This is a genomic window from Pseudomonas sp. NPDC089392 (assembly GCF_044749595.1).
Taxonomy (GTDB): domain Bacteria; phylum Pseudomonadota; class Gammaproteobacteria; order Pseudomonadales; family Pseudomonadaceae; genus Aquipseudomonas.
Map to the genome: position 1 here is coordinate 1 of NZ_JBIVIF010000050.1, position 41,019 is coordinate 41,019.

General features: G+C 61.9%; 33 protein-coding genes and 6 tRNA genes. 9 read left to right on the forward strand and 30 right to left on the reverse strand.

What is annotated here, in order from left to right; translation table 11 throughout:
• Positions 1 to 180: 180 nt before the first annotated feature.
• Positions 181 to 1,059, reverse strand: coding sequence for a LysR family transcriptional regulator (locus ACIP1G_RS27620; RefSeq protein WP_400742806.1), 879 nt, complete (start codon positions 1,057 to 1,059; stop codon positions 181 to 183).
• A 121-nt stretch (positions 1,060 to 1,180) separates the two neighbouring features.
• Here ACIP1G_RS27620 and ACIP1G_RS27625 point away from each other — a divergent pair, with 121 nt between their 5' ends.
• Complete coding sequence (locus ACIP1G_RS27625; RefSeq protein WP_400742809.1) at positions 1,181 to 1,915, forward strand: AzlC family ABC transporter permease; 735 nt, start codon at positions 1,181 to 1,183, stop codon at positions 1,913 to 1,915.
• A complete protein-coding gene (locus ACIP1G_RS27630) occupies positions 1,912 to 2,238 on the forward strand; it encodes an AzlD domain-containing protein (protein ID WP_346646853.1) in 327 nt (108 codons plus the stop codon). The genes ACIP1G_RS27625 and ACIP1G_RS27630 overlap by 4 nt, the downstream gene beginning before the upstream one ends.
• Before the next feature lie 166 nt (positions 2,239 to 2,404).
• Here the strand turns inward: ACIP1G_RS27630 and ACIP1G_RS27635 are convergent, their stop codons facing one another.
• The 4 genes from ACIP1G_RS27635 to phnN all read right to left on the reverse strand — a co-directional run bounded on the left by ACIP1G_RS27635 (position 2,405) and on the right by phnN (position 5,785).
• Positions 2,405 to 3,343 carry an ornithine cyclodeaminase family protein gene (locus ACIP1G_RS27635; RefSeq protein ID WP_400742812.1) on the reverse strand — a complete coding sequence of 313 codons (939 nt, stop codon included), beginning with the start codon at positions 3,341 to 3,343 and terminating at the stop codon, positions 2,405 to 2,407.
• A 30-nt stretch (positions 3,344 to 3,373) separates the two neighbouring features.
• Positions 3,374 to 4,702, reverse strand: coding sequence for an MFS transporter (locus ACIP1G_RS27640; RefSeq protein WP_400742815.1), 1,329 nt, complete (start codon positions 4,700 to 4,702; stop codon positions 3,374 to 3,376).
• Between the two features lie 301 nt (positions 4,703 to 5,003).
• A tRNA-Arg gene (locus ACIP1G_RS27645) sits at positions 5,004 to 5,080 on the reverse strand.
• Between the two features lie 111 nt (positions 5,081 to 5,191).
• Positions 5,192 to 5,785, reverse strand: a complete 594-nt coding sequence (phnN, locus tag ACIP1G_RS27650; RefSeq protein ID WP_400742818.1) for a phosphonate metabolism protein/1,5-bisphosphokinase (PRPP-forming) PhnN — start codon at positions 5,783 to 5,785, stop codon at positions 5,192 to 5,194.
• Between the two features lie 345 nt (positions 5,786 to 6,130).
• Here phnN and ACIP1G_RS27655 point away from each other — a divergent pair, with 345 nt between their 5' ends.
• On the forward strand, positions 6,131 to 6,457 hold the full coding sequence (locus ACIP1G_RS27655) for an Arc family DNA-binding protein (RefSeq protein ID WP_033699552.1): 327 nt from the start codon (positions 6,131 to 6,133) through the stop codon (positions 6,455 to 6,457).
• Positions 6,458 to 6,647: 190 nt separating this feature from the next.
• Here the strand turns inward: ACIP1G_RS27655 and mgtE are convergent, their stop codons facing one another.
• From mgtE to acs, 22 genes are all read right to left on the reverse strand, one after another.
• Positions 6,648 to 8,090 carry a magnesium transporter gene (mgtE, locus tag ACIP1G_RS27660; RefSeq protein WP_400742821.1) on the reverse strand — a complete coding sequence of 481 codons (1,443 nt, stop codon included), beginning with the start codon at positions 8,088 to 8,090 and terminating at the stop codon, positions 6,648 to 6,650.
• A gap of 432 nt (positions 8,091 to 8,522) precedes the next feature.
• Positions 8,523 to 8,599 (reverse strand) — tRNA-Arg (locus ACIP1G_RS27665).
• A 73-nt stretch (positions 8,600 to 8,672) separates the two neighbouring features.
• A tRNA-Arg gene (locus ACIP1G_RS27670) sits at positions 8,673 to 8,749 on the reverse strand.
• A 73-nt stretch (positions 8,750 to 8,822) separates the two neighbouring features.
• A tRNA-Arg gene (locus tag ACIP1G_RS27675) sits at positions 8,823 to 8,899 on the reverse strand.
• A gap of 71 nt (positions 8,900 to 8,970) precedes the next feature.
• A tRNA-Arg gene (locus tag ACIP1G_RS27680) sits at positions 8,971 to 9,047 on the reverse strand.
• A 106-nt stretch (positions 9,048 to 9,153) separates the two neighbouring features.
• Positions 9,154 to 9,244: transfer RNA gene (locus tag ACIP1G_RS27685), tRNA-Ser, on the reverse strand.
• Positions 9,245 to 9,316: 72 nt separating this feature from the next.
• A complete protein-coding gene (gene csrA / locus ACIP1G_RS27690) occupies positions 9,317 to 9,505 on the reverse strand; it encodes a carbon storage regulator CsrA (protein WP_003254503.1) in 189 nt (62 codons plus the stop codon).
• A 167-nt stretch (positions 9,506 to 9,672) separates the two neighbouring features.
• On the reverse strand, positions 9,673 to 10,908 hold the full coding sequence (locus ACIP1G_RS27695; protein ID WP_284354041.1) for an aspartate kinase: 1,236 nt from the start codon (positions 10,906 to 10,908) through the stop codon (positions 9,673 to 9,675).
• Positions 10,909 to 10,992: 84 nt separating this feature from the next.
• Complete coding sequence (gene alaS, locus ACIP1G_RS27700) at positions 10,993 to 13,617, reverse strand: alanine--tRNA ligase (RefSeq protein WP_400742823.1); 2,625 nt, start codon at positions 13,615 to 13,617, stop codon at positions 10,993 to 10,995.
• Between the two features lie 418 nt (positions 13,618 to 14,035).
• Entirely contained in the window at positions 14,036 to 15,043 is a 1,008-nt protein-coding gene (gene astE, locus ACIP1G_RS27705; RefSeq protein WP_400742826.1) for a succinylglutamate desuccinylase, read from the reverse strand.
• Between the two features lie 10 nt (positions 15,044 to 15,053).
• A complete protein-coding gene (locus ACIP1G_RS27710; protein WP_400742827.1) occupies positions 15,054 to 15,344 on the reverse strand; it encodes a topoisomerase II in 291 nt (96 codons plus the stop codon).
• Positions 15,345 to 15,358: 14 nt separating this feature from the next.
• The gene (astB, locus tag ACIP1G_RS27715; protein ID WP_400742830.1) at positions 15,359 to 16,708 is read right to left on the reverse strand and encodes an N-succinylarginine dihydrolase; all 1,350 of its coding nucleotides are present in this window, start codon (positions 16,706 to 16,708) and stop codon (positions 15,359 to 15,361) included.
• 23 nt (positions 16,709 to 16,731) lie between these two features.
• Entirely contained in the window at positions 16,732 to 18,195 is a 1,464-nt protein-coding gene (gene astD / locus ACIP1G_RS27720) for a succinylglutamate-semialdehyde dehydrogenase (RefSeq protein WP_400742833.1), read from the reverse strand.
• Positions 18,196 to 19,224 carry an arginine N-succinyltransferase gene (astA, locus tag ACIP1G_RS27725; protein WP_346646128.1) on the reverse strand — a complete coding sequence of 343 codons (1,029 nt, stop codon included), beginning with the start codon at positions 19,222 to 19,224 and terminating at the stop codon, positions 18,196 to 18,198.
• A gap of 78 nt (positions 19,225 to 19,302) precedes the next feature.
• Entirely contained in the window at positions 19,303 to 20,322 is a 1,020-nt protein-coding gene (aruF, locus tag ACIP1G_RS27730) for an arginine/ornithine succinyltransferase subunit alpha (RefSeq protein ID WP_400742836.1), read from the reverse strand.
• Between the two features lie 135 nt (positions 20,323 to 20,457).
• Positions 20,458 to 21,678, reverse strand: coding sequence for an aspartate aminotransferase family protein (locus tag ACIP1G_RS27735; RefSeq protein ID WP_400742839.1), 1,221 nt, complete (start codon positions 21,676 to 21,678; stop codon positions 20,458 to 20,460).
• Positions 21,679 to 22,268: 590 nt separating this feature from the next.
• Positions 22,269 to 23,249, reverse strand: coding sequence for a transcriptional regulator ArgR (gene argR, locus ACIP1G_RS27740; protein ID WP_400742842.1), 981 nt, complete (start codon positions 23,247 to 23,249; stop codon positions 22,269 to 22,271).
• Between the two features lie 98 nt (positions 23,250 to 23,347).
• On the reverse strand, positions 23,348 to 24,112 hold the full coding sequence (locus ACIP1G_RS27745) for an ABC transporter ATP-binding protein (RefSeq protein ID WP_016711851.1): 765 nt from the start codon (positions 24,110 to 24,112) through the stop codon (positions 23,348 to 23,350).
• Between the two features lie 22 nt (positions 24,113 to 24,134).
• A complete protein-coding gene (locus tag ACIP1G_RS27750; RefSeq protein ID WP_400742844.1) occupies positions 24,135 to 24,833 on the reverse strand; it encodes an ABC transporter permease in 699 nt (232 codons plus the stop codon).
• Positions 24,830 to 25,519: an ABC transporter permease gene (locus ACIP1G_RS27755; protein WP_400742847.1), complete on the reverse strand. Its 690-nt coding sequence runs from the start codon at positions 25,517 to 25,519 to the stop codon at positions 24,830 to 24,832. Before ACIP1G_RS27755 ends, ACIP1G_RS27750 begins: the two co-directional genes overlap by 4 nt.
• Positions 25,520 to 25,607: 88 nt before the next feature.
• Positions 25,608 to 26,393 (reverse strand): ABC transporter substrate-binding protein, encoded by a 786-nt coding sequence (locus ACIP1G_RS27760; RefSeq protein ID WP_264360308.1) that lies wholly within the window; start codon positions 26,391 to 26,393, stop codon positions 25,608 to 25,610.
• A gap of 640 nt (positions 26,394 to 27,033) precedes the next feature.
• Positions 27,034 to 28,995 (reverse strand): acetate--CoA ligase, encoded by a 1,962-nt coding sequence (acs, locus tag ACIP1G_RS27765; protein ID WP_400742851.1) that lies wholly within the window; start codon positions 28,993 to 28,995, stop codon positions 27,034 to 27,036.
• 399 nt (positions 28,996 to 29,394) lie between these two features.
• Between acs and ACIP1G_RS27770 the strand changes: the two genes are divergently transcribed.
• The gene (locus tag ACIP1G_RS27770) at positions 29,395 to 29,649 is read left to right on the forward strand and encodes a DUF2790 domain-containing protein (RefSeq protein WP_003254526.1); all 255 of its coding nucleotides are present in this window, start codon (positions 29,395 to 29,397) and stop codon (positions 29,647 to 29,649) included.
• Between the two features lie 155 nt (positions 29,650 to 29,804).
• On the opposite strand, the gene ACIP1G_RS27775 is transcribed toward ACIP1G_RS27770, so the two are convergent.
• On the reverse strand, positions 29,805 to 31,364 hold the full coding sequence (locus tag ACIP1G_RS27775; RefSeq protein WP_400742854.1) for a sigma-54-dependent transcriptional regulator: 1,560 nt from the start codon (positions 31,362 to 31,364) through the stop codon (positions 29,805 to 29,807).
• 256 nt (positions 31,365 to 31,620) lie between these two features.
• Here ACIP1G_RS27775 and phhA point away from each other — a divergent pair, with 256 nt between their 5' ends.
• The 4 genes from phhA (at position 31,621) to ACIP1G_RS27795 (ending at position 34,515) form a co-directional block, all read left to right on the forward strand.
• The gene (gene phhA / locus ACIP1G_RS27780; RefSeq protein ID WP_400742857.1) at positions 31,621 to 32,409 is read left to right on the forward strand and encodes a phenylalanine 4-monooxygenase; all 789 of its coding nucleotides are present in this window, start codon (positions 31,621 to 31,623) and stop codon (positions 32,407 to 32,409) included.
• Between the two features lie 39 nt (positions 32,410 to 32,448).
• A complete protein-coding gene (locus tag ACIP1G_RS27785) occupies positions 32,449 to 32,805 on the forward strand; it encodes a 4a-hydroxytetrahydrobiopterin dehydratase (RefSeq protein ID WP_400742860.1) in 357 nt (118 codons plus the stop codon).
• Between the two features lie 290 nt (positions 32,806 to 33,095).
• Positions 33,096 to 33,224: a hypothetical protein gene (locus ACIP1G_RS27790; protein ID WP_346644723.1), complete on the forward strand. Its 129-nt coding sequence runs from the start codon at positions 33,096 to 33,098 to the stop codon at positions 33,222 to 33,224.
• Positions 33,225 to 33,315: 91 nt separating this feature from the next.
• Positions 33,316 to 34,515 carry an MFS transporter gene (locus ACIP1G_RS27795; protein ID WP_400742862.1) on the forward strand — a complete coding sequence of 400 codons (1,200 nt, stop codon included), beginning with the start codon at positions 33,316 to 33,318 and terminating at the stop codon, positions 34,513 to 34,515.
• 140 nt (positions 34,516 to 34,655) lie between these two features.
• Here ACIP1G_RS27795 and ACIP1G_RS27800 read toward each other — a convergent pair whose 3' ends face one another.
• Complete coding sequence (locus ACIP1G_RS27800) at positions 34,656 to 37,676, reverse strand: FAD-binding and (Fe-S)-binding domain-containing protein (protein ID WP_400742865.1); 3,021 nt, start codon at positions 37,674 to 37,676, stop codon at positions 34,656 to 34,658.
• A gap of 152 nt (positions 37,677 to 37,828) precedes the next feature.
• On the opposite strand from ACIP1G_RS27800, the gene ACIP1G_RS27805 reads away from it, so the two are divergent.
• Positions 37,829 to 38,713: a LysR substrate-binding domain-containing protein gene (locus tag ACIP1G_RS27805; protein WP_400742868.1), complete on the forward strand. Its 885-nt coding sequence runs from the start codon at positions 37,829 to 37,831 to the stop codon at positions 38,711 to 38,713.
• Between the two features lie 175 nt (positions 38,714 to 38,888).
• Here the strand turns inward: ACIP1G_RS27805 and ACIP1G_RS27810 are convergent, their stop codons facing one another.
• Complete coding sequence (locus tag ACIP1G_RS27810) at positions 38,889 to 40,307, reverse strand: amino acid permease (protein ID WP_346644727.1); 1,419 nt, start codon at positions 40,305 to 40,307, stop codon at positions 38,889 to 38,891.
• Positions 40,308 to 41,019 lie beyond the last annotated feature (712 nt).

The window sequence follows — 41,019 nt, forward strand, 5'->3', positions numbered from 1 at the left end:
CTGACTGATGCCCAGCGCAACTATGCCGAGCAGCAGTACGCGCTGTTCCGCAGCTGGTACGCCAGCTGGTCGGCCGAGCAGAACCTGGCCTGATCCCAAGGCCGTGCCTCGGCCCCTGTGGGAGCGGGCACGCCCGCTCCCACATTGATCGACGTACACAGGGCCATTGAGGGCAAACACTCAAGCCAGACGCACCAGCGCCTCTTCCACCGCAGCCACCACCTGGTTGCCCTGGGCACCCGGCAGCCGCCACGCGGCGATGGTCATGCCCAGTGCCACCGCGTGCTCGACCGGCGCAACCAGTTCGCCGCTGTCCAGGTAACGTTGCACCAGGCTTCTGCGCCCCATCAGCACCCCTGCCGCCAGCAGGGCCTGCTGCAGGGCAATCGAGTACAGGGAAAAACCCGGCCCACGGGCGACAAACTTGTGCCCGGGCATCACCGCACCGCTCCAAACCGCCCAGTCATTCCAGCCCACATCGGCGATACAACGGACATTGGCAAGGTCCTCAGGACCGGAGATGTCGGCCGCCAGTGCCGGAACACATACCGGCAGGATTTCTTCCGTGGCTATCCTGCGCTGCCAGCGCTCGGGCTTTGCGGTGTAGAACAGGCACAGGTCGAACGGGCTGCGTTTCAGGTTGGGCGGCTCATCCACCGCCGTGACCGAGATTTCGATGGGCGCCAGCAGGCGGGTCAGCTCCGGCAGGCGTGGCCCGATCCACAACTGCGCCAACGCCGGGGAGGTGACGATATGCACCCGTTGCGGTGCAGCCAGGCGTCGCAGCGTGCGCGCTGCAGCTTCCACGGCGTCGAATGCTTCGGTGAACTGGGCTTTGACGCTTTCGCCCAAGGGCGTCAGGCGCACACCTTTCGCATGGCGCTCGAACAAGGCGGCGCCGAATTCGCTTTCCAGGGTCTTGACCAGGGCGGCGATAGCACCTGGGGTCACCTTGAGTTCCAGGGCTGCACGGGCGAAGCCGCCCAGGCGGGCAGATGCTTCGAAGGCGCGCAAGGCATTGAGCTGCAGCGAGTGCCGCGTGGGGCTATCGATATACACGGTGTGAGACCTATTTTTTTTAGGCCTACTATTCCAGAAATCTGACGTTGTGGCCAACTGTCACGCACATTAACGTGGAGGTGCCTGACCGGCCTCTCCAGAACACCTTCAAGGAACTCAAATGCCGTACCCCAGCGCGACCCAAGCGTTCAAGCAGGGCGCCCACCATGCCCTGCCGTTGACCTCCGGCATCGTGCCCTTCGGCCTGATCACCGGAGTCACCGCAATCGGCATGGGCCTGTCGCCGGCCGATGCCATCGGCATGACGTTGCTGTTTTATTCCGGGTCGGCGCAGATGGTGGTGATGCAATTGATGCAGAACGCCGCCCTGCCGGTGACCATGGTGGTTACCGCACTGGTGATCAACCTGCGCTTCCTGATGTACAGCGCCAGCCTGGCCCCGCACCTGGGCCAGCTGCCGCGTCGCCACAAGTGGCCGATGGCCTATATGCTGTCTGACCAGTCCTTTGCACTGTGCTCGCTGAAGCTGGGTTCTGGCGGGCTGGGGCAGCATGCCTACCCCTACTATGCCGGTACGGCGATCACCATGTTCTTCGGCTGGAACCTCGCGGTGCTGGCAGGCATGTACCTGGGCGCAAGCATCCCAGAAGACTGGTTGCTGGGCTTTGCCATTCCCTTGTCGTTCCTGGCCCTGTTGATACCCAGCATTCGCAGTGCAGCCACACTCGGCGCGGCGCTGACCGGTGGCGTGCTCGCCGTGCTGGCCGCCGACCTGCCCTACAACCTGGGCCTGCTGACCGGCGCGCTGGGCGGCATCATTGCCGGGCTGGCCATCGAGAGCTGGAAAAAACCGCAGGCCATGCCTGAAGCCAACACCGAGCAGGAAGCATCATGAGCGAAATGACTCAATGGATAACCTTCGCCTTGATCGGCCTGGGTACCTTCGCCATCCGGCTGTCGTTCATCGAGCTGCACACGGTGTTGCGCATCCCTCCGCTGTTTCGCCGTGCGCTGGCGTATGTGCCGGCCAGCGTACTGGCAGCACTGGTATTGCCGGCAGTGGTGTTCCCCGACCGACATGCCGGGTTTGACTGGATGAACCCGCAGATACCGGCGGCGCTACTGGCTGCGCTGGTGGCCTGGCGTACACGTAGCACGATGCTGACGCTGGTGGTGGGTATGGGGGTGTTGTGGGCGCTGAAGCACTGGGGGATGTAGCCCGTTCTTACGCATGGCGAGGTGTGGCCTGCGCGGACTTTGTAGGAGCGGCCTTGTGTCGCGAAAGGGCTGCGAAGCAGCCCCAGGGTTTCAGCACAGAGGCACAAATTGCCGGGGCTGCTTCGCAGCCCATCGCGACACAATGCCGCTCCTACAACGACCTGCGTCAACCGGTCAGGTGGCTGGTTTGCCGGCGATGGCGCCGGATTGCCAGCTGCGCCACCACCAGGTCCAGGTGGGCGCCACCGGCATTCTTGTAGACTGTCCGGTCTTGCGCTGCCCTGGTAGCGCCCTTTGCGCACAGGTCGAACAAGTCGCCTTCAATGTGGCTCAGTGCTCCGCTCTTCAACGGCCCGCAGATATCGCCCGATGCCTGGGCCGTCGAGTAGTCGTCGACAAACACCCGCGCGTTGCGCAGCACCTCATCGTCGGCCTCACGCATGTCTTCGCGAAAACCACCCACCAGGTCCACATGGGTACCTGGGCGAATACGCGCGCCCTTGACAAGCGGCTGCAGCGAGCTGGTCGCACAGGTAACGATATCGGCCTGCTCAAGCGCGGCATCCAGGTTGCTGACCACTTCGACCGCCACCTGCTCGCCAATCAATCGCCGGGCATGCACGAGCTTCTCGGGTGAACGGTTCCACAGCAACACACGCTTGATGCTCGGGCGAATGTGCAGATATGCCGCTGTCAGCGCCTGCGCGATCGGGCCTGCACCGATCACCAGCAAGGTCTGGCTGTCTGCGCGGCTCAGGCTCAGTGCCGCCAGCGCCGAGTCGGCAGCGGTCTTCCAGCGGGTAATTTCCGGGCCATCCATGAACGCGGCAATCGCCTTGGTCTGCTCATCGATGACCACGAATGCAGCCTGCTCCACCGGGCGCGGCGGCACCAGGCTGCTGTTGCCGGGGTTGATCGAACACACCTTCAACCCGGCACCGTAGCCCGGCAACACCACACCACGGCTGAACAGCCCAAAGCCGGCGTCGCCGATGAAATAGCTGTCCCCCTGCGGGCGTGGCCCTTGGTGAGCCTCGCGCAAGGCATCGATGACGGCGCCCCAGTTCAAGGCAGCAGCAATGTCTTCAGCCGTGTAGATGTGCATGTCGTGGCTCCTGGTCGTGTGCCTGGGTTATCAGATGGCGCTGGCCTTGGCCAGGTCCAGCGAGCGTGTCTCCGGTGCCATCAGCCAGGTGCAGAGCAGCCCGACCATCGAAATGCCGAACGCCACGATCATGGTATTGCCAATGCCGATGGAGTCCAGCGACATGGGCACCAGGTAGGTACCGACGGCGGCGCCGATACGCGACAGCGAAGTTGCCAGGCCAACAGCAGAACCCCTGATCTCGGTCGGGAACAGTTCGTTCGGGTACACGTACTGCAGCACCTGCGCGCCGCCGATGAACAAGGCATAGCTACCGAACAGGGCCAGGGTGACCACCCCTGCCCCATCGGGGTACAGGCCCAGCAACAACAAGGCCAGGCCCGACCACAGGAAGCTGTGGATCAGCATGTTGCGCCGGCCCATGGGGTTGATCAACTTCACGCCCAACAGGCAACCGAACACGAAGATCACGGTAATGGCCACTGCACCCCAGGCCGCCAGGTCGCCGGTGAGGCCCATGGCCGAGAGAATTTTCGGGGCGAACGCATAGATGGCGAACTGCGGAATGATCGAACAGGTCCAGAACATGCTGACGAAGAAAATGCGCTTGCCGTAACTGGAGTGGAACAGCGACCAGACCGACACTTTGCGCTCGGACGGTGCTTCGGCCAGATCGGTGATGGAAAAGCTGTTGCCGTAGACCCTTTTCACTACCTGGTCGGCTTCGTCGACTCGGCCCTTGCTCAACAGCCAGCGGGCAGATTCCGGGGTGCCCGCACGCATGATCAGGAACAGCACGCCGGGTACTGCCGCACTCGCCAAGGCCCAACGCCAGGCCTCCGGGCCCATGCTGCGCAGGATGAACTCACCGGCGACATAAGCCACGGCAGCGCCGACGAACCACATCATCACCAGGCTGGCGAGAATGGACCCGCGTTGCTTTCTGGGCAGGAATTCAGCCAGCAAGGAGGTCGCCAGTGGGTGGTCGGCACCGATGGCGACACCCAATGCAAAACGCAGGGCGATCAACGCCGCAGCGGAGGTGACCCAGAACTGGCCGAGGGAGAACAGCGCGAGTGCAACCAGCACCAGCACATACAATGTCTTGCGACCCAACTTGTCGGTAAACAGGCCACCGACGAAGCCACCGAAGAACATACCGACCAGCGAAGCTGCGGCTACCATACCTTCTTCAAGAACGGACAATTGCAACGACTGGCTGAGTTGAACCAGGACAACACCAATGATGCTCAGGATATAGCCATCCAGAAACGGCGCACCCGAGGAATAGATGGCGAGCTTCTTGTGGAAGCTGTTGAGCGGGGCGTCTTCCAGGGAAATATTATGTTTATTAGTCATGGGCTTGGCCTTTGTTGCTGCTCGGCGCAGACCACCCACAGGCCGGGGCCTGCGGGAAGATCCGATTATTATTGGAATGCAATCGATCACTGCTGAGCCATCCATGAAGCTCATGGCGCAGACAGTAAACTCACATGACCTGGGGTGATGTAAGGATTACTCCAAAGAATGCGAGATCTCGGTCAAGCGCCTTGGGATGGATGCGCAAGAAAGGCGAACATCGAGCATTGGCGACAGGCAAACGAAGAGCACCATTACGCGTTGCAATGATGGGTGACGGGAATATGGGAGAGAGAGGAAATGGCGTCCCAGGCAGGAATTGAACCTGCAACCTTCCCCTTAGGAGGGGGATGCTCTATCCAATTGAGCTACTGAGACACAAGCACCGGCAGCGAGCGCTGCACAGCGGGACGGCAAGCATGTTAACCAGCATGCTCGCGTTTGTCATGTCTGCGCCGGGCTTTTTCGCGTAATCCTTTTCTGGCACTGCTATGCCCGAGGCAACACACCCTCATCACGCAGCAACGCGAACAACCCCGCGACGGCAACCTCAAGGGTAGCGGAGTTGTCCAGCGCATGCACCGACGGGTCGGCAATCGCCTGCAAGCGTGCATTACGTGCCAGCCGCTGCTCGACTTCTTCAGCGCTTTCCCGGCCGCGGGCCAGCAAGCGCTGGCGCAGCACCTCGGGTTGGACGTCGACCAACACTGCCAACAAGTCCGGATAACGCTGGCGCGCCTCGGCCAGGTATGCCCGCGAGCCATTCACCAGCACCGCCCTGCCCGCCGCCAGCCACTGGTCCACCTGCCGGGGAATGCCATAGTCCAGGCCATTGGCCCGCCAGTGCATGGCAAACGCGCCCTGGGCACGCAGGATTTCGAACTGCTCGGCCGTGACCCCATGGGCAGCTTCACCCTTGGCTTCAGCCGAACGCGTGATGATACGCCGGGCAATTTCTACCCCCGCGGCCGCCAGCCGCTCACGCGCAGCGTCGATCAGGGAATCTTTCCCGGAACCCGACGGTCCTATCAGAAATATCAACCGGCCTGTCCCTGATCGGCATTCGCTTGCGTCATGTTGCATAGCCACTATGCTCTATGTAGGGAAACCGGCGCATTCTAGGGGTTTTCCGGACCTTTTGCTGCGTTTTTACAGTTTTTGACGGCAAAAGTCTGACGTTTGGGCAAGCCGGAGTATGTAAAACTTTTCAAACCAGTGCTCATTTCTGATAATTGGTACTGGCAGAAAGCCTTTATCCGGCTCACTATTTGTCACAGAATTGACGCCAAGGAAACGGCGACCATGAGGCAAGATGAGCATCCATTTTTCACTGACGGTTGAACATTTTGTCGTCGCCACGGTCGTACTTCCACCCCGTGCGGCCAATTTGAGAACCGCTTCCCCTGAACCAAAATCCGGTCAATTTATATGCGCCCATTGAAACAGGCTATTTATTCGAGCCGCACCGCTGACAAGTTTGTCGTCCGCCTGCCAGACGGGATGCGTGAGCGCATTGCCGAGGTAGCGCGCAACCATCACCGCAGCATGAACTCCGAAATCATCGCACGCCTGGAACAGAGCCTTATCCAGGAAGGCGCTTTGGGTGACGAGCTGAGCATGCGCCTGGACAGCCCTGAACTGTCCCTGCATGAGCGCGAGTTGCTGCAGCGCTTCCGCCAACTTTCGCACCGCCAGCAGAACGCGCTGGTCGCCCTCATCGCTCACGATGTGGAAATGGCCGCCGACGCTTCCTGAGGTTTGCAGCGGATGTAAAAAAGCCAGCGTAAGCTGGCTTTTTTTATGGGCTATCTGAAGCAAACGCAGCCCTCTGTGGGAGCGGGTTTACCTGCGAACACCGGCTATGCCGGTGCCATGCACCGCGTTGCATTCTTCGCGGGTAAATCGGATCGCCGCACCGCCGCTCCCACAGGGATTGTGTAGGGGCTCAAAGCAGGAACAGCGTAGCCAGCCCCAGGAAGATGAAGAAGCCGCCGCTGTCGGTCACGGCAGTAATCATCACGCTCGCCCCCATCGCCGGGTCACGCCCCAGGCGGGCCAAGGTCATCGGGATAAGCACGCCCATAAGCGCCGCCAGCAACAGGTTCAAAGTCATCGCTGCAGTCATCACCACCCCCAGTGACCAGCTGCCATACAGCCAGAAAGCCACCGCACCAATCACACCCCCCCAGACCAGGCCGTTGATCAGCGACACCGCCAACTCTTTGCGCATCAAGCGACTGGTATTACCTGGCGACACCTGGTCCAGCGCCATGGCGCGGACGATCATGGTGATGGTCTGGTTACCCGAGTTGCCACCAATACCCGCAACGATCGGCATCAACGCAGCCAACGCCACCAGCTTTTCAATCGAACCCTCGAACAGGCCGATCACGCGCGAAGCAAGGAAGGCGGTAATCAGGTTGATCGCCAGCCATGCCCAACGGTTGCGGAACGAGCGCCAGACCGAGGCGAAGATGTCTTCTTCCTCGCGCAGACCGGCCATGTTGAGGACTTCGCTCTCGCTCTCTTCACGAATCAGGTCGACCATCTCGTCAATGGTCAGGCGGCCAATCAGGCGCTCGGCCTTGTCGACTACCGGTGCCGATACCAGGTCATACCGCTCGAAGGCTTGCGCAGCATCGTAGGCATCTTCCTCGGGCTGGAACGAGACAGGGTCGGTCGCCATGACCTCCGCCACCTTCTTCTCCGGGTCATTGACCAGCAGGCGCTTGATCGGCAATACGCCCTTGAGGATGCCGTCGTAATCGACCACGAACAGTTTGTCGGTATGGTTCGGCAGCTCTTTCAGGCGGCGCAGGTAGCGCAGCACCACTTCCAGGCTGACATCTTCGCGGATGGTGACCATCTCGAAGTCCATCAGCGCACCGACCTGCTCCTCGTCGTAGCTCAGCGCCGAACGCACGCGCTCGCGCTGCTGGGCATCGAGGGTTTCCATCAACTCGTGAACAACGTCACGCGGCAGCTCTGGCGCCAGGTCAGCCAGTTCGTCGGCGTCCATTTCCTTGGCGGCGGCGAGCAGCTCGTGATCGTCCATGTCGGCGATCAGCGATTGGCGAACCGAATCGGAAACTTCCAGCAGAATGTCGCCATCACGATCCGAGCGCACCAGCTGCCAGACCGTCAGGCGATCTTCCAGGGGCAAGGCTTCGAGGATATAGGCGATGTCGGCGGGGTGCAGGTCATCGAGCTTGCGTTGCAGCTCGACGAGGTTCTGACGGTGGACCAGGTTTTCCACCAGGTCGTTGTGCGCACCCTCCTGGCGGTGGGTCAGGTCTTCGACCACGCGCTGGCGCTGCAGCAGTTCGACCACCTGGGCCAGGCGATCCTGCAGGCTGTCTTGCGCTTTTTTTACTTCTACTTCAGTCATAGGCGAACTCCACTCCCAGCAGCGGAGCACGCCGGGAGAATCAATCGGTCAGATCTTTCTGTATGAATCTTGTTAGCGAGTAACTACTGGGTAAGTCCATGGTGGTTTTCCACAAGCCCCGGCGGGGCTGACGGGCGCAATCATACACTGCTCAAGCTGTCAGATCGCTTAAAATTTTGGCCAGAACAATCGTTTGCGTGATAAAGCTAGGACAACGCGTGAAGCTATCAGTACGACGGTGGCTCTGGCGGTTAAAGCACATTTGATGTGTGCCTGGATGTGTTTGTGGTGCCTGGGCGATTTTTTGGGTCCGCTTTGCGGCCCAAGCTACACCACAATCATTACAGGAGAGCTTAGATCGACACGGCTAACATTTCTGCGCCGCAGAAAAACAAAAAGCCCGCTCAAATGAGCGGGCTTTTTGATGGGGTATGGCGGACTCAGCAGGATTCGAACCTGCGACCGCTCGGTTCGTAGCCGAGTACTCTATCCAGCTGAGCTATGAGTCCGTGGTGGTAGTTTTAGACCAGGTTACCACTGGTTGACTGAAGTAGCTTTGCAAGCAGAGCCACTTCAAGAAAGTGGCGGACTCAGCAGGATTCGAACCTGCGACCGCTCGGTTCGTAGCCGAGTACTCTATCCAGCTGAGCTATGAGTCCGCGAATGGCAGTTTTAAACCAGATACCGCTGGTTGACTGAAGTAGCTTTGCAAGCAGAGCCACTTCAAGAAAGTGGCGGACTCAGCAGGATTCGAACCTGCGACCGCTCGGTTCGTAGCCGAGTACTCTATCCAGCTGAGCTATGAGTCCGCGATTGGAAGTTTTAGACCAGATACCGCTGGTTGATTGAAGCAGCCTTGCAAACAAAGCCACTTCAAAAGTGGCGGACTCAGCAGGATTCGAACCTGCGACCGCTCGGTTCGTAGCCGAGTACTCTATCCAGCTGAGCTATGAGTCCGTGTCTTGCCGCGCATTATAGGTCGCTGAAACATTTTTGCAAGAACGTTTTCGTTTAAAATCAACTACTTAGCGTTCTTACTGTTTACAGCGCCCTACGCAAATAATGGCGGTGAAGGGGGGATTCGAACCCCCGATACCCTTATGAGGTATACTCCCTTAGCAGGGGAGCGCCTTCGGCCACTCGGCCACCTCACCGCAACACGAGGCGAATATTAAAGAACCTCTTTCACCTTTGCAACCCTTTTTTTGAAAAAAACTTCAAAAAAATTAAAGGCTTGGCTCTTCATCCTTCTCCTTCTTGATCCGCAGGTAGATTTCCTCGCGGTGAACAGCCACTTCTTTCGGGGCGCTGACGCCAATACGCACCTGGTTGCCTTTGACGCCAAGCACCGTCACGGTGATCTCGCCGTCTCCAATGATCAGGCTCTCGGCGCACCGACGAGTCAGAATCAACATAGCTTTCTCCTTACGCAAAACATTCAGGGGTAACAGTCTTGGGTGTCAGGGCTGGTCGTGGACGACGACCTGGCCCCGGTTACGCACCACACAGGGCAGGACAGGGCCTGCGTGGCGAGCAGAAACGCGAAGGGCGCGGCATCAGCCGCGCCCTTCCAGGCAACGCCTTACTCGCCCTGTCGGGCAGGAGCATCGAGCTCGAACGCGGTGTGCAGCGCGCGTACGGCCAGCTCCAGGTACTTCTCTTCGATCACGACCGAAACCTTGATCTCGGAGGTGGAGATCATCTGGATGTTGATGCTCTCCTTGGCCAGGGCTTCGAACATGCGGCTGGCAACACCGGCGTGCGAACGCATGCCGACGCCAACGATCGAGACCTTGGCGATCTTGGTGTCGCCGATCACTTCACGGGCACCGATTTCGCGGGCGGTGTTTTCCAGCACGCTCTGCGCCTTCTCGTACTCGTTGCGGTGTACGGTGAAGGTGAAGTCGGTGGTGTTATCGTGGGCAACGTTCTGCACGATCATGTCCACCTCGATGTTCGAGGCGCTGATCGGGCCGAGGATCTTGAAGGCCACGCCCGGGGTGTCCGGCACGCCGCGAATGGTCAGCTTGGCTTCATCACGGTTGAAGGCGATACCGGAAATGATCGGCTGTTCCATGGATTCCTCTTCATCAATGGTAATGAGGGTACCTGGACCCTCTTTGAAGCTGTGCAGCACGCGCAGCGGAACGTTGTACTTGCCGGCGAACTCCACCGAACGAATCTGCAGCACCTTGGAACCGAGGCTGGCCATTTCCAGCATCTCTTCGAAGGTGATCTTTTCCAGGCGCTGGGCCTGTGGCACAACCCGCGGGTCGGTGGTGTAGACACCATCCACATCGGTATAGATCTGGCACTCGTCAGCCTTCAGCGCTGCCGCCAGGGCCACGCCGGTGGTGTCGGAGCCGCCACGGCCCAGGGTGGTGATGCTGCCGTGCTCGTCCACACCCTGGAAGCCCGCAACCACGACCACGCGGCCTTCCTTGAGGTCGGCACGAATCTTCTGGTCGTCGATCTGCAGGATGCGCGCCTTGTTGTGCGAGCTGTCGGTGAGAATGCGCACCTGGTTGCCGGTGTAGGACACCGCTGGCACACCACGCTTGATCAAGGCCATGGTCAGCAGGGCAATGGTGACCTGCTCACCGGTCGACACGATCACGTCCAGTTCACGCGGAACCGGCTGATCGGTGATCTGCTTGGCCAGGTCGATCAGGCGATTGGTTTCACCGCTCATGGCCGACAGCACAACCACCAGGTCGTCGCCCGCCTCACGGTGTTTCTTGACCTTTTCGGCTACCTGCTCGATCCGCTCGATGGAACCGACAGAGGTGCCGCCAAATTTCTGTACGATCAACGCCATTTCAATGGTGCCTCAGCCCATACAGGGCCACAAAAAACAATCCAACATGAAGGAGCGGGCGACTAGACCACCCGCCCCTTCATCTCAAAGTCCCTGCTCTGCGAATGGCACGGCCAGCGCCAGGGCCTGGTCCAGTGCAGCGACGTCGACGCCACCACCCTGGGCCATGTCCGGACGGCCACCGCCCTTGCCACCCACTGCCGCAGCGGCTTGTTTCATCAGATCGCCAGCCTTGAGTTGGCTGGAGAGGTCTTTGGTCACGCCGGCCACCAGCACGACCTTGCCCTCATGCTCGCTGCCCAGCAGGATCACTGCGTGGCCGAGCTTGTTCTTCAACTGATCGACCAGGGCCAGCAGGGCCTTGCCGTCCTGCCCATCCAGGCGAGCGGCGAGTACCTTGGCGCCCTTGACCTCAACGGCCGCGTTGGAGAGATCGTCCCCGGCGGCGCTGGCGGCCTTGGCCTGCAGCTGTTCCAGCTGCTTCTCCAGCTGGCGGTTGCGCTCAAGCACAGCCGACAGCTTGTCGATCAGGTTGTCGCGGTTACCCTTGACCAATTGCGCGGCTTCCTTGACCTGCTCTTCGGCAGCGTTCAGGTAGGCCAGCGCAGCGGCGCCGGTCACTGCTTCGATACGGCGCACGCCAGAGGCCACGCCGCCTTCGCTGATGATCTTGAACAGGCTGATATCACCGGTGCGCTTGGCGTGGATGCCGCCGCACAGCTCCACCGAAAAATCGCCGCCCATGCTCAGCACACGCACGGTGTCGCCGTACTTCTCGCCAAACAGCGCCATGGCACCCTTGGCCTTGGCGGTTTCGATGTCGGTCAGTTCGGTTTCAACGGCGGTGTTCTTGCGCACTTCGCGGTTGACGATGTCTTCCAGCTGCTTGATCTGCTCTGGTTTCACCGCCTCGAAGTGGCTGAAGTCGAAACGCAGGCGCTGGCTGTCGACCAGCGAGCCTTTCTGCTGTACGTGCTCACCCAGTACCTGGCGCAGTGCTTCGTGCAGCAGGTGGGTGGCGGAGTGGTTCAGCGAGGTGGCGTGCTGCACGTCGGCATCGACCTTGGCCTCGACCTGCGAACCGATCACCAGCGCACCGCTGGCAACCACGCCGTGGTGCAGGAAGGCACCGCCGGTCTTGGTGGTGTCGCGCACGTCGAAGCGCGCAGCGCCAGCCTGCAGGAAGCCGCTGTCACCTACCTGACCACCGGATTCGGCGTAGAACGGCGTGCGGTCGAGCACGACCACCCCCTGCTCGCCTTCACCCAGTTGGTCGACGGCCTGGCCGTCCTTGTACAGGGCGATGATCTTGCCCTGGCCTTCGGTGGCGTCGTAGCCGAGGAACTCGGTAGCGCTGTCGACCTTGACCAGGCTGTTGTAGTCCATGCCGAAGGCGCTGGCGGAACGGGCGCGCTCACGCTGGGCGTCCATTTCACGCTCAAAGCCAGCTTCGTCGATGGTCAGCTCGCGCTCACGGGCGATGTCGGCGGTCAGGTCCATCGGGAAACCGTAGGTGTCATACAGCTTGAACACCACGTCGCCCGGTACCACGTCACCTTGCAGCTGTGCCAGGTCCTGCTCGAGGATGCGCAGGCCCTGCTCCAGGGTCTTGGCGAACTGCTCTTCTTCGGCCTTGAGCACGCGCTCGATGTGCGCTTGCTGGCTGTTCAGCTCCGGGAAGGCTTCGCCCATTTCGGCGACCAGGGCGGCAACGATCTGGTAGAAGAAGCTGCCCTTGGCGCCCAGCTTGTTACCGTGGCGGCAGGCACGACGAATGATGCGGCGCAGCACGTAGCCGCGGCCTTCGTTGGACGGCAGCACGCCGTCAGCGATCAGGAAGCCGCACGAACGGATGTGGTCGGCAACCACTTTCAGCGAGGCCTGGCCGTCATTGCTGCAACCGATGGCCTTGGCGGCGGCGCTCAGCAGGTTCTGGAACAGGTCGATCTCGTAGTTCGAGTGCACGTGCTGCAGCACGGCGCTGACGCGCTCCAGGCCCATGCCGGTGTCCACCGACGGTGCTGGCAGCGGGTGCAGAACGCCGTCGGCGGTGCGGTTGAACTGCATGAAGACGTTGTTCCAGATCTCGATGTAGCGGTCGCCGTCTTCTTCTGGCGAGCCTGGTGGGCCGCCCCAGATGTCTGCGCCGTGGTCGTAGAAGATCTCGGTGCATGGGCCGCACGGGCCGGTGTCACCCATGGTCCAGAAGTTGTCGGAGGCGTACGGGGCGCCCTTGTTGTCGCCGATGCGCACCATGCGCTCGGCCGGCACGCCAACTTCCTTGGTCCAGATGTCGTAGGCTTCGTCGTCAGTGGCGTAGACGGTGACCCAGAGCTTTTCCTTGGGCAGGTTCAGCCATTTGTCCGAGGTCAGGAAGGTCCAGGCGTAGGTGATGGCGTCGCGCTTGAAATAGTCGCCGAAGCTGAAGTTGCCCAGCATTTCGAAGAAAGTGTGGTGACGCGCGGTGTAACCGACGTTTTCCAGGTCGTTGTGCTTGCCACCGGCGCGCACGCACTTCTGGCTGCTGACCGCACGGGTATAGGCACGCTTCTCCGCGCCGAGGAAGCAGTCCTTGAACTGGTTCATACCGGCATTGGTGAACAGCAAGGTCGGGTCGTTGTTCGGGATCAGCGAACTGGAGGCGACTCGGGTATGGCCCTGCTCTTCGAAGAAGCGAAGGAAGGCTTCACGGATTTCTGCGCTTTTCATAGGTTCTTCCACGGAAACGGCGGCCCTGTTGGGCAAACACGTCGACGAAACGACGGCAAAGGGCCGCATTATATCGGTCCTGCAGTCTCGATGCAGTGTGTTTATACGATAGAAACCGTCGTTTGGACGGTTTTTCGGGCTATGCAAACGAAAACGACATGACCGGATGCTAAATCCTGCCTTTCGCCACTGGCAAGCCAATTACCGCTTAAGGGAAGGGAAAATGGAACAGGCGGTGAATTAAAAGAGTTTCATGGGCAATCAAGTCGAGCACAGACCCCTGTAGGAGCGGCCTTGTGTCGCGATGGGGCGCGCAGCGGCCCCACAACCTCAGCTTCGCCGCAAATATTGCCGGGGCCGCTTTGCGGCCCTATCGCGACGCAAGGCCGCTCCTACAGGAGACCGTTGCCTGCTGCGGCTAACCTAACCGCTGCCCCGAATCCGGCACGATCAGGATGCCGGCGCGCAGGCCGTTCCTGACCTTGGGGTTGGGGAAGATGATGCGCGCCCCCTCCTCCTCGACCACCCAGCGCATTTCGGCCAGGTCCTCGGCCAGCAGGTAGCCCTTGCTCAGCTCGGAGAAGTTCTCGATGTCCGCCGGCAGGTGCAGGTGGAAGCTGTCGCTGTGCTTGATGATCTCGCGGGAGACGCTGAACAGCTGCAAGCCATCCAATGAGCTTTCGCCCTCGGGCTCGGTAGCTTCGATGATGCTGATCAGCCGCTCTTCCAGCTTGTCGAGGTTGACCTGCTCGTTCTGGCCGAAGGGGCGGGCCTTGCCCAACTCCAGGGTGAAGGCTTCGGCATCCAGCTGTTCGTAGGTGAAGGCGCTGAAGGTGATGGACGACTTGCTTTGCAGCAACACCGCCTCCATGCCTGCCGCCGCCAGGCGTGCCAGCTCGTGACGGGAGTGCTTGCGCCCCTCTTTATAGGGGTACAAGGCGAATTGTTCGATCTTTGAACCGCGAATGGCAGTATGCAGGTCGTAATGCAGGCGGTTGCGCCCCGGCTTGCTGAAGAACACCCGGGCGAACTGCTCCAGTTCGGCGGCACGCAATGCCTCGAAACCACTGGACAGCTCGTGGCGGCCATTGAACAGGCGGTTGATGTCTTGTTCGATAAAGCGCTCGCCCTTGCGGATCGCCGCCGGGTTGCCGAACAGGAACAGCACCCGCGCCTTCGGCTTGATCTTGCCGTTGGCCACACCGTGCAGCAGCCGTTCGAGCAGCTCGATCGGCGCCGTTTCATTGCCGTGGATACCTGCGGACAACAGCAAGTCCAGCCCACAGTCCTCGCTTTCAGGCGGGCGCACTTCAAGCGCGCCCTCCCCCAGCCAGCGCAAACGCGCGCCCTTGGGTGTCACTTGGGTCTTCTCGGCCGGTTCGTGATCGGTGAGGGTCAGCTCAAGCAATTTGCCAAGGGCGAGCATAGGTACTTCCTTAGTGTTTGTGGCCGCAGTCAGGGCCATGGACGTGATCGTCGTCTGCGCCGAGCTCCGCCGGCTCCATTTCCAGCTGCAGGCTGACCAGGTTGGTGGCCATCGGGCGCAGCAGCAGGTTGGCGTACTCAGCGTCGTCTTCCTCGACGTCCACGCCGATCAGCAACTGGCCGCGGCCATCCTGTTGAATCCACACTTCCTTGCCTTGCCAGACCACGGCAAAGCGGGTGCAGGAGGTTTCCAGCTGAGTGCCGTCTTCATCTTCGAGGATAAGGCGCAGGGCGTCGGTCATTGCAAAGTCTCTCTTCAAGGTTGGCGTTGGAACGGGTACACCGAGCCCAACTTCAGGATCTGGGTCAATTCATCCAGTGCCGTACGGCATTCCACCAGCAGTTGCGGGTCGGCCAGGTCCGCCTCGACGAGGCGATCGCGGTAATGCTTGTCGACCCATTGCAGCAGGGTGTCGTACAGCGGGGCGGTCATGATAACGCCTTGGTTGACCGCTGCCAGTTCCGTTTCCTTCAGGGCCACGCGCAAACGCAGGCAAGCCGGGCCACCGCCGTTCTGCATGCTCTGCTTGAGGTCGAACACCTTGACCTCCTTCACCGGGCCGCCCTGGCTGGTCAGCTGGCTCAGGTAGGCCCAGACCCGCTCGTTGTTGCGGCACTCTTCCGGCACCACCAGCAGCATGGAACCGTCGTCACGGCTGAGCAGTTGGCTGTTGAACAGGTAGGAACGCACTGCGTCCTCCACCGCCACCGCCGCCCGTGGCACACAGATGGCCTGGAAGTTGCCACCCTTGCTGGCCAGTTTAGCTCGCAGCTGGCCAAGTACCGCGTCGGTGTCGAGGAAAGCGTCCTCGTGGTAGAACAGCACCTCGCCGTTGCCCACCGAAATCACATCATTGTGAAACACACCCTGGTCGATTACCGCCGGGTTCTGTTGAGCGTAGACCACGCCGCCATCGCTCAACCCATGCAGCCGCGCCACGGCCTGCGAGGCCTCCAGGGTTTGCCGGGCCGGGTACTTCTGGGGCGCCGGGTAACGGCTGTCGAAGGCACTGCGGCCGTAGACGAAGAACTCCACGCCAGCCTCGCCATAGGCGCGGCAGAAGCGCGTATGGTTGGCCGCGCCCTCGTCACCGAACTGTGCCACGGCCGGCAGCGCCGCGTGGTGGGCAAAGTGTTTCTCGTTGTTGAACATGGCCCCCAGCACGCGGCTGGTGGTCGGGTGCTCGATGCTGCGGTGGTACTTGCAGTTCAGGTTGGCGGCAGTGAAGTGCACGCGGCCATCAGCGGTGTCGGCACTGGGGCTGACCGTGGCGGCATTGGCCACCCACATGCTCGACGCCGAGCAACTGGCCACCAGCAACGGCATGGCTTCTTTGGCGGCACGCTGGATTACCTGGGCGTCGCTGCCACTGAAGCCCAGGCGGCGCAGCGCAGCCACGTCCGGGCGCTCCTGCGGCGCCAGCACGCCCTGCTTGAAGCCCATGTCGGCCAGCGCTTTCATTTTCGCCAGACCCTGGCGCGCGGCTTCGCGCGGGTTGGAGCCCTGCTGGCTATTGCTCTGCGAAGCCACGTTGCCGTACGACAGGCCGCCGTAGTTGTGGGTAGGCCCCACCAGGCCATCAAAATTCACTTCATAGGATTTCATCGGCTAGGCTCCGTGACCTGTTGTTATAGGGTGACGCCCGGCGTCAGGGTCGCCGGCAAGGCAAGGCTGGCGGTTTCCAGCGAAGCCACGGGGTAAGCGCAGTAGTCGGCCGCGTAATAGGCACTGGCGCGATGGTTGCCACTGGCCCCCACGCCACCGAACGGCGCGCTGCTGGCAGCACCGGTCAGTTGCTTGTTCCAGTTGACGATGCCGGCGCGGCTGCGCAGCCAGAAGTACTGGTAGCGGGCGCGCGAGTCGGACAACAAGCCGGCAGCCAGGCCGTATTGGGTGTTGTTGGCTTCATCGATGGCTGCATCGAAGTCGGCGTAGCGGATCACCTGCAGCAACGGGCCGAAGAACTCTTCGTCCGGGCGCTCGACCACGGCGGTGACATCGACAATGCCCGGGGTCAGCAGCGCGGCATCGGCCTGCGGCTGGGTCATTTCCAGCAGTTTCACGCCACCTTTGGCGGCCAGTTCGGCCTGGGCCGCAATCAGCGCCCGTGCCGCCTGCAGGGAAATCACCGAGCCCATGAACGGCGCGGGCTGCTCATCGAACGCACCCACGGTGATGGTTTTGCACACCTCGACCAGGCGCGCGATCAGCGCATCACCCCAGGCACCTTGCGGTACCAGCAGACGACGGGCGCAGGTGCAGCGCTGGCCGGCAGAAATGAACGCCGACTGGATAATGGTGTACACCGCTGCGTCGACGTCCTTGACCTCGTCCACCACCAGCGGGTTGTTGCCACCCATTTCCAGGGCCAGGATCTTGTCCGGGCGGCCGGCGAATTGTTGGTGCAGCAGGTTGCCGGTACGGCTGGAGCCGGTGAAGAACAGGCCATCGATACCCGGGTTGGCGGCCAGCGCCACGCCGGTTTCACGCGCACCCTGCACCAGGTTCAGCACACCAGCCGGCAGGCCGGCGGCGATCCAGCAGTTCACGGTCAGCTCTGCCACCTTGGGTGTCAGCTCACTGGGCTTGAACACCACGCAGTTGCCTGCCAGCAGCGCTGGCACAATGTGGCCATTGGGCAGGTGGCCGGGGAAGTTGTAGGGGCCGAACACCGCCACCACGCCATGGGGCTTGTGCCGCAGCACGGCCGTGGCATCGGCGAGCGGGCCACTCTTTTCGCCGGTGCGCTCGCGGTAGCTTTGTACCGAGATGGCCACCTTGTTGATCATGCTGGTGACTTCGGTCGCCGATTCCCACAGCGGCTTGCCGGTTTCCTCGCCTATGCACTGAGCCATGGCTTCGGCATGCGCTTTCAGCTGCGCAGCAAACTTTTCCAGCACATCGGTACGCGCTTCCAGGCTCAGTTGCGCCCAGGCCGGGAAAGCCTGGCGCGCAGCCTGCACGGCGGCGTCTACCTGGCCGGCATCAGCGCCCTGCCCTTGCCAGACCACGGCTTGCGTCACCGGGTTGAGCGACTGCAGGGCTTCACCCTGGCCGGCCTGCCAATTGCCTGCGATGTAATGCGTGGTCATTTACTGGGCCTCCCGGCTTGCCGACAGCGGCACGGCGCGCACGTTGTCGCCAGCGCCCATGCGCAGGCGCTTGGCGGTCAGCGGGTCGACCACCAGGGTACCGGCGGCCAGCCGCGCAGGTGCGGCGGTGATGCGGCAATCGTCGCGCTTGCGGTTATGGATGATGTAAGGGGTAGCGTCATCGCCCGGCGTGCCGACCGCCAGCACCAGGGTCTGGCTCTCGCGCACGGCGCGGATCTTGGCGGTGTCGCACTCGATGGCGGGGCCTGCGTCGAAGATGTCGACGTAGCCCTGGTAGTTGAAGCCTTCCTGCTTGAGCATGGCCAGCGCCGGCTCGGTGTCCTTGTGCACACGGCCGATCACGTTGCGCGCCGCCTCGGACAGGAAGCAGGTGTACAGCGGGAACTTGGGCATCAGCTCGGCGATGAACGACTTGTTGCCTACGCCGGTGAGGTAGTCGGCTTGGCTGAACTCCATCTTGAAGAAGTGTCGGCCCAGGCTTTCCCAGAACGGCGAGCGGCCCTGCTCGTCGGACATGCCGCGCATTTCGGCGATGATCTTCTTGCCAAACAGCTCGGGGAATTCGGCGATGAACAGCATGCGTGCACGCGACAGCAGGCGGCCATTGAGGCCAGAGCGGTAGTCGCTGCGCAGGAACAGCGAGCACAGCTCGGAGTTGCCGGTCAGGTCGTTGGCCAGGAACAGCGTGGGGATTTCGCGGTAGATCTTCAGCTCCTGCGAGGCGCTGACGGTCAGGCCGACCCGGTAGTTGTACCAAGGCTCGCGCAGGCCGACGGCCCCGGCGATGGCGCTGATGCCCACCACCATGCCTTCGTCGTTTTCCAGCACGAACAGGTAGTCGGTGTCGCCACGCTCAGCCTCGCCACGGAAGCTCTTTTCCGCCCAGCCAACGCGATGCCCCAGGCGCTCTTCGTTGGCCGGCAGCGTGGTTAGCCCGGTGGTGCCGGTGCTGCGTGCCAATTCGATCAACGCAGGCAAATCGCTGCTGCGTACAGGACGAACGATCATGCTATCTCCTTGTGCGGCGGCATCGGCCGGCGCGAAACTCTGCTAACGCATCAATCCCGAAACGTCTGTTGCCAGACCTCAGACCGCGACCAGGCGCACGCTGGCACCCTCACCCACGCCCAGCGCATCCGCCGCTGCCACACTCAGGCTTACCGGCTTGCCAGGCACCCAGTCGAGGTCCAGCAGCACCGCGCGGTAGTCCTGCAGCTGGCCGTTGCACACCAGGTATGGGCGGCCACCCTTGGCCGGGCCTTCCTCGATCTTCACCGGCACTACCCGGCTCTGGGCGATCGAGCGGATGCCCGAGGTGCGCGCATGCAGGGTTGGGCCACCGTCGAAGATGTCGATGTAGTGCTCGGTCTCGAAGCCTTCGCGCATGAGGATGTCGAAGGTGATCTGCGCCCGCGGATGCACCTGGCCCATGGCCTCCTGCGCTTCATCGGGCAGCAGCGGCACGTAGATTGGGTAGTGCGGCATCAGTTCGGCGAGGAAGGTACGGCTCTTCAGCCCGCACAGGCGCTCGGCGTCGGCATAGTTGAGGTCGAAGAAATTGCGGCCAATGGCATCCCAGAACGGCGATTCACCCTGCTCGTCGCTGTAGCCGACAATCTCGGTCACCACCGAGTCGGCGAAACGCTCCGGGTGCGCGGCCATGAACAGCAGGCGGCCGCGCGAGTTGAGCTCGGCCCAGCCACTGTTCACCAGCTCCGGCAACACATAGAAGCTGGTCAGCAGGCTGTTGCCGGTCAGGTCATGACACAGCGACAGCACGTGGATCTTGTTGTGGATCTTCAGCTCGCGCGAGGCGTGCACGAAGGTCTCGTTACGAAAGCTGTAGAACGGCTCGGAGTAGCCGGCCGAGGCGACGATGGCGGAGCAACCGGCAAGCTTGCCGGTTTCGCTGTCTTCGAGCACGAAGAAGTAGCTTTCTTCACCGTTGAAGCTGACCTCGGCGGCGAAGGAAGTCTCGGAAGCGGCGATCTTGTCGCCCAGGCGAGCAGTGTCGTCCGGCAGCGAGGTGACACCAATGGGGCTGTCTGCAGCCATGCGCTGCACTTCGTTCAGATCAGCCATTTGCGCGGGGCGCATCACCAGCATGGTGTCACTCCTTTGGAATACGGGCCGCTCACGGCGGCACGGAAAAACGGCAGGTGCACAGGCACCTGCACTGGAATCGGGTATCGCCGGCCCGGTACAGCTGTGCCCGGGGCCGGCGAAGTGACCGCAGGAAGATCAGCCTTGGGTCAGGGTGGCCACGGCGCGCTCGAAGCGGTCCAGGCCTGCGTCGATGTCGGCGTCTTCAACCACCAGGCTTGGCGCGAAGCGGACCACGTCCGGGCCGGCCTGCAGCACCATCACACCTTCTTTCTCGGCTGCGTTGAGCACGTCCTTGGCCTTGCCTTGCCAGGCTTCGGTCAGCACGCAGCCCAGCAGCAGGCCAACGCCACGCACCTGGCTGAACAGGTTGTACTTCTGGCCGATCTGCTCCAGGCGGGTTTTGAAGCGTGTGTGCTTGGCCTTGATGCCGGCCAGGGTTTCCGGGGTGTTGACCACATCCAGCACGGCGCAGGCAACGGCGCAGCCCAGCGGGTTACCGCCGTAGGTGGTGCCGTGGGTGCCGACGGCCAGGTGCTTGGCCAGCTCGGCGGTGGTCAGCATGGCGCCGATCGGGAAGCCGCCGCCCAGGCTCTTGGCGCTGGTCAGGATGTCGGGGGTAACGCCGTAGTGCTGGTAGGCATACAGCGAGCCGGTACGGCCCACGCCGGTCTGCACTTCGTCGAAGATCAGCAGGGCGTTGTGCTCGTCACACAGCTTGCGCGCGCCTTCCAGGTAGGCCTTGTCGGCCGGCACCACGCCGCTCTCGCCTTGGATCGGCTCGATCACCACGGCGCAGGTCTTGTCGGAAATCTGTGCTTTCAACGCTTCCAGGTCGTTGTAAGGCACATGGCTGATACCGGTGATCTTCGGGCCGAAGCCGTCGGAGTACTTCGGCTGGCCACCGACGCTGACGGTGAACAGGGTGCGACCGTGGAAGCTGTTCACGGTGGCGATGATTTCGTGCTTTTCCGGGCCGAAGCGGTCATGGGCAACGCGACGGGCCAGCTTGAAAGCGGCCTCGTTGGACTCGGCGCCGGAGTTGCAGAAGAACGCACGGTCGGCAAAGGTGGCGTCCACCAGCTTGTGGGCCAGGCGCAGCGCCGGCTCGTTGGTGAACACGTTGGATACGTGCCAGAGGGTGTTGGCCTGTTCGGTCAGGGCCTTGACCAGTGCCGGGTGGCAGTGGCCCAGGGCGTTGACCGCGATGCCACCGGCAAAGTCGATCAGCTCGCGACCCGACTGGTCCCAGACGCGGGAACCCTCGCCTCGCACAGGAATGAAGGCCGCCGGAGAATAGTTGGGGACCATGACCTGGTCGAAATCGGCACGTTGCACCGGGGCTTGCTCAACGGACATCTGATGAGTCTCCTGAAGAGGAACGCTGGCCTGGAAGTGGCGAGCGATGGGGGGATTGTAAGGACTGATCCGCGCCTGTCCTTGCGGCCAAGCGACAACTTGTTACAGCGCAAAACCCAGTTTTCATGAGGTTTTCGGCAATGCGACAAACACTGTCGCAATCGCGCAGTGTACGGGAGAGAGGGGGCTGGGTGAACGGGTGTTCACCTGGAGATGACGGAGTAGAAGATACAAGGCGATATTTTTATGCAGTGGCGGGTGTAAGGCGTTGGTATTGCGCCGTGGCGGGTGCATGGCGTTGTTCTTGTAGCGCGGCGCAAATCGAGCGCCGCCCGCGCGGCGCTTCGCGGGTAAACCCGCTCCTACGTTTGTTTCGGGCCAATTATTCCTGGGGGATTTGCGCGCGAACGCCTTGGCGCATGTCTCGATATCGCGTCGTACCAACAAGGCGGTCGCGCGCGCCAGGCACAGGAGGGACTGGCCCGAAACAAACGTAGGAGCGGGTTTACCCGCGAAGCGCCGCGCGGGCGGCGCTCGATATCCGCCCCACCATCAATCCCAAGGCATACACCCCGGACCCAACCAAAATCTCAACCCTTTTCGGCAGGCGCCGAACTCAACTCGAACGGGCTGCTACTACGCCGCTGATTACGATCTTCCCGCGGCGTAGCCCCAAAGAAGTTGCGATACGCACTGGAAAAATGCGGCCCCGACGAGAAACCACACGACAACCCGATCTGAATGATCGACTTGCTGGTCTGCATCAACATCTGCCGCGCCTTGTTCAGCCGCAGCTCCAGGTAATACTGGCTCGGCACGCGGTTCAGGTACTGCTTGAAAATACGCTCCAGTTGCCGGCGCGACACGCACACATGCTGGGCAATTTCGTCGGTGGTCAGCGGCTCTTCGATGTTGGCTTCCATCAGCAACACTGCCTGGGTCAGCTTGGGATGGCTGGAACCCAGACGGTTCTGCAATGGAATACGCTGGCGCTCGCCACCCTCGCGGATGCGTTCGACCACCAACTCTTCCGACACCGCCCCGGCCAGCTCCGCGCCATGATCACGCGCCAGCACCGCCAGCAGCAGGTCGGTCACCGCCATGCCGCCACAGGCGGTCAGGCGGTCACGATCCCAGTCGAACAGGTGGCTGGTGGCAATGACCTTGGGGAAGCGCTCGGCAAAATCGTCCTGCCAGCGCCAGTGCACCGCAGCGCGGTAACCGTCGAGCAGGCCCAGCATCGCCAGTGGATAAACCCCGGCAGACAAACCGCCGATCATGCAGCCACTGCGCGCCAGCTGCTTGAGGGCCGCCGACAAGGCAGCCCCCACCCCAGCAGGCGGCTCGTCGGCCAGCAGAAACAGCTTGTGGCAACCGTCCAGGCGGCCCGTCCACGGCTCGCCCGGCAGGCGCCAGCCACCCTCTTGCGCCGGTTCCGCCTGCAGGAAGGCCAGCTCATAGACCACGTCCGGGTGCACCCGCTGCGCCACCTGCAACACTTCCTCGGCCAGCGCCAGGGTCAAGGGCCTGGTGCTGGGCCAGATGAGAAAACCGATTCGCTGGGTGGTCATAAGGTACGGTCCGAAACCTGAGGTCGTTCGAGTCTGTGCGCCGGGTCAGGCTGCGCTCGCCGCGCAGCATGCCCTATTCTGGTGCAAAAAAGCAGCTTTTACTTCAGGCTGCCGGAGAGGAACTGCTTCAGGCGCTCCGACTGCGGGTTGGCCAGCACTTCACGCGGGCAGCCGGTTTCTTCTACCAGGCCTTTATGCAGGAACACCAGCTGGTTGGACACCTCGCGGGCAAAGCCCATTTCGTGGGTCACCACCACCATGGTCCGGCCTTCCTGGGCCAGCGCCTGCATCACCTTCAGCACATCACCCACCAGCTCCGGGTCCAGTGCCGAGGTCGGCTCGTCGAACAGCATGACCTCCGGCTCCATGGCCAGCGCACGGGCAATTGCCACACGCTGTTGCTCACCACCCGACATATGCCCAGGGAAGGCATCCTTGCGGTGGGCGACACCAACCTTGGCCAGGTAGTGCTCGGCTTTTTCCAGGGCTTCTTTCTTGTTCACGCCCAGCACGTGCACTGGCGCCTCGATGATGTTTTCCAGCGCGGTCATGTGCGACCACAGGTTGAAGTGCTGGAACACCATCGACAGGCGCGAGCGCATGCGCTGCAGCTGGCGCGGGTCGGCGGCCTTCAGCGCACCGTCCTTGCCGGCGACCAGCTTCAGCTCTTCGTTGTTGAGCAGGATCTTGCCGGCGTGCGGCTGCTCCAGCAGGTTGATGCAGCGCAGGAAGGTCGACTTGCCCGAACCGCTGGAGCCGATGATGCTGATAACGTCGCCGGCCTTGGCCGCCAGGGAAACGCCCTTGAGCACTTCATGGCTGCCGTAACGCTTGTGCAGGTCTTGGACTTCGAGTTTGTACATGCTGTCGATTCTCACAAAGCGGTCAGTGCTTGCGCGGCGCCAGGTAGCCGAGCCAGCGGCGTTCGGCCAACTTGAACAGGCGCACCAGGATGAAGGTCAGGCACAGGTAGAACACGCCCGCCGTGATATAGGCCTCGAAAGGCAGGTAGTACTGGGCATTGACCGTGCGCGCGGCACCGGTAATGTCGATCAGGGTAACGATCGACGCCAGACTGGTGGTCTGCAGCATCATGATCACTTCGTTGCTGTACTGCGGCAGCGCCCGGCGCAGGGCCGACGGCAGCAGGATGCGGCGGTACATCTTCATGCGCGACATGCCCATGGCCTTGGCTGCCTCGATCTCGCCATGCGGCGTGGCCTTGAGGCTGCCGGCGATGATTTCGGCGGTATAGGCGCTGGTGTTGATGCCGAACGCCAGGCAAGCGCAGAAGGTAGCGCTGGACAGCAGCGGCCAGAACACGCTTTCACGCACTGCCTCGAACTGCGCCAGGCCGTAGTAGATCAGGAACAGCTGCACCAGCATCGGCGTGCCACGGATCACGTAGGTGTAGAGCCATGCCGCCAGGTTGACCGCAGGCTGTTTGGACACCCGCATCAACCCCAGCGGAATGGCCCCCAGCAAGCCGAAGAACAGTGAAATCGCCAGCAGCTTGAGGGTGGTCAGCAGGCCGCCGAAGTACATCGGCAACGCCTCCCAGACGACGTTGTAGTCGAAGATCATAGTTCAGCCACCTTGACGCCTACCGAGTAGCGGCGCTCGAGATACTTCAGGGCCAGCAGCGAGACGCTGGTCAGCACCAGGTACAGGGCTGCCACCGCCAGGAAGAAGGTGAACGGCTCGCGGGTGGCATCGGCCGCCTGCTTGGCCTTGAACATCATGTCCTGCAGGCCGACCACGGAAATCAGCGCGGTGGCCTTGGTCAGCACCAGCCAGTTGTTGGTGAAGCCCGGGATCGCGAGGCGAATCATTTGCGGCACCTGGATGCGGAAGAACACCTGGCGTGGGCTCATGCCATATGCCACGCCCGCCTCGCCCTGGCCCTTGGGAATGCCCAGGAAGGCGCCACGGAAGGTTTCCGACAGGTACGCGCCAAAGATGAAGCCCAGCGTACCGATACCCGCAATCAGCGGGTTCAGGTCGATGTAGTCTTCGTAGCCGAGCAGCGGCGCCACCCGGTTGATGATGTCTTGCCCGCCGTAGAAGATCAGCAGGATCAGGACCAAGTCCGGGATACCACGGATCACCGTGGAATACAGATCGCCCAACCAGGCCAGCCAGCGCACCGGCGACAAGCGCAGCGCCACACCGATCAGGCCGAGCACAATGGCCAGGGCCATCGACGACAGGGCGAGCTGCAGCGTCAGCCACGCCCCGTCGAGGATGACTGCCCCGTAGCCTTTCAACATGATGAGGTCCTCGACCTAGAGAATGAAAAATGGTGCAAACCTCAGAGCCTCTGCTGTTTGCACCATTGCACAGGTAAAACCCGACGTCTTAGTTCGAGTCTGGACCGTAGATGTCGAAGTTGAAGTACTTCTTCTCGATTTCTTTGTACTTGCCGTTGGCACGGATGGCGTCGATGGCCGCGTTGATGCGGTCGACGTTGGCCTTGTCACCCTTGCGCACGGCGATGCCGATGCCGTCACCGAAGTACTTGGCGTCGGTGAAGGCCGGGCCTACGAAGGCGAAGCCCTTGCCGGCGTCGGTCTTGAGGAAGCCGTCTTCCAGCAGGGTGGCGTCGGCCACGGTGCCATCGAGGCGACCGGCTGCCACGTCCAGGTAGATTTCGTTCTGGGTGCCGTAAGGAACCACGGTGGCACCTTTGGCGCCCAGTACTTCCTTGGCGAAGCGGTCGTGGATCGAGCCGCGCTGCACGCCGATCTTCTTGCCTTTCAGTTCATCCAGGCTGTCGCTGACGGTGGTGCCGTCCTTCATCACAAGGCGCGCCGGGGTCAGGTAGTAGCGCTTGGTGAAGTCGACCGACTTCTTGCGGTCTTCGGTGATCGACATGGACGACAGGATGGCGTCGATCTTGCGCACTTTCAGCGCAGGGATCAGGCCGTCGAATTCCTGCTCGACCCAGGTGCACTTGGCTTTCATCTCTTCGCACAGGGCGTTGCCGATGTCGTAGTCGAAGCCGGCGATGCTGCCGTCGGGTTGCTTGAAGGCGAAGGGTGGGTAGGCGGCTTCGATGCCGATTTTCAGCGGTTTTTCATCGGCCTGCGATACCAGGGAAAACACGGACAGCGCCAGGGCGCCAAGCAGTGCGAGCTTCTTCATCAGGTAACTCCATCGGTACGGGGCAATACAAGGCAGGAAACGGCTGCCCGATATGCGAATAAGTACAACGCGAGCCGCGCAGGGTTCGACCAAGGCCGCATACCACGAGCGAGTGAGTGGCATTTTAACGACAGCCCGGTAGTCGATATTTCTTCAAAGCGACAACTACTTACAGAAGCGCTTGAAACCGCTGCGGGCAATGTTGACAGCCATTGCAAAATATGCAAAAGCGCAAGAAATAGAACCTATAGACCTAGCAATTCCTGGGCCTATTATTGGCAAAGCCTTGTACTACGGCAAGTGTAGCGTGTTGTGTTGCACAAAATTGCGATGTAGATGCACCGAAACGGGACGGATTTGTTTCCTGGTGCCCCGATCTTGTGCATGGGCGGTGACAGAACAGTTACCGATGATTGTCGGGTAACAGTAAAGCAAAAAACCCCGCCGGCTGCCCGGACGGGGTTCTTGTTGGCTCATCTCACAGGTAAAACCCAGGCCTGCGGCCGACGCTTTACCCTGTAGGAGCGGCTTCAGCCGCGAACACCGGCAACGCCGGTGCCATCCACCGCGCTGGCTCCTTCGCGGCTAAAGCCGCTCCCACAGGGATCACACAAGGCCCCAGCGTGCGCCAGCCCCGCTATCAGGCCGAAGCCAGGCTCATCGCCTTGTGGGTATCGATCAGGTGCTGCACCACACCCGGGTCGGCCAGGGTCGAGATATCGCCCAGCGCATCGTACTCACCAGTGGCAATCTTGCGCAGGATACGGCGCATGATCTTGCCCGAGCGGGTCTTCGGCAGCCCCGGCGCCCACTGGATCACATCCGGCGAAGCGATCGGGCCGATTTCCTTGCGCACCCAGTTTTTCAGTTCCAGGCGCAATTGCTCGTTTGCCTCGACGCCGGCATTGAGGGTGACATACACGTAGATGCCCTGGCCCTTGATGTCGTGCGGCACGCCCACCACCGCAGCTTCGGCAACTTTCGAATGTGCCACCATGGCGCTTTCGATCTCGGCGGTACCCATGCGGTGGCCGGACACGTTGAGCACGTCATCCACGCGGCCAGTGATCCAGTAGTAGCCATCCTCGTCGCGGCGCGCGCCGTCGCCAGTGAAGTACATGCCACGGAAGGTCTTGAAGTAGGTGTCGACGAAGCGGTCGTGGTCGCCGTACAGCGAACGCGACTGGCCCGGCCAGGAGTCGAGGATTACCAGGTTGCCTTCGGCGGCGCCGTCGATCAGGTTGCCCAGGTTGTCCACCAGCGCCGGCACCACGCCGAAGAACGGACGGGTTGCCGAGCCCGGCTTCAGGCCGGTAGCGCCTGGCAGCGGGCTGATCAGGATGCCGCCGGTCTCGGTCTGCCACCAGGTGTCGACGATCGGGCAACGCTCCTTGCCCACGGTCTTGTAGTACCAGTTCCAGGCTTCGGGGTTGATCGGCTCGCCTACCGAGCCCAACAGGCGCAGGCTGGAGCCGTCGGCGCCCTCAACAGCAGCCTGCCCTTCGGCCATCATCGCGCGGATGGCGGTAGGTGCGGTGTAGAGGATGTTGACCTTGTGCTTGTCGACGATCTTCGACACGCGGGTGATGTCCGGGTAGTTCGGCACGCCCTCGAACAGCAGGGTGGTGGCGCCGTTGGCCAACGGGCCGTAGACGATGTAGCTGTGGCCGGTGACCCAACCCACGTCGGCGGTGCACCAGTACACCTCGCCCGGGCGGTAGTCGAACACGCGCTCATGGGTCAGCGCGGCATACACCAGGTAACCGCCGGTGGTGTGCAGCACACCCTTCGGCTTGCCGGTGGAGCCAGAGGTATAGAGGATGAACAGCGCCTCTTCGGCACCCATCTCTTTCGGTGCGCAGTGGCTGGAGGCCACTTTCATCAGGTCTTCGTACCAGATGTCGCGGTGCTGGTGCCAGGCAATATCGCCACCGGTGCGCTTGCACACGATGATCTTCTGCACGCTGTTGGTTTCCGGGTTGGTCAGCGCCAGGTCGACGTTGGCTTTCAGCGGAGTACGGCGGCCGCCGCGCACGCCTTCGTCGGCGGTGATCACCACCTTGGACTTGCAGTCGATGATGCGGCCAGCCAGCGCCTCGGGCGAGAAGCCGCCGAACACCACCGAGTGGATAGCACCGATGCGGGCACAGGCCAGCATGGCGACCACGGCTTCGGGGATCATCGGCATGTAGATGGTGACCACGTCACCACGGTGCACGTCCTGGCCACGCAGGGCGTTGGCGAACTTGCAGACCTGCTCGTGCAGCTCGCGGTAGGTGATGTTGCGGTGTTCGGAAGGGTCGTCGCCTTCCCAGATGATGGCCAGCTGGTCACCGCGCTCTTCAAGGTGGCGGTCCAGGCAGTTGGAGGAAACGTTCAGAGTGCCGTCGGCGAACCATTTGATATCGACGTGATGGTCGTCGAAGGAGGTCTGCTTGACCTTGGTAAACGGCTTGATCCAGTCGATACGCTGGGCCTGCTCGCGCCAGAAGCCGTCCGGGTTGATCACCGATTGCTGGTACATGGCCTTGTAGGTGGCCTCGTCGGTCAGGGTAGTAGCCGCAACCTCAGGACGAACGGGATACAGTGGAGCCGCACTCATCTGTGTTACCTCGGTGTAATAGTTGTTTTTGTATGGAACCGTTTGTAACTGTACCAGAGCGATAAAAGCCATTCGACGTTGGTAGTAATTTGGCACGCCCGTTCCGGCAAAGCGCTCTGGCGCGCGCATTACAGCCCTTGCGCTGGGGAAAACGCCGGTGACTACCACAGGATTGTTACAGATTCTGTCAAAACACTTTATCAAAACACCCCCTGTTTCGGCCGTGGCCCCAGCCATAAAATTCACCTCGCCAGCAACGGCAAGGCGATTAACAACTGGTAACAGCCCCCACGAAGGCAAGCGTTAATCTCCATCTAATCCCGATAGTTAAAACTAGCTGTACTCGCGGCGCCATAAGCGCCGCGTGCCCCCTCACGACCTTAGACAGGTAAATAGAAAATGAAAGCTTTACTGGTATTGGTACTTGGCAGTCTTTGCGGCGCGGCGATGGCCGGCGAAGCCAAAGATGCCGAGCAGATTCCGGTTGAACAGTACAGTTACTCGCAGCACCTGGACATTGCCCGCGTCATTTCCATGAGCGAAGTGCCCAATGTGTGCGAAGTCGTGCCAGCCCGCATGACCTACGAGGACTCCCAAGGACAGAAGCACATTCTCGAATACCGCGTGATGGGGAACGGCTGCTCTAACGGCTGATACCTTGTGAATTGGGGGCCCTGCGGGCCCCATTCGCGGGTAAACCCGCTCCTACAGGTACTGCGCCAGTTTCACGAGCGGCGCGGCAAATGTAGGAGCGGGTTTACCCGCGAAGAAGTCACCACTGAATTAACAGGCTATTAACTCAAAACTTCTTAATCTGCCGACTTGCCCAACGAATAGTCCTTCAACTTGTTGGCAATCGTGGTATGCGAAACACCCAATCTTTTCCCGAGCGCCCGGCTACTGGAAAACTCCCCCATCAAACTTTCCAGCACCGCTTTTTCAAAGCGTCCGACAATCTGCGAAAGATCACCATCCAGCGAAAACTCACCCAACGGCTGGCGCACGCCATAATCCGGCAAACGAATATGTTCGCTTTTAACTACGCCGCCTTCGCATAACGAAACCGCCTGGAACAATACGTTTTCCAACTGCCTTACATTGCCCGGCCAATGATATTGGCTGAGTTTGTCCATCGCCGCCGGCGCCAGGCGCGGCATGGCACAGCCGATCTGTCGGCTGGCCTGGTCGAGGAAGTGCTGCACCAGCCCTTCCAGGCCATCCATGCATTCGCGCAAGGGCGGTATGTGCAGGGACAACACGTTGAGGCGGTGATACAGGTCCTGGCGGAACTCGCCACGGGCACACAGCTCGGACAAATCCACCTGGGTTGCGCAAATCACCCGCACGTCCAGGTACACCTCTTCATCGCTGCCTACACGGCGGAAGCAACCGTCCTGCAGAAAACGCAGCAGCTTCACCTGCAGGCGCGGGCTCATCTCCCCTACGCCGTCGAGGAACAGCGTGCCACCGGCGGTCAGCTCCAGCAGCCCCAGCTTGCCCTCGGCACGCGCCCCTTCGAATGCCCCTGGACCGTAACCAAACAGTTCGGTTTCGGCCATCGACTCGGGCAACCCGGCGCAGTTCAGCGCCATCAGCGGCGACTGGCCGCGCGGGCTGGCCAGGTGGCAGGCACGCGCCAGCAATTCCTTGCCAGTGCCGGTCTCGCCCTCGATCAGCAACGGCGCATCCAGCGGCGCCATGCGCCGCGCTTCACGCACCACCGCGGCCATTACCCGCGAGCTCTGGAAGATGCTGTCGAAACCGCGCAACTCCTGCTTGCGCACGTTGTAGATACGCTCGCCAATACGGTCGGCGCGGTGCAGGGTGAGTACCGCGCCGGCCAGCGCCTCGCTGTCATCATGCTCGGACTGAAGCGGCGCGATATCGGCCAGGAACACATCCCCCTTTACCTTGATACGCAGGCCATTGATGCGCGACTTGTTGGCACGCACCAGCTCCGGCAGGTCGAAGTCCTCCACATAGCGCGCCAGCGGCATGCCCGGCACCTCATCCACCCGCACCCCCAGCAACTGCGCCGCGGTACGGTTGGCGGCGACGATGCTGCCACCCATGTCGATCGACAGCACCGGGAAGTCCAGCGCCCCCAGCAATGCATTCAGCTCCATGTGCCGGCGCTCGCTGGGCATCAACCCCACGCGCTTGACGCCGAACACCCCGGCAATTGCCTCGAACTTTGGCCGTAGCGCCTGGAACTGCAAATTGATCAGGTTCGGGCAATGCAGGTAGATGGCGTTGCCATGGTCACCGCCCACCTCACCGCGCAGTACGTTGATGCCGTACTCCACCAGCAGGTTGAGGATGTCGCGCAGGATGCCAATGCGGTTTTGGCAATGCACTTTGATACGCATGAGGGCTCTCGAAGCGCCAATGTTTTTCAACACCGCGCGGAAAAGTCGTAAAGATAAGCTGACAAAAACAACGCAGGCATCAGCCAGATGCCTCGGATTTTCCGACACCCGTACCGTTTTGTAAAATTATCGTTACGAAAACAGGCTAAACCGCCCTCCTCGGCAGCAGCCTTCCCCCGTGCAAAACAGCGAGCGAAGGGATATTCCTTAGGTATGTCCTGCACATAACAAGAAAAGCCCTCACCAGGAGAGCCACATGAAACAGACGCAATACGTGGCACGCGAGCCCGATGCGCATGGTTTTATCGATTACCCGCAGCAAGAGCATGCGGTATGGAACACCCTGATCACCCGCCAGCTGAAAGTGATCGAAGGCCGTGCGTGCCAGGAATACCTGGACGGCATCGACCAGCTCAAGTTGCCACATGACCGCATTCCGCAACTGGGCGAAGTGAACAAGGTGCTGGGCGCCACCACCGGCTGGCAAGTTGCCCGGGTACCGGCACTGATCCCTTTCCAGACCTTCTTCGAACTGCTGGCCAGCAAGCGCTTTCCGGTGGCCACCTTCATCCGCACCCCGGAAGAGCTGGACTACCTGCAAGAGCCCGATATCTTCCATGAGATCTTCGGCCATTGCCCGCTGCTGACCAACCCTTGGTTCGCCGAATTCACCCACACCTACGGCAAACTTGGCCTGGCTGCGACCAAGGAACAACGCGTGTACCTGGCGCGCCTGTACTGGATGACCATCGAGTTCGGCCTGATGGAAACCGCGCAGGGCCGCAAAATCTATGGCGGCGGCATCCTCTCGTCGCCGAAAGAGACCGTCTACAGTTTGTCTGGCGAGCCTGAGCACCAGGCCTTCGACCCAATCGAAGCCATGCGCACGCCGTACCGCATCGACATCCTGCAGCCAGTGTATTTCGTGCTGCCGAACATGAAGCGCCTGTTCGACCTGGCCCACGAAGACATCATGGGCATGGTGCACAAAGCCATGCAGCTGGGCCTGCACGCACCGAAGTTTCCACCCAAGGTCGCTGCCTGAGCACCCTTGCCGATAACAACTCGAACCGGAAAACATCACATGAACGCCTTGAACCAAGCCCATTGCGAAGCCTGCCGTGCCGACGCACCGAAAGTCACCGACGAAGAGCTGGCCGAGCTGATTCGCGAAATCCCGGACTGGAACATCGAAGTACGTGACGGCCACATGGAGCTGGAGCGCGTGTTCCTGTTCAAGAACTTCAAGCACGCCCTGGCGTTCACCAATGCCGTGGGCGAAATCGCCGAGGCCGAAGGCCACCACCCGGGGCTGCTGACCGAGTGGGGCAAGGTCACCGTGACCTGGTGGAGCCACTCGATCAAGGGGCTGCACCGCAATGACTTCATCATGTGCGCGCGTACTGACGAGGTTGCGGAGACGGCTGAAGGCCGTAAGTAAGTAATAAGAAAGGGCCGCTTCGCGCCCCATTCGCGGGACAAGCCCGCTCCCACAGACCGCGCCTGCACAGGCTTGTGCGCGATACCTGTGGGAGCGGGCTTGTCCCGCGAATGGGGCGCGAAGCGGCCCTTTTTCATGGGAAAAATGTCCGCTGTTCGCCCGTAAAACCGACAAGCGAACGGTAAAAAATCCAAACTGTCATCCAGACTTGTGTATCCTGCCCCCTGCTTTGCGAAGCTCCAACCGCGCCTGGCGCAGACTTTTCACTCACACTTGCGAGGAACGACGAGATGCATGAGATCCCGAATCTTCCCTTCCCAAGCCTGAACCCAGAAGAGCCAACCGTGACCGTTCACGCCGAACCGGCGCCTGCCTTCGAGCAGGATGGTGACGATCAATCCAGCGCTGACCAGGAATAACTGCGCATCCCCCGACTGTGTGAAAACGGCTGACCTGCGGACCACCCCCGTCATCACGTTTTCACACCGTCCTGACCCCACGTAGGCCCCCATGCCCGATTCACCCCGCCCCCTTGCGGTCACCCTGCAAGTCGTCTCCATCGTCCTCTTCACCTTCATCGGCTACCTGAACATCGGCATCCCGCTGGCCGTTCTGCCTGGCTATGTGCACAACGACCTGGGTTTCAGCGCCGTGGTCGCCGGCCTGGTGATCAGCGTGCAATACCTTGCCACCCTGCTCAGCCGCCCTACCGCCAGCCGCATCATCGACAACCACGGCAGCAAAAAAGCAGTCATGTATGGCCTGTTCGGCTGCGGCCTGAGCGGGGTATTCATGCTCGCCTGCGCCTTCCTCACCCACCTGCCCTGGCTGAGCCTGGCCTGCCTGCTGGTCGGCCGCTTGGTGCTGGGCAGCGCCGAGAGCCTGGTGGGTTCCGGCTCCATCGGCTGGGGCATTGGCCGAGTGGGCGCCGAACACACCGCCAAGGTCATCTCATGGAACGGCATCGCCAGCTATGGCGCGCTGGCCATCGGCGCCCCGCTGGGGGTACTGATGGTCAAAGGCCTGGGGCTGTGGAGCATGGGTGTGAGCATCATCCTGTTGTGTGCGCTCGGCCTGCTGCTGGCCTGGCCGAAACGCGCCGCGCCGATCGTCAGTGGCAAGCGCCTGCCGTTCATGCAGGTGCTGGGCAAGGTGTTCCCGCATGGTTCGGGGCTGGCCCTGGGCTCGATCGGCTTTGGCACCATCGCCACCTTCATCACTCTGTACTACGCCAGCCGGGGCTGGGCCAATGCGGCGCTGACCCTGAGCCTGTTTGGTGCCAGCTTCATCAGCGCGCGGCTGCTGTTCGGCAACCTGATCAACCGGATTGGCGGGTTCCGGGTGGCCATCGCGTGCCTGTCGGTGGAAACACTGGGGCTGTTGATGCTGTGGCTGGCACCCAGCGCCGAGCTGGCATTGGCGGGTGCAGCGCTGAGTGGGTTTGGTTTCTCGCTGGTGTTCCCGGCGCTGGGCGTTGAGGCGGTGAACCAGGTGTCGGCGGCCAACCGCGGGGCGGCGGTGGGGGCGTATTCGCTGTTCATCGACTTGTCGCTGGGGGTGACCGGGCCACTGGTGGGCGCGGTGGCGGCGGGGTTCGGGTTTGCTTCGATGTTTCTGTTTGCGGCGGCTGCGGCGGCTTGCGGGTTGGTGCTGAGCCTGTATTTGTATCGGCAGGCGCGTCGGGATAGAGATCGCACAGCAGAAGGCTGAAAGCTGTATTGCCCGGGCGGGCCCATTCGCGGGTAAACCCGCTCCCACAGGTACAACACCGCCCTCAAGCCCGGTGATGTCCCTGTGGGAGCGGGTTCACCCGCGAATGGGCTGCAAAGCAGCCCCCGGGGCCCTGAAGGTCAGCGCTGAGCGTACTGCAACACCACTTCCAGCGGGTGGCGCATCTTGCGTTCGGTCATGCGCTTGACCTGGCTACGGCACGAATAACCGGTCGCCAGTGGCTCGCCTTCCTTGTCCAGCTTGGTCGCCCAACTCTGCTCGAAGATGGTCCTCGAGGTTTCCTGGTTACGCGCCTCATGCCCATAGGTACCGGACATGCCACAGCAACCGGTCGCCTCGGTCACCAGCTTCAGCCCCAAACGGGCGAACACCTGCTCCCACTGCCTGGTACTGGCCGGCACGTTGGTCTTCTCGGTGCAGTGCGCCATCAGGCGGAAGTTGCCCGGCGCGGTCGGCGCCTGCTCCGGCAACACATCCATCAGCCACTCCTGCGGCAACAGCACGTTCGGGCAACCGTCCAGGCCCGGCACTTTCTGGTACTCCTGGCGGTACACCAGGGTCATCGCCGGGTCCAGGCCCACCAGCGGCACGCCACAGTCGGCCAGGGCCTTGAGCTGGGTGGCATTGCGGATCGCCGCCTTGGCGAACGCCCCCAGGAAGCCCTGCACATGCAGTGGCTTGCCGTTGGCGCTGTACGGCGCCAGGAACACCCGGTGGCCCAGGCGGTGGGCCAGGTCGATGAAGGCCGACAGCAGCGGCGTCTCGAAGTAGCGGGTGAAGGCATCCTGCACCAGTACGATACTGCGCTCGCGCTGGGCCGGGGTCAGTTCACGCAGGGCCGGCACGCTGGCTACGCCGACACGGCAGCGGGCCAGGGTGGCCTGGAAGTTGAAGCGGCTGATCAGCGGGCTGTCGACCATGCCGACCTTGTCGGCCAGCAGCTTGCTCACCCACTTCGAGCCCATCACCGCGTTGTACAGCCCCGGTGCGTGCGCCAGATACGGAATGGTGAATTCCAGCGAGCCAATCAGGTAGTCACGCAGCGGGCGCTGATAGCGGCCGTGGTACAGCTCGAGGAAGCGTGAGCGGAAGTCCGGCACGTTGACCTTGATCGGGCACTGTCCGGCGCACGACTTGCACGCCAGGCAGCCTGCCATGGCGTCGTACACTTCATGGGAGAAATCTTCCTGGCCCTGGCTGCGCGCGCGGTTGTTGCGCAGGCGCGCCGGCAGGCCCTTGAGCCACGACACCTTGTTGCGCGCTGCGGCCAGCACGTCGATGTTGGCCTCACCCTGCAGGCGCAGCCACTCGCGCATCAGCGAGGCACGGCCCTTGGGCGAATGCTGCCGCTCACGGGTGGCCTTCCACGATGGGCACATGGCGTCGTTGGGGTCGTAGTTGTAGCAGGCGCCGTTGCCGTTGCAGTGCACGGCGCTGGGGAAGTCCTGCCACACGCGCTCGTTGATGGTGCGGTCAAGGTCGCCGCGCAGGGTCACGCCATCCACCGGGGTCAGGCCTTCGGTGCTGCCTGGCGGGGTGCAGATCTTGCCTGGGTTGAGCTGGTTGTGCGGGTCGAAGGCGCCCTTCAGGCGCTGCAGCGCCGGGTACAGTTCGCCGAAGTACTCGGGCACGTATTCCGAGCGCAGGCCCTTGCCGTGCTCGCCCCACAGCAGGCCACCGTAGCTTTTGGTCAGCGCCGCCACGGCATCGGAAATCGGCTTGACCAGAGCCGCCTGGGCCGGGTCTTTCATGTCCAGTGCCGGGCGCACGTGCAGCACGCCGGCATCGACATGGCCAAACATGCCGTAGGCCAGACCATAGCCATCGAGCAGCGCGCGGAAGTCGGCGATGTAGTCGGCCAGTTGCTCCGGCGGCACCGCGGTGTCTTCGACGAACGGCTGCGGGCGCACTTCACCCTCGACGTTGCCCAGCAGGCCCACGGAACGCTTGCGCATGACATAGACACGGGTAACGGCCTCGGCGCCTTCAGCCAAGGTATGCCCAAGGCGCTCGACGCTGGTGTCCGCCTGCAGGTGTTCGACAAAGGCCTGCACCCGGGCATTGACCTCGGCCGGCTCGTCGCCGCAGAACTCCACCAGGTTGATGCCCAGGGTCGGGCGCTCGGGGTCGGCCGGGAAGTACTCGGCAACGCTGTGCCAGACGATGTCCTTCATCGCCAGCATCAGCACCTTGGAGTCGACGGTCTCGATCGAAAGCGGCTTGTGCGCCATCAGCGCATTGGCGTCACGCAGGGCATCCATGAAGCTGGTGTAGCGTACGTTGACCAGTACCGCGTATTTGGGGATCGGCAGCACGTTGAGCTTGGCTTCGACCACATAACCCAGCGAACCTTCGGCACCGCACAACACGCTGTTGAGGTTGAAACGCCCCTGCTCGTCGCGCAGGTGCGCCAGGTCGTAGCCGGTCAGGCAACGGTTGAGCTTGGGAAAGGTGGTTTCGATCAGCTCGGCCTGGGTTTCCTGGATCTCCCGGGCCATGCGGTACACCTCGCCAACCCGGCCAGGCGCGGCGCAAGCCCGCTCCAGCGCGGCATCGTCGATCGGCAGGCTGTGCAGGCGCTCGCCACCGAGCAGCACGCTGTGCAGCTCCAGCACGTGGTCGCGGGTCTTGCCATAGGTGCAACTACCCTGGCCGCTGGCGTCGGTGTTGATCATGCCGCCGACGGTGGCGCGGTTGGAGGTGGACAGCTCGGGGGCAAAGAACAGCCCGTGCGGCTTGAGCGCGGCATTGAGCTGGTCCTTGACGGTACCGGCCTGCACCCGCACCCAGCGCTCCTCGACGTTGATTTCGAGGATGTTGTTCATGTGCCGCGACAGGTCGACAACGATGCCATCGGTCAGCGACTGGCCGTTGGTGCCGGTGCCACCGCCACGCGGGGTCAGCTTGACGTCCTTGAAGCGCGGCTCGCCCATCAGTGTGGCGACGCGCGCCACATCGTCGGCATCCAGCGGGAACACCGCTGCTTGCGGCAGGCGCTGGTAAATCGAGTTGTCGGTGGCCAGCACCGTACGGGTGGCGTAGTCGGCACTGATCTGGCCACGGAAGCCGCTGTTGCGCAGGGCTTCGAGGAATTCGGGGTAGTTGGCGCTCGGTGCAACGGTCGGCAGCTGGGCGATCATCGAAGGATGGCCTCTTGATATTGGCTAATTCACGGGATTCCTGTCGTACCGGCATGGGTCAATACATGCGGGGATGACGTATAGGCCAATGTTCCTGTAGTTTGGCTCCAGGGGCAAACGGATAATCCTGCCGCTATCAATGACTTTTATGAATGAATTACCGCCACCTGACACCGTCCATGTCGCTGCTGCTGGCATTCGAGGCTGCGGCCCGGCATGAAAGCTATACCCGCGCCGCTGCCGAACTGTCGCTGACCCAGAGTGCGGTCAGCCGCCAGGTCCAGGCGCTGGAGCAGCAACTGGGCCTGACCCTGTTCCGCCGCGAAGGGCGCCAGGTGCAGTTGACCGATGTCGGCCGCCTGTACCAGCGCGAGCTGAGCGAGGCACTGGGGCGTATCCGTAGCGCCACACTGCAAGCATTAGCCTACCAATCCGGCGTGGGCACCTTGCGCCTGGCCACCCTGCCCACCTTCGGCTCGAAATGGCTGCTGCCGCGGCTGCATGCGTTCTACAGCGCCCACCCGGGCATGCTGGTGCACATTCATTCGCGCATCGAAGCCATCAATTTCGACACTAGCGAGATCGACGCCACCATCGGCGTGGCCAGCCACGACCTGCCGGGGCTGATCTGCCATCGCCTGCACGCCGAAGAGCTGGTAGTGATTTTGCCGCCGGAAGCGGGCGCCGACAGCCAGGGCTGGAGCCCGGCGCGGATCAGTGAAGAGGTGCTGCTGAACGTGGCCAACAACCCGCATGCCTGGGGTGAATGGTTCTCCCACCACAGCCTGGCGCACCGGGCGATGCGTTTGGGGCCAAGCTTCGAGCTGACCTCGCACCTGATCCAGGCGGTGCGGGCCGGCATTGGGATCGGGCTGGTGCCACGCATATTGGTGGAGGAGGAATTGGCCAAGGGTGAGCTGTACAGCCCGGGGGGGGCGTTTGCCAGCCAGCGTAGTTATTACCTGATCTATCCGCCGAGGAATGAAGCGTTGCCTTCGTTGCGGGCATTCAGGAGCTGGTTGCTGGAGCAGATATGAGTTTTTGCCTGTGCCGGCCTATTCGCGGGTAAACCCGCTCCTACGGGGGGATCACCGGACCCGAGGGCAACGCTATACCCGTAGGAGCGGGTTCACCCGCGAAAGGGCCCGAACAGGCAACAAAAAACCCGAAGCCAGTCTCCCGGCTTCGGGTTCCTCTATCACCAACCAGGCCTTACTTGGCCACAGTACCAGCGGCCCCACCGGCATTCATCTTGCGCCGCGGCTTGACCATGTAGATCACGAACATCGCAAACAACCACACCGGAATCGCATACACCGAAACCTGGATGCCCGGGATCATCAGCATGATGCCGAGGATCAGCACCACGAAGGCCAGTACCACATAGTTGCCGTACGGGTACCACAGGGCCTTGAACAGCGGCTTCTGGCCGGTACGGTCCAGGTGCTGGCGGAACTTCAGGTGCGAGTAGCTGATCATCGCCCAGTTGATTACCAAGGTGGCCACTACCAGCGACATCAGCAGCTCCAGGGCGTTCTGCGGCATCAGGTAGTTGAGCAGCACGGCAACGAAGGTCACGGCAGCCGACACCAGGATCGAACGTACCGGTACGCCACGCTTGTCGACTTTGGCCAGCGACGCCGGGGCATCGCCCTGCTCGGCCATGCCCAGCAGCATGCGGGCGTTGCAGTAGGTACCGCTGTTGTACACCGACAGTGCAGCAGTCAGGACCACGAAGTTCAGCAGGTTGGCGGCCACGTCACTGCCCAGCAGCGAGAACACCTGCACGAACGGGCTGCTGCCATAGCTGCCCCCGGAGGCGTCGATGCTGGCGACCAGGTTGTCCCATGGGGTCAGCGACAGCAGCACCACCAGGGCACCGACATAGAAGATCAGGATACGGTAGATGACCTGGTTGATCGCCTTGGGTATCACGGTCTTCGGCTTGTCGGCCTCGGCAGCGGTGAAGCCGAGCATTTCCAGGCCACCGAAGGAGAACATGATGAAGGCCAGAGCCATTACCAGCCCGCTGACACCATTCGGGAAGAAGCCGCCATGCGACCACAGGTTGGCCACGGTGGCTTCCGGGCCGCCGCTGCCGCTGGTCAGCAGGTAGGCACCCAGGCCGATCATGCTGACGATGGCCACGACCTTGATGATGGCGAACCAGAACTCCGCCTCACCGAAGAACTTCACGTTCATCAGGTTGATGGCGTTGATCAGCACGAAGAACGCCGCTGCGGTGACCCAGGTAGGGATCTCTGGCCACCAGTAGTGGACATACTTGCCGACCGCCGAAAGCTCCGACATGCCCACCAGGATGTACAGCACCCAGCAGTTCCAGCCCGACAGGAAGCCGGCGAAACCGCCCCAGTAGGTGTGGGCGAAGTGGCTGAACGAGCCGGCCACCGGCTCTTCGACGATCATTTCGCCAAGCTGGCGCATGATCATGAAGGCGATGAAGCCGCAGATGGCGTAGCCAAGGATCATCGACGGGCCGGCGGATTTCATCACGCCTGCCGAGCCAAGGAACAGGCCGGTACCAATCGCGCCGCCGAGGGCGATCAACTGGATATGGCGGTTCTTCAGGCCCCGCTTGAGCTCGCCTGAATGCATGTTTTGTCCACTCATGAACGAAGTCACCTGCATTGTTTTTATCTGTGACGGAATCGGACCCACCGCGCTCGTGGCGCAGCGGAATGGGCAAGGTGGTTACCTTGGGTTTCTTGCCAGCGGGTGCCGCCGGGGCGGATCAGCCGGGTGTGGGCAAGAGTGCGCGGTACGCAAAGGGGTCACAGGTAAAACGCGGCGCACTGTATACCCCTGCGAGCGCGCAGGCGTCAACGCGTTGCGTCCTTCCTTCCGGAAAAAACGCAGCGATCCTGTGGTATGGGCCTTGAAAGGCGGAGTGATCGGCGTACATGGCGCCTCCATTTGTTGTTTTGTCAGCCAGGCTCTGTGGACGGGCTCTTGCACACGGCAATGGCGGCTATAACACCGTGGGACGGGGGTTTGGGCAAGGGTGGGTAGCACCGGCGCGGAGGTTTATGCGACTGGGCAGCGGCAAGGTTTGTTTACAAAAATGGGCTTGTTCTGAAATGGAGGCTGAAATCAGCCAAATTTGTATAAATTTCTTTACATGGTGGTTCGGGAACTTGCCAGTCGTCCGAAAAATTCTTTTGCTTCAATATCTTGGGGCCGCTTTGCGGCCCCTAAAATCCTACAGCCAAAAAAAACCAGCCCGAAGGCTAATGCCAGTCAGTTAAGCTGACTGGCATTTTCATTTGCGCATGGGGTACTTCGCCGGTCGTTGCTTCACTGCTCGGGGAAACCACCGGTCAGG

Coding starts and splice junctions, on each gene's coding strand:
- ACIP1G_RS27630 (WP_346646853.1), top strand. CDS start 1,912: ATGAGCGAAATGACTCAATGGATAACCTTCGCCTTGATCGGCCTGGGT.
- ACIP1G_RS27775 (WP_400742854.1), bottom strand. CDS start 31,364: ATGCGTATCAAAGTGCATTGCCAAAACCGCATTGGCATCCTGCGCGAC.
- ACIP1G_RS27635 (WP_400742812.1), bottom strand. CDS start 3,343: ATGCACATCTACACGGCTGAAGACATTGCTGCTGCCTTGAACTGGGGC.
- astA (WP_346646128.1), bottom strand. CDS start 19,224: ATGATCGTTCGTCCTGTACGCAGCAGCGATTTGCCTGCGTTGATCGAA.
- ACIP1G_RS27640 (WP_400742815.1), bottom strand. CDS start 4,702: ATGACTAATAAACATAATATTTCCCTGGAAGACGCCCCGCTCAACAGC.
- phnN (WP_400742818.1), bottom strand. CDS start 5,785: ATGCAACATGACGCAAGCGAATGCCGATCAGGGACAGGCCGGTTGATA.
- ACIP1G_RS27790 (WP_346644723.1), top strand. CDS start 33,096: ATGCATGAGATCCCGAATCTTCCCTTCCCAAGCCTGAACCCAGAAGAG.
- astB (WP_400742830.1), bottom strand. CDS start 16,708: ATGAAATCCTATGAAGTGAATTTTGATGGCCTGGTGGGGCCTACCCAC.
- ACIP1G_RS27795 (WP_400742862.1), top strand. CDS start 33,316: ATGCCCGATTCACCCCGCCCCCTTGCGGTCACCCTGCAAGTCGTCTCC.
- ACIP1G_RS27770 (WP_003254526.1), top strand. CDS start 29,395: ATGAAAGCTTTACTGGTATTGGTACTTGGCAGTCTTTGCGGCGCGGCG.
- ACIP1G_RS27755 (WP_400742847.1), bottom strand. CDS start 25,519: ATGTTGAAAGGCTACGGGGCAGTCATCCTCGACGGGGCGTGGCTGACG.
- astE (WP_400742826.1), bottom strand. CDS start 15,043: ATGCTCGCCCTTGGCAAATTGCTTGAGCTGACCCTCACCGATCACGAA.
- ACIP1G_RS27735 (WP_400742839.1), bottom strand. CDS start 21,678: ATGTCCGTTGAGCAAGCCCCGGTGCAACGTGCCGATTTCGACCAGGTC.
- ACIP1G_RS27695 (WP_284354041.1), bottom strand. CDS start 10,908: ATGGCGTTGATCGTACAGAAATTTGGCGGCACCTCTGTCGGTTCCATC.
- ACIP1G_RS27745 (WP_016711851.1), bottom strand. CDS start 24,112: ATGTACAAACTCGAAGTCCAAGACCTGCACAAGCGTTACGGCAGCCAT.
- ACIP1G_RS27760 (WP_264360308.1), bottom strand. CDS start 26,393: ATGAAGAAGCTCGCACTGCTTGGCGCCCTGGCGCTGTCCGTGTTTTCC.
- phhA (WP_400742857.1), top strand. CDS start 31,621: ATGAAACAGACGCAATACGTGGCACGCGAGCCCGATGCGCATGGTTTT.
- ACIP1G_RS27750 (WP_400742844.1), bottom strand. CDS start 24,833: ATGATCTTCGACTACAACGTCGTCTGGGAGGCGTTGCCGATGTACTTC.
- csrA (WP_003254503.1), bottom strand. CDS start 9,505: ATGTTGATTCTGACTCGTCGGTGCGCCGAGAGCCTGATCATTGGAGAC.
- ACIP1G_RS27785 (WP_400742860.1), top strand. CDS start 32,449: ATGAACGCCTTGAACCAAGCCCATTGCGAAGCCTGCCGTGCCGACGCA.
- argR (WP_400742842.1), bottom strand. CDS start 23,249: ATGACCACCCAGCGAATCGGTTTTCTCATCTGGCCCAGCACCAGGCCC.
- ACIP1G_RS27655 (WP_033699552.1), top strand. CDS start 6,131: ATGCGCCCATTGAAACAGGCTATTTATTCGAGCCGCACCGCTGACAAG.
- alaS (WP_400742823.1), bottom strand. CDS start 13,617: ATGAAAAGCGCAGAAATCCGTGAAGCCTTCCTTCGCTTCTTCGAAGAG.
- acs (WP_400742851.1), bottom strand. CDS start 28,995: ATGAGTGCGGCTCCACTGTATCCCGTTCGTCCTGAGGTTGCGGCTACT.
- ACIP1G_RS27625 (WP_400742809.1), top strand. CDS start 1,181: ATGCCGTACCCCAGCGCGACCCAAGCGTTCAAGCAGGGCGCCCACCAT.
- astD (WP_400742833.1), bottom strand. CDS start 18,195: ATGACCACGCATTACATCGCAGGCAATTGGCAGGCCGGCCAGGGTGAA.
- mgtE (WP_400742821.1), bottom strand. CDS start 8,090: ATGACTGAAGTAGAAGTAAAAAAAGCGCAAGACAGCCTGCAGGATCGC.
- ACIP1G_RS27710 (WP_400742827.1), bottom strand. CDS start 15,344: ATGACCGACGCCCTGCGCCTTATCCTCGAAGATGAAGACGGCACTCAG.
- aruF (WP_400742836.1), bottom strand. CDS start 20,322: ATGCTGGTGATGCGCCCCGCGCAAATGGCTGATCTGAACGAAGTGCAG.
- ACIP1G_RS27800 (WP_400742865.1), bottom strand. CDS start 37,676: ATGATCGCCCAGCTGCCGACCGTTGCACCGAGCGCCAACTACCCCGAA.
- ACIP1G_RS27810 (WP_346644727.1), bottom strand. CDS start 40,307: ATGAGTGGACAAAACATGCATTCAGGCGAGCTCAAGCGGGGCCTGAAG.
- ACIP1G_RS27805 (WP_400742868.1), top strand. CDS start 37,829: ATGAATTACCGCCACCTGACACCGTCCATGTCGCTGCTGCTGGCATTC.